General features: G+C 37.8%; 36 protein-coding genes and 1 riboswitch (1 of these 37 cut by a window edge). Of the genes, 11 read left to right on the top strand and 25 right to left on the bottom strand.

The window, feature by feature from the left end:
• The first annotated feature begins 258 nt into the window (after window positions 1–258).
• On the top strand, window positions 259–1,932 hold the full coding sequence (sgrR, locus tag OOA_RS01420) for an HTH-type transcriptional regulator SgrR (protein WP_008910333.1): 1,674 nt from the start codon (window positions 259–261) through the stop codon (window positions 1,930–1,932).
• Window positions 1,933–2,577: 645 nt separating this feature from the next.
• Window positions 2,578–3,261: a DNA mismatch repair endonuclease MutH gene (gene mutH, locus OOA_RS01415; protein ID WP_040690707.1), complete on the top strand. Its 684-nt coding sequence runs from the start codon at window positions 2,578–2,580 to the stop codon at window positions 3,259–3,261.
• Between the two features lie 135 nt (window positions 3,262–3,396).
• Here mutH and OOA_RS01410 read toward each other — a convergent pair whose 3' ends face one another.
• Complete coding sequence (locus tag OOA_RS01410; RefSeq protein WP_008910331.1) at window positions 3,397–3,642, bottom strand: hypothetical protein; 246 nt, start codon at window positions 3,640–3,642, stop codon at window positions 3,397–3,399.
• Window positions 3,643–3,846: 204 nt separating this feature from the next.
• Between OOA_RS01410 and OOA_RS01405 the strand changes: the two genes are divergently transcribed.
• Window positions 3,847–4,716 carry an alpha/beta fold hydrolase gene (locus tag OOA_RS01405; protein ID WP_008910330.1) on the top strand — a complete coding sequence of 290 codons (870 nt, stop codon included), beginning with the start codon at window positions 3,847–3,849 and terminating at the stop codon, window positions 4,714–4,716.
• Window positions 4,717–4,860: 144 nt separating this feature from the next.
• Here OOA_RS01405 and OOA_RS21165 read toward each other — a convergent pair whose 3' ends face one another.
• The 4 genes from OOA_RS21165 to speA form a co-directional block, all read right to left on the bottom strand.
• Window positions 4,861–5,046 (bottom strand): hypothetical protein, encoded by a 186-nt coding sequence (locus OOA_RS21165; protein WP_008910329.1) that lies wholly within the window; start codon window positions 5,044–5,046, stop codon window positions 4,861–4,863.
• Between the two features lie 905 nt (window positions 5,047–5,951).
• A complete protein-coding gene (locus OOA_RS01395; RefSeq protein WP_008910328.1) occupies window positions 5,952–6,731 on the bottom strand; it encodes an acetoin reductase in 780 nt (259 codons plus the stop codon).
• A gap of 330 nt (window positions 6,732–7,061) precedes the next feature.
• The gene (gene speB, locus OOA_RS01390) at window positions 7,062–7,991 is read right to left on the bottom strand and encodes an agmatinase (RefSeq protein WP_008910327.1); all 930 of its coding nucleotides are present in this window, start codon (window positions 7,989–7,991) and stop codon (window positions 7,062–7,064) included.
• A 104-nt stretch (window positions 7,992–8,095) separates the two neighbouring features.
• The gene (gene speA, locus OOA_RS01385) at window positions 8,096–10,000 is read right to left on the bottom strand and encodes a biosynthetic arginine decarboxylase (RefSeq protein ID WP_008910326.1); all 1,905 of its coding nucleotides are present in this window, start codon (window positions 9,998–10,000) and stop codon (window positions 8,096–8,098) included.
• Window positions 10,001–10,728: 728 nt separating this feature from the next.
• Here speA and metK point away from each other — a divergent pair.
• Together metK and OOA_RS01375 are read left to right on the top strand one after the other, a co-directional pair.
• Window positions 10,729–11,883 (top strand): methionine adenosyltransferase, encoded by a 1,155-nt coding sequence (gene metK, locus OOA_RS01380; protein WP_008910325.1) that lies wholly within the window; start codon window positions 10,729–10,731, stop codon window positions 11,881–11,883.
• Between the two features lie 456 nt (window positions 11,884–12,339).
• Entirely contained in the window at window positions 12,340–12,531 is a 192-nt protein-coding gene (locus OOA_RS01375) for a hypothetical protein (RefSeq protein WP_008910324.1), read from the top strand.
• A 285-nt stretch (window positions 12,532–12,816) separates the two neighbouring features.
• Here OOA_RS01375 and OOA_RS01370 read toward each other — a convergent pair whose 3' ends face one another.
• The 4 genes from OOA_RS01370 to OOA_RS01355 all read right to left on the bottom strand — a co-directional run bounded on the left by OOA_RS01370 (window position 12,817) and on the right by OOA_RS01355 (window position 16,175).
• Window positions 12,817–14,508: a glycosyl hydrolase family 18 protein gene (locus OOA_RS01370; protein ID WP_008910323.1), complete on the bottom strand. Its 1,692-nt coding sequence runs from the start codon at window positions 14,506–14,508 to the stop codon at window positions 12,817–12,819.
• Between the two features lie 482 nt (window positions 14,509–14,990).
• Entirely contained in the window at window positions 14,991–15,404 is a 414-nt protein-coding gene (locus OOA_RS01365) for a DUF6691 family protein (RefSeq protein ID WP_008910322.1), read from the bottom strand.
• 5 nt (window positions 15,405–15,409) lie between these two features.
• Complete coding sequence (locus OOA_RS01360) at window positions 15,410–15,847, bottom strand: YeeE/YedE family protein (protein WP_008910321.1); 438 nt, start codon at window positions 15,845–15,847, stop codon at window positions 15,410–15,412.
• A gap of 1 nt (window position 15,848) precedes the next feature.
• Window positions 15,849–16,175 carry an ArsR/SmtB family transcription factor gene (locus OOA_RS01355; RefSeq protein WP_008910320.1) on the bottom strand — a complete coding sequence of 109 codons (327 nt, stop codon included), beginning with the start codon at window positions 16,173–16,175 and terminating at the stop codon, window positions 15,849–15,851.
• 183 nt (window positions 16,176–16,358) lie between these two features.
• Between OOA_RS01355 and OOA_RS01350 the strand changes: the two genes are divergently transcribed.
• Window positions 16,359–16,889 (top strand): SprT family zinc-dependent metalloprotease, encoded by a 531-nt coding sequence (locus tag OOA_RS01350; RefSeq protein WP_148284481.1) that lies wholly within the window; start codon window positions 16,359–16,361, stop codon window positions 16,887–16,889.
• A 29-nt stretch (window positions 16,890–16,918) separates the two neighbouring features.
• Here the strand turns inward: OOA_RS01350 and OOA_RS01345 are convergent, their stop codons facing one another.
• Window positions 16,919–17,989 (bottom strand): magnesium transporter, encoded by a 1,071-nt coding sequence (locus OOA_RS01345; RefSeq protein WP_008910318.1) that lies wholly within the window; start codon window positions 17,987–17,989, stop codon window positions 16,919–16,921.
• Between the two features lie 74 nt (window positions 17,990–18,063).
• Window positions 18,064–18,237: riboswitch (M-box (ykoK) riboswitch) on the bottom strand.
• Window positions 18,238–18,834: 597 nt separating this feature from the next.
• On the opposite strand from OOA_RS01345, the gene OOA_RS01340 reads away from it, so the two are divergent.
• Complete coding sequence (locus tag OOA_RS01340) at window positions 18,835–19,056, top strand: HEAT repeat domain-containing protein (protein ID WP_008910317.1); 222 nt, start codon at window positions 18,835–18,837, stop codon at window positions 19,054–19,056.
• Between the two features lie 299 nt (window positions 19,057–19,355).
• Here OOA_RS01340 and hcr read toward each other — a convergent pair whose 3' ends face one another.
• A complete protein-coding gene (gene hcr / locus OOA_RS01335) occupies window positions 19,356–20,360 on the bottom strand; it encodes an NADH oxidoreductase (RefSeq protein ID WP_008910316.1) in 1,005 nt (334 codons plus the stop codon).
• A 45-nt stretch (window positions 20,361–20,405) separates the two neighbouring features.
• Window positions 20,406–22,058, bottom strand: a complete 1,653-nt coding sequence (gene hcp, locus OOA_RS01330) for a hydroxylamine reductase (protein WP_008910315.1) — start codon at window positions 22,056–22,058, stop codon at window positions 20,406–20,408.
• A gap of 489 nt (window positions 22,059–22,547) precedes the next feature.
• Here hcp and clcA point away from each other — a divergent pair, with 489 nt between their 5' ends.
• Window positions 22,548–23,939, top strand: a complete 1,392-nt coding sequence (gene clcA, locus OOA_RS01325; RefSeq protein WP_008910314.1) for a H(+)/Cl(-) exchange transporter ClcA — start codon at window positions 22,548–22,550, stop codon at window positions 23,937–23,939.
• Between the two features lie 55 nt (window positions 23,940–23,994).
• Here the strand turns inward: clcA and tehB are convergent, their stop codons facing one another.
• The 5 genes from tehB to OOA_RS01300 form a co-directional block, all read right to left on the bottom strand.
• Window positions 23,995–24,882 (bottom strand): SAM-dependent methyltransferase TehB, encoded by an 888-nt coding sequence (gene tehB, locus OOA_RS01320; protein ID WP_008910313.1) that lies wholly within the window; start codon window positions 24,880–24,882, stop codon window positions 23,995–23,997.
• A gap of 189 nt (window positions 24,883–25,071) precedes the next feature.
• Window positions 25,072–26,151 (bottom strand): linear amide C-N hydrolase, encoded by a 1,080-nt coding sequence (locus OOA_RS01315; RefSeq protein ID WP_008910312.1) that lies wholly within the window; start codon window positions 26,149–26,151, stop codon window positions 25,072–25,074.
• Window positions 26,152–26,610: 459 nt separating this feature from the next.
• Window positions 26,611–27,420 carry a hypothetical protein gene (locus OOA_RS01310; protein ID WP_008910311.1) on the bottom strand — a complete coding sequence of 270 codons (810 nt, stop codon included), beginning with the start codon at window positions 27,418–27,420 and terminating at the stop codon, window positions 26,611–26,613.
• Between the two features lie 346 nt (window positions 27,421–27,766).
• The gene (locus OOA_RS01305) at window positions 27,767–28,345 is read right to left on the bottom strand and encodes a YceI family protein (protein WP_008910310.1); all 579 of its coding nucleotides are present in this window, start codon (window positions 28,343–28,345) and stop codon (window positions 27,767–27,769) included.
• Window positions 28,346–28,359: 14 nt separating this feature from the next.
• The gene (locus OOA_RS01300) at window positions 28,360–28,917 is read right to left on the bottom strand and encodes a cytochrome b (RefSeq protein ID WP_008910309.1); all 558 of its coding nucleotides are present in this window, start codon (window positions 28,915–28,917) and stop codon (window positions 28,360–28,362) included.
• Window positions 28,918–29,319: 402 nt separating this feature from the next.
• Here OOA_RS01300 and OOA_RS01295 point away from each other — a divergent pair, with 402 nt between their 5' ends.
• On the top strand, window positions 29,320–29,949 hold the full coding sequence (locus OOA_RS01295; RefSeq protein WP_008910308.1) for a glutathione S-transferase family protein: 630 nt from the start codon (window positions 29,320–29,322) through the stop codon (window positions 29,947–29,949).
• A gap of 132 nt (window positions 29,950–30,081) precedes the next feature.
• Here OOA_RS01295 and OOA_RS01290 read toward each other — a convergent pair whose 3' ends face one another.
• Complete coding sequence (locus OOA_RS01290; RefSeq protein WP_008910307.1) at window positions 30,082–30,699, bottom strand: malonate decarboxylase holo-ACP synthase; 618 nt, start codon at window positions 30,697–30,699, stop codon at window positions 30,082–30,084.
• Between the two features lie 218 nt (window positions 30,700–30,917).
• Here OOA_RS01290 and OOA_RS01285 point away from each other — a divergent pair, with 218 nt between their 5' ends.
• Both OOA_RS01285 and OOA_RS01280 read left to right on the top strand, forming a co-directional pair.
• The gene (locus tag OOA_RS01285) at window positions 30,918–31,886 is read left to right on the top strand and encodes an FUSC family protein (protein ID WP_008910306.1); all 969 of its coding nucleotides are present in this window, start codon (window positions 30,918–30,920) and stop codon (window positions 31,884–31,886) included.
• 344 nt (window positions 31,887–32,230) lie between these two features.
• Window positions 32,231–32,872, top strand: coding sequence for an NAD(P)-dependent oxidoreductase (locus OOA_RS01280; RefSeq protein ID WP_008910305.1), 642 nt, complete (start codon window positions 32,231–32,233; stop codon window positions 32,870–32,872).
• 51 nt (window positions 32,873–32,923) lie between these two features.
• Here the strand turns inward: OOA_RS01280 and OOA_RS01275 are convergent, their stop codons facing one another.
• From OOA_RS01275 to OOA_RS01245, 7 genes are all read right to left on the bottom strand, one after another.
• Complete coding sequence (locus OOA_RS01275) at window positions 32,924–34,036, bottom strand: class II histone deacetylase (RefSeq protein WP_008910304.1); 1,113 nt, start codon at window positions 34,034–34,036, stop codon at window positions 32,924–32,926.
• A gap of 237 nt (window positions 34,037–34,273) precedes the next feature.
• Complete coding sequence (gene iolB / locus OOA_RS01270) at window positions 34,274–35,107, bottom strand: 5-deoxy-glucuronate isomerase (RefSeq protein ID WP_008910303.1); 834 nt, start codon at window positions 35,105–35,107, stop codon at window positions 34,274–34,276.
• A 273-nt stretch (window positions 35,108–35,380) separates the two neighbouring features.
• Complete coding sequence (gene iolE / locus OOA_RS01265; protein ID WP_008910302.1) at window positions 35,381–36,274, bottom strand: myo-inosose-2 dehydratase; 894 nt, start codon at window positions 36,272–36,274, stop codon at window positions 35,381–35,383.
• Between the two features lie 33 nt (window positions 36,275–36,307).
• Window positions 36,308–38,212 carry a bifunctional 5-dehydro-2-deoxygluconokinase/5-dehydro-2-deoxyphosphogluconate aldolase gene (locus OOA_RS01260; RefSeq protein ID WP_008910301.1) on the bottom strand — a complete coding sequence of 635 codons (1,905 nt, stop codon included), beginning with the start codon at window positions 38,210–38,212 and terminating at the stop codon, window positions 36,308–36,310.
• A gap of 25 nt (window positions 38,213–38,237) precedes the next feature.
• On the bottom strand, window positions 38,238–39,371 hold the full coding sequence (locus OOA_RS01255) for a Gfo/Idh/MocA family protein (protein WP_008910300.1): 1,134 nt from the start codon (window positions 39,369–39,371) through the stop codon (window positions 38,238–38,240).
• Window positions 39,372–39,701: 330 nt separating this feature from the next.
• Complete coding sequence (locus OOA_RS01250; RefSeq protein ID WP_008910299.1) at window positions 39,702–40,130, bottom strand: PTS mannitol transporter subunit IIA; 429 nt, start codon at window positions 40,128–40,130, stop codon at window positions 39,702–39,704.
• 54 nt (window positions 40,131–40,184) lie between these two features.
• Window positions 40,185–40,941, bottom strand: the 3' portion of a protein-coding gene (locus OOA_RS01245) for a sugar porter family MFS transporter (RefSeq protein WP_008910298.1). 650 nt of this gene lie beyond the right edge of the window; only the last 757 of its 1,407 coding nucleotides appear in the window; its start codon lies beyond the right edge, outside the window — the gene reads right to left on this strand; the stop codon is at window positions 40,185–40,187.

Below are 40,941 nucleotides of genomic sequence, written 5' to 3'. Positions count from 1 at the left end.
TGACGAAAAAAGAGAGCATGCATCAGTATGTGGTCCTAGTAGCGATTGCAGCCAACGCAGCTACAGCTTGAAATATGACGAAAAAAAGACAAAAAAAAAGCCGATAGGATTACTATCGGCTGGTAGATACCATTACTCAATAATTAGGGGGAGTTAGCCTGCCAATTAGCAGACCTAACGAGCTACTTACTGGTACCTATTATCAACCGATGTTAAAAAATAAAAAATTGATGTAATCATTAGCGGAGTTCCTCTTTTATGTCCAGTTCTCGTTTACAAACACAATTCATTCGTCTTTGGCAACATTTCCAGGGGCAAAACAGTGAAACGACTCTGCAAAACATTGCCGATACCTTATTTTGTTCTCGCCGTCACGTTCGTACTTTGCTCAATAATATGCAAAATAATGGTTGGTTAAGTTGGCAAGCTGAAGCTGGTCGAGGTAAACGTTCGACCCTTCTTTTTCATGTCAATGGTTTAGAGTTACAACAGGCGCAGGCTGAACATCTCCTAAAAGAAGAAAGTATTGAAAAACTTGTCGCGTTAGTTGGTGACAAAGAAATAATTCGTCAGATGGTACTATCTGAGTTAGAACGTAGTTACCGGCAAGGCAAAAGCCTTTTACGCATTATTTATTATCGTCATTTTCCAAATTTACTCCCGGGAACTCCCATGCGGCGCTCCGAAATTCATTTGATGAGCCAAATATTTAATGGACTAACACATATAAATGAGGAAAAAGGGGAAGTCGAAAACGGTATAGCGCATCACTGGCAAGCCATCAGTGATACGCAGTGGCGTTTTTATTTAAGGCCAGCTATTTATTTTCATCATGGTCGAGAAATGTTGGTCGACGATATCATCTATTCACTTCTGCGCTTAAAAAATTGTTGGCCGCTATTTTCCCATATTGAATCTGTTACTGCGCCACTTCCTTACGTCATTGATATTCAATTAAGTGAAGCCGACAAACAATTACCATTGTTGCTCGGTAGCCCTCATGCAGCAATTATCCCTAAAGAGTGGGAGGCCTTTGACGATTTTGACAAGTTGCCGATTGGTACTGGTCCTTATCAGGTTGAGAAAAATTTACCACAAAAGCTCACTATCACTGCTTTTGAACGTTATTTTGGCTATAGAGCGCTTCTCGATGAAGTAACTATTTGGGTCGTTCCTGAACTTTCAGAGCAAATGGTCTGTACTACCTTAAAAATGGATAGCGACAATAAACAAAATGATTCTTTAGAAAGTCGCATGGAAGAAGGCTGCTACTTTTTATTAATGGATCAACGATCAACATTATCTCAACGTAACGATGTCCGTAAGTGGCTATGTAGTTTTCTAACGCCTATTAATTTACTAGCTCACTGTGAGCCATTTTATCAACGCCATTGGGCGCCTGCATATGGTTTACTATTACACTGGCACCATAGTCGGATGCTAACTCAATTACCAAAACCAGCCGATCTCACCGAGCTGACTGTCACTTTTTTTCATCAACATCACGAATTTTATTCCATTAGCCAAATAATGAAACGCGTATTGAAAACTCAAGGTATTGAGCTAAATATTAAAATTGTTAATTATGATGAATGGTTCAATGGCGGAGTAGATAGTGATATCTGGCTAGCAACGGCTAATTTCTTTAAGCCTCTCGAATTTTCTATTTTTGCAACCTTGTATGAAATGCCACTATTACGGAAATGCTTAAGCTCTTCACTTTCTGAAGAATTATCATTGTGGCGTAACCAACAGCTCAATGTAGAGTCTTGGTGTGAGAGCCTTATAGACTTACAGATTTTTCATCCTATTTTCCATCATTGGCTAGAATTACAAGGTCAAAAAACCATGCGTGGCGCAAGAATGAATACTTTTGGTTGGTTTGATTTTAAATCTGCTTGGTTTAAGCCTACAGAAGATAAGGCTCCTTAAGTATTTTAGGTTGTATCTAGATGGCATAACTTGATTAACAAGATTCAGTTGACAACAATATAACTTAAAGTATAACCAGTATGCACAGAAATGAGCTAAGTTATAAACACCACAAGTGAATAATAAGGATGTTATTCACTTTTTCTGTGGATATCTATGTTAACAACCCCATGGTAATTAGGGTATATCCCCAACCTGCTTTCTGTAGAAAAAAGTAAATAAAACTTATAATCATTAAAATCAATAAGATGTGGAAAGAAAATAGACCTATACACTGTTTGTCTTTTAGACTTTATTACATAGGAGTTCAAGTGAACAAAGATCAATCAATGTATGATTTATCCACAAGGAATGTATTTAACTTGCACATTTTTTGTGATGCTTGTCAAAAAATCAGTTACGTCAAGCCTGTAAATACACACAGTAATCGAAGTTTTTCACAGTTATCCAAGAATCCTGTGGATAACCTAGTGTATGATCCTGTGATTATCATGGGATGAACTTGAATAACCCAATTCTTTTTGAAAGTTTTTTTGAAATATAAACTATTATTTCTTGGTATATCAATAGATTAATTATCTATTATAAAAAGTGATATACTTTTTAAACCTTGTGGATTATTTATGGTCATTTTTTAATCAAATCATGCAATTTATACCGCCATCTCCCCCTGAAAATGAATCCGATCTCATGGATAGAGCACAAGCACTCGCTGGTTATACTCTCGGTGAACTTGCTCAATATTCTGGGTTACCAATCCCTCCCGACCTTAAACGAGATAAAGGCTGGGTTGGTATGCTGTTAGAGTACTTTTTAGGTGCTACTGCAGGCAGTAAGCCTGAGCAAGATTTTGCTCATATCGGTGTTGAACTAAAAACGATCCCTATCGACCGACATGGCGTGCCACTTGAAACAACATTTGTCTCTGTTGCACCTTTAACAGGCAACAGTGGTTTAACTTGGGAAAATAGCCATGTATGCCGCAAGCTTTCGCGTGTTTTGTGGTTTCCTATTGAAGGCGAACGCCAAATACCACTAGCACAACGGCGTATTGCCAGCCCTCTACTTTGGAGCCCTTCCCCACTAGAAGAACAATTATTACGCCAAGATTGGGAAGAATTGATAGATTTAATTGTGCTAGGGAAAGTTGAAACGATTACTGCACGCCATGGGCAAGTACTACAAATACGCCCCAAAGCGGCAAATAGCAAAGCACTAACAGAAGGAATCGGTGAATTTGGGCAACCTATAATGACATTGCCTAGAGGCTTCTATTTGAAAAAAGATTTTACTGCCCCACTTTTGGCTCGGCACTTTAAAATCGAGTAAAAGTCTCTTTTAGAAGATTGCGTATGTCGTGCGGTATCTTGAAATACTTTAGATATATCCAGCCTATTTACTTGTGATTTAATAAAATTAATCTTCCATTTATAACTGAGTAAAAAGACAGATCTGCCCAATTTCTTATGAATTATTAATTGCTTGCTTAGCTGCCGCAATAGCGCCTTCAACGGCTTTTTTCGCTTGAGGACTATTTTTCCAGCAGCTTGCTCTCGTCAATGCAGCGCCAGAAATTAAAATTTCCTCATAGGATGCCTCACTGAGTTGAACCAATGTTGAAAACCCCATTTGCTCTAAACGGCTAATCACTGTTGGGCCAATGCCTTTTACAGCAAGTAAACATTGCTTATCTGATTCTGAAAACCCCATAATTATCCCTTATTAATAAGAAAAATAACCTTTTTAAGATTAATTTTTTTTGCATTGTACCTAATTATTACCTTACTATTCTTTTATTATGCTAATTATTATTTAAATTCAAGCTAATGTTTTCGTTTTAGCCATCTCAAGCGTTGCTTATGGCAAGACGTATTATTTAGATACGCCAATTTAGGAATAAACTAGGAATTAACGATGCAAATCAATAAACTCACCAATATTCGCCAATATTCATGCCAGCTGTCGGATGGCCGTGATTTATGTTGGTATGAATCAGGTCCAGAAACAGGTTTCCCTGTTATTTTCTGTACTGGGGCGGGTATGAGTGGGACATTAGGATTTGGTATTGATTTGCTTGATAAGCTTAATATTCGGCTTATGGTGCCAGAGCGAGCAGGCTTAGGAGGATCTTCACCTGATTCACATAAATCACTTCCACGCTTCGCCGCAGATATTGCAACCTTATTGAAACTTCAAAAAATTGAACAATACTCCGTAGTTGGATTTTCTCAAGGTAGCGTGTTTGCAATGGCTTTAGCTTTTTATGGCAAACCTAGTTCGCTTTCTCTTGTAGCAGGGCAAGATCAATTTGATCATCCAGCAACTAAAGCATTACTACGTTCTGATATTATTCGTATGCTAGAACAAGCTAGAAATACACCAGAGGCATTATCAGATTGGCTACAGAAAAACGTCACTGCCCCATGGTTACTCGCGTTTATTCTCCATTATAGTGCGGAAGTAGATCAACATATTTACAACGAAGAATCTTTCTTACCAGCATATACTGACTGTATGAATCGAGCATTTTCTCAAGGAAATCTAGGTTATGTTCAAGACTTGCTAATATCATTACAAGAATGGCCTTTCCAAGCTGAGGAAATTAATTGTCCTGTATCTTTATGGTATGGTGAAAAAGACGAGAGTACAGTCCATTCTCCCGATTTTGGTAAAATACTCGCGACACGCTTTCCAAATTGCCAGCATTTTCTATTTGAAAATGAAGGTGGCTCACTGTTATGGACGCAGTCTGAGCGTATATTATCCTATGTAAAAATACAATAAATATCCTATATTAACATTTGGCTGAAATTACTTTATTACAATAATTCAATTTCAGCCACAACAGAATAATGTTCTGAGTAATCAAAAAATAATTTATTATGATATGTATAACCTTCTGTCATTTTAATTACTCGTATTTTATCCTTAATTGATAAAACATTTTTTGAAAATATATAATCTATGAGCAATCGATGTATTTAATTCGATGAATGATTCTCTTATTATATTGTTGGTTGCAATATCCCATGAAGGGTGAGTGTTAATATACTCAGGTTCTCCCCATCCGATTGCTTCTATTGTTCTTTTATGCTCAACAGTACTCATGTCCATATTGCCCCCCTCCCAAAATAATCGATTGCTCATCTTTGATATTAAAATTTGAAATCCAATTGATTAATTGTAATAATAGATCTGATCGCACCTTTTGTTCTAAAGCGCTCCGAGCCACATTCTGTATTAGAAAAAACAATAGGATGGCGAGATAATATCGCGAGTCCTGTATTAATTTATTGAGTTATTTCCTACGTATCTTCCCTTGCATTCCAAAAATCATTTGCATCACAACAAGAAACAATAGATTCATTATATTTTTCAACAACTGCCGTATGACAAACAACACCTAATCACTTAATTTTATTAAACAACTCACTTTTCACCCCGAACTAAAAACTGATTGTAAAATCACAATTTCAATATCAGAAAATATATTATCATTTATCATCGCATTAATACGAGTTTTTTATGTTGATGCACGAAGACTAAACAAATAAATATCTGATAGGTAAGTATTAAACGTCATTAATTTAATAGCATCAGACATAACTAATCTCATTATTTTTATTGAAATTTAATGAGAAATTATATAAATCATTATTAACTAAAGTAGGAACTCGCTATGGAATATAGTAATTAAAAAATGATAAACATAGAAAATAACATAATTTAACTTAAAATAACAAATGCACAACGATAAGGATATAATCCCCCCATCGTTTCTAAAATATTATTTATTGATAATTTAATATGTGATTTATAATATCCATTGAATGATAAATATAGATTTCATTTAAGTTTTAAATTAAACCAATAATTAAATAAAGCTTAATTATAGATGGTGCATTGCAACTTTATTTAATAGGTTTTAGACATTTAACTATGCCTTAAACGTTATTGATTTATGTTTAAGGCATGCTTTAAATAATAGGTATATAGATATTTAACCTATAATTATGTGATTAACGGTAAACAATACCACCATCCGTGAGGATAGATTGCCCCGTAATATAATCTGAATCATCACTTGCTAGGAATGCAACTAAGCCTGCAACATCTTCAGGTGTTTGAGCTCGTCCTAATGCAATACCATCAACATATTTTTTATAGGTTTCACCTTTTGGTGTACCCGTAATTTCAGAGAAACGTTCATCAATTTCAACCCACATATCCGTACCTACAATACCTGGGCAATATGAGTTTACTGTAATACCTGAACTTGCATATTCTTTAGCAGCAGCTTGGGTTATTCCACGTACTGCAAATTTAGTTGCCGAGTATACTCCTAGCATTGCAAAACCATCATGTCCTGCAATCGAAGAAGCATTAATGATTTTACCTTTGTGTTTAAGTTCTTTAAACTTTTCACTAGCAGCTTGAATTCCCCACATGACACCATCAACGTTAATCTTGAAAATGAGGTCCATATCTTCTTGGCGTACATCAGCGATTGGCTTAACTTGGGAAATTCCCGCATTATTAATCATTACATCGAAACCGCCTAACTCAGCTTCAGCGTGTGCAACAGCAGCGAAAACTTCCTCACGTTTACTGACATCAGCAGCAAAGGTTGTTACTTTACGGCCGAGAGCTGCAACTTCTTTAGCTACATCAGCTAATTTCTCTTTCTTTAGATCAACCAGTGCAATATCCGCACCTTCTTTCGCTAAACGTAAGGCAATACTACGGCCAATACCTTGCGCTGCACCTGTAACTAAAACGATTTTATTATTCAGTGCCATGAGTTTTCTCCACAAACTAACCGATAAAATGAATAACCCTAACCTGATAAATAACTTAACAAGATTAATAACAAGTTACAAAATAAGGATCTTAGACCGAAATTAACGAATATAAGAACAGATATGGCGAGGATTGAGTAATAATCATTCGCATATGTGAAAGGAATATCTTAAAAAGTGTAAAATGGTAAATTAATCTAAATAAAAATATGAATTAAATCGTGGAACAAAAAATGCTATTCCTCATTTCTGTTCAACTAATAAACTATTTTTATATTGTTAGATATAAATTAGGCTGCCTACGTGGCAGCCTAGAAATAAAAAAATTAACTACTTAGCTTCTTTTTTAGATGCTTGTAAGTACAACATATCTAATGCAATAGAAGCTGCCGCTAATGCAGTAATATCTGATTGGTCATAAGCGGGGGAAACTTCAACTAAATCCATACCAACAATATTTAATGGCTGCAAACCACGCAGTAACTTCATTGCACGATCTGATGTTAAGCCTCCTACTACTGGTGTACCCGTTCCTGGTGCAAATGCAGGATCTAAACAATCAATATCAAAAGTCAGGTAAACAGGCATATCGCCAACGATTGATTTAATTTGTTCAATCATATCTTCGGCATTACGATCATTAACCTGCGCTGCATCTAGCACAGTGAAACCATTATCTGTGTCATGTTCAGTACGAATACCAATTTGTACTGAGTAGTTTGGATCGATCAACCCTTCTTTTGGCGCATGATAAAACATAGTACCGTGATCATATTTACCACCATAATTATAGGTGTCTGTATGCGCATCAAAATGGACTAACGCCATTTTACCAAAATGCTTTGCGTGAGCACGTAATAAAGGTAGGGTAACAAAATGATCGCCACCAAAAGTCAGACAACGCTTTCCTGCTGACAACAACTTTCCGATATGTGCTTCTAATTTATCACACATATCTTGCGCATCACCCAAGGTAAAGACTAAGTCACCACAGTCAGCCACATTCAAGCGATCTGTCAGTTTAAAGTTCCATGGCCAGCGTTGGCTTTCCCATGCTAAGTTTGTAGATATTTGGCGGATAGCAGCAGGTCCATGACGGCAACCTGCACGGCCTGAAGTTGCTATATCAAATGGCACACCAGTGATTACCCATTCAGCATCTGAATTATAAGGCTGAAAATTCAATGGGAAACGTAAAAAACCAAATGCGTTAGAAACTAACGAGGTATCTTCTTGATTACCTAATGTACTATTAATCATCATTCTTCCTCTTCAAGTATTCGACTTTGACAAATACTTTATTACTTTGATTCCACAAGCTATTCAATAACGCTTATGGTTAGTTGTGTGTTATTAGTTATTCATCACTCATCTTCTAGATAAGTATAACCATAAAGGCCGTTTTCAAACTCTTCGACAAAATCTTTTTGGAGTTGTTCGCTTAGCCCAGTTCCTTTAACTTGCTCAATGAAACTTTCTAGCAGTTCTTCTGGCACTAATTTAACATATTGCAGCATGTCAGCGACTGAATCGCCCTCTTCACTTTGCAAATAACGAACATTACCTTGGCTATCTACCCAGACATCAACTGCCGCGGTATCACCAAATAAGTTATGCATGTTACCTAAAATTTCCTGATAGGCACCGATCATAAAGAACCCTATCATTGGTGGATTTTCGGGATCATAAGCTGGCATCGGCATGGTCGTTTCGACGCCATCACCATCTATATAATGATCAATGATGCCATCAGAATCGCAAGTGATATCCAACAATACTGCTCGGCGATCGAGAGGTTTATCTAAACCTTCTATTGGCAGTACAGGAAAGACTTGGTCAATTCCCCATGCATCTGGCAATGATTGGAATAAAGAAAAATTCACATAAAACTTGTCTGCCATACGCTCTTGTAACTCATCAATAATTGGACGATGAGCACGATTGCTAGGATCTAAATCTTGTTGAATACGGCGACAAATATTCAAATAGAGCTCTTCTGCCCAAGCACGCTGAGTGAGATCTAAAACGCCATGTGCATATTGAGTATGCGCTTCTTGTAAATCAAATTGGCTATCATGTAACCATTCACGCAACGAGCGGCTATTGCCTTGATGTTGCATCGACTCCCACGTTTCCCACAAAGAAATCAGTGAGCGTGGTGCATCTTCTGTTGGTGGTGTCGTTTTAGTAAATTCGTTACGTTCTACCCCAATTACGTTGGATACTAAAACAGTATGATGAGCTGTTAATGCACGACCTGATTCAGTAATCACGGTTGGGTGAGGTAAATCAAATTCCTCACAAGCATCACCAATTGCCCAAATCACATTGTTCGCATATTCATTTAACCCGTAATTCACCGAGCAATCTGACTGTGAACGCGTACCTTCATAATCGACGCCGAGGCCACCACCGACATCGAAACATTCAATTTTTACACCGATGCGATGTAATTCAACATAGAAACGCGCTGCTTCACGTACACCTGTCGCGATATCACGGATATTGGCCATTTGTGAGCCAAGATGGAAATGAAGTAGCTGTAAGCTTTCAAGCCGATCTGCGTTACGCAAAATTTCGACTAATTGTAAAACTTGCGTTGCAGCCAAACCAAATTTAGATTTTTCACCACCACTCGCCTGCCATTTACCGGAACCCTGTGAAGCAAGACGAGCACGCACACCGAGACGTGGTGTTACATTCAAGCTTTCTGCTTCTTTGAGTACCATCTCAATTTCAGACATTTTCTCGATCACAAGATAAACCTTATGACCTAGTTTCTCGCCGATAAGCGCTAAACGAATATATTCACGGTCTTTATAACCATTACAGACAATCACTGTACGAGTACGACCAGCGTTCGCGAGTACCGCCATCAATTCTGCTTTTGAACCTGCCTCTAACCCTAGAGGTTCGCCTGAATTGATTAATGATTCAATCACTCGACGTTGTTGGTTAACCTTAATCGGATAAACTAGAAAATAGTCACCTGTATAGCCATACGATTCGCGAGCACGCCTAAATGCTGCATTAATTGAGCGCAAGCGATGCTGTAAAATTTGAGGAAAGCAAAACAGCGCAGGCAAACGCAAACGTTCCTGCTCCTCTTTAACTTGATTTACCAGCGAAGCTAAATCAATAGACGTGTCGGGATTATCAGGATTAGGGCAAACACAGACATTTCCGCGTTCATTCACCTGATAGTAACCACCACCCCAATACGCAACGTTGTAGGTCTGGCGCATTTTGCGAGCGATATTATCATTCATAACAAACTCCTATATGGAGGGGTGAGTGACGCTTTTTCCGACCAGTCAGGAACCAACTATAAGACATGGTACTGCTGGGCAGTTATGTTGGGAAAACAGCTATACTCAGATTGATTAAAGTGCTTAGAACATCTAAACGGTGACAAGTACGATCTTTAGGCTGAAGGTTTACCTACTGGTAGCCAAGGGCGTACTGGAGATGTGACGGTAACTTCGAGAAGAATTAAACAAAGGCAGGAAAGTAAAAGCCAAAGACACGCGGCAGTGCGCATGCGACTGTTGGTTACTGTTATTCAGTAGATGATGGATCATAGCCCATTAACCCCAAATATAACTGTTTACTCTATATCAATTTTTACATAAGCATGTTGGCATACAATATTCAGCGTAAAGACTATTAACTACTTGATTATTAGCCGCTTATTAAATTTTGAACAAGATAAACATTCCTGATAAATAGTAGACTTACTTTATCTGCCTACTGGTATATAACGGAGGATATTTAACTAACCGTTACGGGCGCAGTTTATACATCTATTAAGCAGAAATTGCAAAACGTTATTGTTCAAATAGAAATAAAATTCATTGATGGGCTATTTTTCAATTTTAATCTAATCTTTATCCTAAGAGTAAAAACAGGTAGCACTTTTTAAGTTAAAATATTAAGATAGCCGTCTAGATGTTAAAACATCCAATTCTAATCTTCGAATCCTTAAGGTATTAATCTCATGGCTACACATCTCTTTACTTCTGAGTCTGTATCGGAAGGGCATCCAGATAAAATCGCCGATCAAATCTCTGATGCGGTTCTTGATGCAATTCTAGAACAAGATCCAAAAGCTCGCGTTGCCTGCGAAACCTATGTCAAAACAGGTATGGTGATTGTAGGGGGTGAAATCACCACCAGTGCTTGGGTTGATATTGAAGAAATTACACGTAAGACAGTTCGTGAAATTGGTTACACTAGTTCAGAAATGGGCTTTGATGCAAATTCATGTGCGGTATTAAGTGCAATTGGTAAGCAATCACCTGATATTAATCAAGGTGTTGACCGCGCAGACCCATTAGAACAAGGTGCTGGCGATCAGGGGATCATGTTCGGTTATGCAACAAATGAAACAGACGTCTTGATGCCGGCACCAATTACTTATGCTCATCGTTTAGTTCAACGCCAAGCAGAAGTGCGTAAAAATGGTTCACTACCATGGTTGCGACCTGATGCAAAAAGCCAAGTCACTTTCCAATACGATAATAACAAGATTGTCGGTATTGATGCTGTTGTGTTATCGACTCAGCATGCTGAGAATGTCACACAAAATGAACTACATGAAGCCGTGATGGAAGAGATTATTAAGCCAGTTCTTCCTGCTGAATGGTTAGTACCAACTACAAAATATTTTATTAACCCTACTGGTCGTTTTGTGATTGGTGGTCCAATGGGTGATTGTGGTCTAACAGGACGCAAAATTATTGTTGATACCTACGGCGGAATGGCTCGTCACGGTGGTGGAGCATTCTCAGGTAAAGATCCTTCTAAAGTTGACCGCTCCGCAGCTTATGCAGCTCGTTATGTCGCTAAAAATATTGTTGCAGCAGGCCTTGCTGACCGTTGTGAAATTCAAGTGTCATATGCAATTGGTGTCGCTGAACCAACATCAATTATGGTAGAAACATTTGGTACTGGTAAAGTTCCAGAAGCGCAATTAATTCTATTAGTACGTGAATTCTTTGATTTACGCCCATATGGCCTAATTCAAATGCTAGATTTACTGCACCCATTTTATCAAAAAACTGCATCATATGGTCACTTTGGCCGCTCTCAGTTCCCATGGGAGAAAACAGATAAAGCAGCTATTTTGCGAGATGCAGCTGGTTTAAAATAAACAATTTCAATTTTATTGTTTACTATCAATAAGCCCCACTTCATCAGTTGGGGTTTTTTATTATCACATCAACGAGAAAGCTTCTTAGTTTATAAATACCTCGCCATTTTAGAGCAATTCTTGTTGCTTACTGAGTTACTCCTGTCATTATTATGCCGAAATAAATCAACCTAACACAAATATTCTTTCGCGCATATAAAATAGAGCATCAATATAAATGGAATTTACCAAAAATAAATTTAGCCTACTTAGTTTCTTTATTGGTGCTTTAAGCATTATGTCTTTATTTATTAGCCAAAGCTTAGAAAGAGAGTATCGACAGACAAAACCTAGACACGATTGATGCTATTAAGGGAAAACCTTACGTCGCTCCAGCTGGAAATGAAGAACTGAATATCTTGCATGAACAAGTTGAACAATTTAAACTTGCTAGCCTAATTTTAAGCGTCTGCGCTATTGTTACCGCTGGTAATTGCCTTTATTCGAAGAGAACAAAAATATGCAAGCCGTATTGCTCTATTGATTGGAGGAAGTGTAATCATTATTGAACTTTTGCTTGGAGCAATGCTGGGTATTGCCTCTATTATTGGTGCTCTCATTTTATTATGGATGATTGCTAGTTTTATTGGTGGTATTGGCATTAGCTAACCTCTTTACTATAAAATTTCCTATTCATTAAATATCAAGTTGTCTAGCAGGATTTTTATTAACAAGTATTTATAAAAAGCGATAGAACTCAGTGATGACATAATTATCGAATGTTTTTTGTGCTCTAAATAAATGAAACCCAATGTTCAAAAATGATATTAATTCGCTATAAAGTTAGAAAATAGCAAGTAATCTAAATGAGTAAAGGCTCTATTAACAACACATCATATGACTTGAGCAACCATGAATATAAAGGGGTATCTCCCCCTTTTGAAAGATATAATATCATTTATTAGAAAGGCTATTACCTAGACTAGAATTCATTTTATTAAGAATATCTCCATTATCAGCATCAATTTCCCATGCAAATAATCCACCAAGTTTGTTATCTAAAACATATTTACCTTTAGCTTGCACTGAACGTTCATCATCATATGAGATCAAATCACCGGTTTTTGCATTAAAGACGTAGGGAGCTTCAGCAGTCTTATCATAACTATATACCCAGTCTCCACTCATATAACTATCTTTGATTTGTTTATAATCAACAACACCCGGTTCCCAAGTTCCTTTTACAGGACCAGTCGCTTTACCCGTAAAAGGAATCTTATTATCATATCCATTTACACCGGTCCATCCTCGACCATACATTGCAACACCCATAACAATTTTGCTTGGTTTCACCCCTTGATCTAACAATGCATTGACGCCATTGGCTGCTGTATAGGCAGTATCTAGTTTCCAACTTGGCGCATGTAATCCAGCTTGATGACCTAAATTGTTAAGATCAAATGCACCATAAAAGTCATAGTTCATTAAAAAAATATGATCTAATGAATTCTGAGCGATATCATAGTTAACTTTATCAATCTTAGCTTTTGCTGCACTTATTGCTGATGTCAGCTCATATTTTCGCCCAGTTTTCACTTCCAGATCATCTAACATAGTACGCAGCTCTTTCATTAGAAGAACATACGTTTCTCCATCTTGGTCACTACCTAAATTACTATTTGCACCTAAGCCACCTGGGAACTCCCAATCAATATCTACACCATCAAAGAATTTCCATGTTTGTAGAAACTCTTTTACGGAACCGATAAAGCGATCACGTTTGACCTTATCCCCCATAAAGTGAAATGGATCTGAAAGCGTCCAACCACCAACTGAAGGTAATATTTTCAGATTTGGATATGCTTGTTTCAATGCCATTAACTGCCCGAAATTACCTTTATACGGCTCATCCCAGGCTGTTAGGCCTTTTTGTCCCATCTGAAGTGCTCCCCATGGATCATGGATGCTCACTTTAAAATCTTCTCTACCCGCACATGATCTTTGTAATGACTGAAAACTATTTTCTATTTCTTTTAAGCTATCATTAATGCCATGCCCGCCACATATCGGAATAAAACCATAAAGAATATGTGTTAGATTTTGAGCTGGTATTTTATCGACAGGAAATTTTCGCCCATAGACTCCCCATTCAACAAAATAACCAGCAACGACGTTTCCTGAGCTTTGATTGTAAGCTTTATTTCCTTCCAATAATGGCTCTCTTAGAGGAGCTAAGTGGCTACCATCAGTATCCGCAACAATAATTTCTTTTGCATCACTTGTAGTACAGCCATCCTCATTACACAAAGCAACCTGCATCTGATATTTACCACCGCGATATACTTTAAATTTAGCAGAGCCTGATGCATTAGTAGAAGCAGCGCTCCAAACTTCTTTTCCATCTAATAAAACCTTCGCTGTTTTCCCAAAGTCACCACTCCATAAAGACCATGAAACTTCAACATCGGCAGCGTCTTTAACGGTCACAAGAGAGTTATAAGCCGTCGCATTTTGGTTAACCTCAATAATAGCGAATTTAGTATTTCCCCATGATAATGTTGGTTTACTAGGTAATGCAGCATAGGAAAGAGAGCAAATAAAATTACTCGTGATTAATGCTAATAATAATTTATTCATTTTACGCATATATAAACCTTTTTCTTTAATGAAAAATGTAGGTTACTTGCACTTACACATTACTTTTGATATTTTTTCCATTCAAAACAATATATAAAATAAAACATTAACAATACCAATAAATTATTAATTAAAGTTAACCAAGAAAACTTTTTAATTAAAAACAATATCGATACTCATTATTACTTTATTGCATTTCATTTAGTTAAAAAACCCAGAAAACATGTAACCTCTCACTGAGCATTCATATTATTACCAAACAAGAACAAGATATTTATGATTATTCCAGAGGGATTTAATAAATTTTATCATTACAAATAAATTCGAAACCAACTTTTACATTTCCGTTCCGGGTGCAAATATTAGTTTTAAAAGTATAAATGTGATACTTGAAAACAAAAAACAACACCACTTTCACATAGTATAATTAAAAACAATAATCATATAATAAAAAAGTCCCATATATAAAATAAGAGACTATTTTTTATTTTTTATTTTTTATTTTTTATTATCTGAAAAATAGATATTCCTATAATCATCGCTAAAGTAAATAGAATCCCCCGCGTAATACCCATTCCAGCTAATAATAAAGCTGGGCCAGGACAAATACCGACTAATCCCCAACCAATACCAAATAATGCACTCCCAATGATTAGCGGCTTATCAATTTTTTGATTTGACGGTATCTGTATTTGGCAATTTAACAGGCTAACTTGGCTTTTTTTTATAACAACAAAAGCAATGGCACTTACCACCATAGCAACTGTCATAGTTATTAACAAAGAAGGGTCCCAACTCTCTGCAATATCTAAAAAACCAAGGATTTTGGCTGGATTACTCATACCTGCCAATATCAACCCCATACCAAATAATAAACCAGAGATTAATGCAATAATTATAGGCATTAGATTTATCCTCTCAGCTCAAATAAGTTAGCAACTGAAACCGTAATAAAAGCCACTATCATAAAAGTCACCACCGCCACGATAGAACGACGAGATAACCTTGCCATGCCACAGATACCATGACCACTGGTACAACCGCCACCTAACCGAGTACCAAAGCCAACTAACAAACCAGCAATAATAATGATGGGAGTATTCGCTGTCATAGTGACTTCTGGTGCATAAATAAAGAAGGTAAATAGAACTGGGGCAATCATAATACCGAGAATAAATGCGACTTTCCACGCCGTATCACCCGCTGTTGGTTTTAATATTCCCCCTAAAATGCCGCTAATACCTGCAATTCGGCCATTAAAAATAAGCAATACTACAACAGCTAAACCGATTAATAGCCCACCAGCAGCAGCTGACCACGGCGTAAAATTCACCCAATCAATGGACATCTTATTTCTCCTGTACTGGGCAATAAAGTTGATACAGTGTGTTTAGCAATGTAAGAAGTTTTTCATCACCAATTGCATAATAGATGTGTTTCCCGTCACGACGCGTAACAACTAACCCTTCATTACGTAACACCGTTAATTGTTGAGATAATGTTGGTTGCTGTATGCCGAGTAAAACCTCTAATTCACTGACACAAGCCTCACCTTGGGTGAGTTGGCATAGTAGAAGAAGTCGATCTGGGTTACCTAGTGTTTTTAATAATGAAGACGTCTCTATCGCCGCAAGTTTCATTGCCGAAAGTAATTCAGGTGGAAGGTTAATTATCATGACATCATTCCATGTTGACCCATCATTATTTAATTTACTTGGTTCTACATTCACTTCGGTACTTACAAGCAATTAGAAATATGTTGGGCATTAACATAATACAAAAAAACAATATATTATTTTATATTATGAGTGTCAATAAACGCTTGTTTCATAAACCCCGAATATATTATGCTTAGCAATATGAAAACAATCCGAGTCCCTATTCACCTCCAACAAAAAGCGATGCGCACACTGCGTGAAAAGCTTGCATTGGCTCAACACAAGCTAGAACAGACCTTTTCGGAACCTACACTAAACTATAAACAACGAGGAACCACTGCAGGTAGTGCTTACTTAAAAGAGTGGGAAATCCGCCTAAATGCAGTTCTACTGATTGAAAATGGTGACTGTTTTGTTGATGAAGTTGTACCCCATGAACTCGCTCATTTGTTAGTCTACCGAGTATTTGGTCGTCAAGGTATTGCACCACATGGCAATGAATGGAAATGGATGATGGAATCTATTTTGGAAGTTCCAGCTAGCCGAACACATCGCTTTGAGGTCAATTCTGTTAAAAGTCGCACTTTCACCTACCACTGTGCTTGCCCATCATCACATGAGTTAACAATCAGAAGACATAATAAAGTGGTTAGAGGCGAAAATCAGTATTTATGTCAACGATGTGGGGAAATATTGAAGTGGAATTCATTAATTGCGGCAGAAACTGAATAGCTCTGCCGCATCAACTCGATGGTGTGTCTTTAAGCGAACTCCGACATGACCAATTTGGCTATTTCAAAGTAAATAATAAGACCGGTTCCATCGATAAAAGTTGCAATAAAAGGTGCTGAAACCACCGCAGGGTCAACTTTCAATTTCTGCAACACCATTGGAATGATAGAAGAAACAATAGCACTCCACATTGTAATTGCGACAATCGTTAGACTGACAACGATAGTTACTTCAGTTCCTACACCGAGTATCCAAGCTCTAATAAGAGCTGCCCCGCCAATTGTCACCGCAACTAAAAACGAAGTTGATACTTCTTTTTTCAGTACAGCACCTAAATTACGTAAGCTAACTTCACCTAGGGCCATTGCTCTGACGAGAGTTGACGTAATTTGCGTTCCACTATTTCCTCCGGTTCCGATAAGTAACGGGATAAAGAAAGCAAGTGCAATTGCCGCTTCCAATTGTTCTTCAAAGGCTTTTAATACTGTCCCTGTATAAGCTTCTGCCACAAATAACATTAGTAACCATACGACACGTTTGCGCCATAATGTTACGGGACTAGTTGCTAAATAAGGTTCATCAAGTGGTGTTGTTGCCCCTTGAAGCTGTGCGTCTAGCGTGTTCTCATCTTCAATAAGTTCTGCAATATCTTGTGGGCGTAACACACCCATTAATTTACCGAATTGCACAACTGGTATCATATCTAAGCCACTATGATTAATTAGATCATAAACATCATGACGTGATTGCTCAGGTGAAACAGAAAAATAGTTGTGTCTCATAATATCGGATACAAGCAAGTCTTCTTTGGCGGCTAACAGTGATTTAACTGAAAGAATGCCATTTAGATAATTATCTTGGTCAACAACAAATAAATAAGTTGGGATCTGTTCACCTTCTAGGTGTTCGATCAAACTTTTTCTCACACAATCGACCGAATCCGCAATAGAGACAGGCAAATAAGATTGACTCATATAAGCGCTGATTGTTGCGTCATCGTTTTTTGGTTGTTGAGTGTTGTTATTTTTTAGGCGTGCGCCTTTCATTGCGGACTGAGCAATTGCTACAGTGCCCGCTTTATTCTGGGAAGTAAATGTCATTTTTTTGGACCCTAGTTACTGTTGTTTACTCAAACAGTACTCACATAGGGGCGAAACCAGATGAGAGAATGCGATGGCTATCTCTTCGTCTCGGTTTTAGCACTATACAACGTATCCTGTTAAATAACAGAAAGTTACATGGGGATATACCTTCGTTCGATATATCCTGTCCTAATCTTGGGCGTCTCTCGACGTCGTCAGATCAGCAACCTGTGTTTGTATAGGAGCCTCGCCTAACGAGATACTGCACTTTTGATGCGACGCGAATTATAACCATTAGGGTGTTAATTACCACCCCAAAATCAGAACTAATGACATATGGAAATTATCTTGTTTAGGTTTTGTTTAAGTTAGTGTATGACAACAATTCCTGCTGTAACCGAATGTAACCTACTATATTTTTTTGTGCTTTTATTCCTCAATAAGTCATTCAATTGAATATAGGTGACAAATGAAGATGTTTTATGGAGCAATCATAATTCACATTGATAACTGAAAATAGCTAGTGTTTATACCATTTGTTTACTTATATCCATCATCTATTAATTACTTCCATTAATAATACCATGGAGTATTATTTTCATTCCCCTCACTTATCTGAACAATATAATTTAAATACATGTAACATTTAAATAAACAAAAAACAATTCTTTATTTTTATTATTACCGATAAGGTATAAATAAATAAAAAAAATATAACCAGATATTTCATTTATTAAAAACAATAACTCAGCAATAGAAAGATAAATTATTAACATAAAACTTAAAACATTAGGATGACGATGCATTTAATATGTTAAGCTTAATGATAGAGAACAATTAAACTAATTTAGCGAGTGTTAATTATGGATAAAACTATTGTCACTTTATTGACAAATCTAACATTTAGAATTAATGATGAAGTTAAAGTCGCAGCAATCTTAGCGTTAGGTGATTATAAAGCAACTATTGAGTACCAAGAGGCTATTTTTCGTATTATTAATCTTTGTGAGGACCCAAATAAAGAGATTGCAGTTTCAGCAATAAACACTTTAAGGAAACTTTCGGTTCACTTCATTCCAAATTAAATTCATAAAACAAACAATTTCAACGCATAAGGTTGGAGTAATGAATAAAAAAACATTATTAATGATAATGGAAATCTTATTATTTTAAATATAAATGCAAAAATATTAGCCTATTAGATATTTATTATAATTTAATAGACTTATCATGATAAAAACTGCATAGAATTTGACTATAGACAGCTATTCGAGTCACATTATTTACCTATGTTCCACGAATAGCTTTATTAGTCGATTACATGCAATCTTCGTTATTTTTAGTCAATATCACACATGTTAATAAATTAAATTTTAGTATTAATTTATGCTATCTCCACATCACCTTGTAATTGACAACTACAAGCTAATACATATCCTGCGGATATCTCTTCAGCTGTTAATGTCATGGTACTTGTTGTCGTATAATTACCTGATAATATCTGAGTTTTACAGCTACCACATACACCTGCACGACATGCTGCAACCACTTGCTGTTTATTCTGCTCTAATGCAGATAATAATGATGTGCCAATAGGCACTTTAAAATTAGCTAAACGATGGCTAATTTTTAATGTCAGTACATCTTCACTTTCAATAGCCTCAGGCTCTAATGAAAAATGTTCCATAAAAAAATGTTCTTTAGGAACACCAAGATCTGCAACAAATTGCTGCGCATCTTTCATATAAGGAACAGGACCACAGGCCATGACAATTCTTGAACTAATATCAGGTACTAACGTCATGAGTTTTTCTTGCGTTAAGCGCCCCTCAGCTACCTCGCCATTATCGGGTATTTCAGCCATGATACAAAGCTGTAACTTTTGAGCATATAGCTTAGTTAGTTGCTTCCATTCTTGTGCAAAGATCACCTGCTGCTTATCACGAACATTAAATAAGACTTTCACATTAGCCTGTGGCCGATTTACCATCAACCAACGTACCATCGACATAATTGGCGTTACACCACAGCCGGCTGCTAGCATCAAATATTGATTACTATTGAATGTCGCGCACGTAAATTCCCCTTGCGCATCAGAGATCCAAAGATAATCACCTACGTTTACTTCATTTGTCAGCCAACATGATCCTATACCTTGATCTAGTTTTCTTACTGTAATGGTAATAAAGCGACTTTGCCCCGGTGTGGAAGAGAGAGTATAAGCTCGCATAACTTCATCACTATTTTTAATGCTTACCAGTGCGTATTGCCCTGGCGAATAAGCATAAAAATCATGATTAATTAAATTAATGGTCCAAACATCTGATGTTTCTTGAACAATAGAATGTATCTGCATTCTATTGGTACATAAATTACTTGGCATTGTCATCGCATTACTCCGATTAGGGAGAATTACCTCCCTCTAAACTTAATATTACGCTGGCAAAATATCAGCCAAATCTTGTTCAACCGTGGTAATACTCCGCATGCCAAATTTTTCATTCAGCACATTCATGAGATTATCTGTTAAAAATCCTGGAGCTGTCGGGCCGGTATAGATGTTTTTAACGCCAAGTGCTAGCAGTGTTAGTAGAATAACAATCGCCTTTTGTTCAAACCAAGATAGGATCAAACTCAGTGGTAGATCATTCACACCGCACCCTAATTTTTCGGCCAGATTTACTGCCAGCATAATTGCAGAGTAAGCATCATTACACTGACCAACATCCAATAAACGAGGAAGCCCCTCTAATGTACCGAAATCTAATTTATTGAAGCGATATTTACCGCATGCCAATGTCATAATTAAGCAATCTTTAGGAACACTTCGAGCAAAATCGGTGTAATAACTACGTTCACCACGGCTACCATCACAACCACCGACTAAGAACACATGACGTAATTTTTTTTGTGCGACTAAATCGATAACAGTATCAGCAGCACCTAATAAAGTTTGACGACCAAAACCAACCGTAATTTTGTGCTCAATTTCAGTATATGGAAAACCATTCATGGATAACGCTTGGCTAATCATCCCTGAAAAATCATCACCTATAAGATGTTTAGCACCCGGCCAACCAACAATACTACGAGTCCAAATACGGTCTTTATACTGACCAACATCGGGATCAATAATACAGTTTGAAGTCATTAATACTGGGCCTGGAAACTTGGCAAATTCAGTTTGCTGGTTTTGCCACCCACTACCATAGTTACCCACCAAATGAGAATATTTTTTTAGTTCAGGGTAACCATGAGCAGGTAACATCTCCCCATGAGTATAAATACTTACTCCTGTTCCTTCAGTTTGCTCTAGTAGCATTTTCAAATCTTTCAAATCATGCCCTGAAATCAAAATACATTTACCTGCGATAGGACGAACATTTACTTCAGTTGGCACCGGATGACCGAATTCACCGGTTTCACCTGTATCTAACATTTCCATAACTTTAAAGTTCATCATGCCGATAGCCATTGCATTTTCAAGCAATTCATTCATATCTGCCGGTAGAGTGCCTAGCCATGCCATGATTTTATGATATTCAGCATAGATAGCATTATCATATTGACCTAAAACATGGGCATGCTCCATATAAGCAGCAGCGCCTTTTAATCCATATAAACAAAGCATACGCAAACCGTGGATATCTTCACCAATAAGTGCTTTATCGATATCAAGTGAAAAATCTTCTGATTGCTTTTGTAAAGTTTCAATATCATCTCCATTAAGTTGAAGATGAACCAATGGATGATTAAACACTATAGCGCTATTGGAAGCTTGACATTGCTTAATTAATTTATCACGTAAGTAAATTGCTTCACGCGCATAACCGATGATGCGCGCTGAATCGAAGTTAACATTGGTTAAAGTCGAGAAAAAAGCACGGGGAGCAAAGCTATCAATATCATGATCAATAATACCCAATTCACGTGCAGTGACTGCACTCGCAGATAAGCTTTGCAACACGGCAACCAGTAAGTCTTGAAGGTCTGAAGTTTCTGCTGTTTTACCGCACATACCCTGTGCGTATGCACAGCCATTACCAGCTGGAGTTCTCATTGTTTGTTCACATTGCACACAGTACATGTTAATCACCTTATAAGTTGCATTTTAAATACAACATTAAGACTAAACCTTTTCCGACAATAAGAAAGGCTAGATAAACAGTTATCTGACTGTTTATTGATCTATATTAATATTTTAAGCAAATGAGAATTATTATCCACTTTCTGTAGTTACATCACATTTGATAGGTTTAAATCTTATTACTTTAAATCTATCAAATTGAGTTCTTAATCATTAATTATTAAAAAAATAAAAATCTAACTTTAATTTCCTAATAAATAACAATATAAATAACATTACTTTATTTACTTTTACTTTTACTTTTTAATTAAATAAATTTAATTTTTACGTCATATATCAATGATTAAAAACCGCCAAAATTTAGCTTTAATCCTAATCCATCTTGGATTAAATATTTAATAATAAATTTATGATCCGATTTGTCATATATTTTGTTATGCTAACAATACAATTATTTGCCATTCATCACTAATGGAGCGTCGTAAGAAGATGTCCGAACAAAATCCCATTAGCCAATCTGCTATGAAATACCATTTCGGGATTCTCAGACGATTAAAAGAATCCGATAAAACACCTTTGGTGATCCTCATTCTAGCTGCTGTTATTGGGGCATTTGTTGGGCTTATTGGCACTCTCTTTGAATTAGCTACGACATGGATTAGTAACTACCGTAGCACTACTGTCCCAGAACTTGTCACCGATAAATGGTTAATTGTTCCTGCGATGTTTGCTGTATCAGCCATCCTTGCGATGATTAGCTACTACCTCGTTAAAAAAATATCCCCTGAGTCTGGTGGATCGGGAATACCTGAAATTGAAGGTGCTTTACAAGATTTACGTCCTGTTCGTTGGTGGCGAGTCATTCCTGTCAAATTTTTAGGTGGGTTAGGCTCTTTGGGCTCAGGAATGGTACTAGGTCGTGAAGGACCGACAGTACAACTTGGTGCAAATATCAGCCAAATGTTTTACGATATTTTCCGCATTAAGAATAATGAATCTCGCCATACATTATTAGCCGCTGGTGCTGCAGCCGGCTTATCAACCGCCTTTAATGCACCTCTTGCTGGTATTTTATTTATTATTGAAGAGATGCGCCCACAATTTAAATACAGCCTTGTATCTATAAAAGCGGTAATTATTGGCGCAATTACAGCCACCATTGTCTATAGAATGATTAGTGGTGAAGCTGCAATATTAAATATCGGGCAATTTTCTTCAGCACCCATGAATACACTTTGGCTATATTTGATTTTAGGTATGTTATTCGGTGTAATTGGTATTTGCTTTAATAGCTTCTTACTCTATCTACAAACTAAATTTCTTGCCTTTTATCAAGGTAAGGTTTCACGCTTTGTATTGATGGGGGGATTAATTGGCGGATGTTGTGGTGCGATTGGTGTTTATACACCAGAGGTCGTCGGCGGAGGTTTTTCTGTTATTCATCAAATGATGGCAGGAAGTTTTGCAATCACTGCTTTATTAATATTTTTTGCTTTACGCTTTTTAACATCAACTATCAGCTTTAGTTCTGGGGCTGCGGGTGGCATTTTCTCACCTTTACTCGCCTTAGGAACGCTTTTTGGTGGAATTTATGGCTATTGTGTATTAGAACTTTTCCCTGATTACCAGATTGAAATAGGCACTTTTGCTATTGCTGGAATGGGAGCTTTATTTGCAGCAACTGTCAGAGCACCACTAACAGGATTGGTACTTGTACTCGAAATGACCAGCAATTATCAACTCATCCTGCCGATGCTGATTACCTGTTTAGGTGCCACAATGATTGCTCAATTACTAAATGGTAGACCACTTTACTCCGTTCTTTTAGAAAGGATACTGCAAAGAAGCTCGCAAGAAAAATCAGCTAAAGCTGAGAAGTAATATACCCAAAAGCGGGTTGCTCGTGCATCCCGCTAAAACTATCTAATCGCAATAATCATTTCTTTTTAGCAATCAACGTCGCAAAATTTAGCTTAATGCGATTTCCTTGTGCATCTGTTCTGTGAAGATGACCTGGGTTTTCATTATATTTTAGGATCTCCCAGTCTTTATAATAGGCTTGTAATTCACCTTGTTTAAGGAAGCATTTGAATGGGAGCAAATCTAATGGCGCATCCTGTGTTTCAACAGGACATACGATTAAATTAATACCGCCAACTAATGTATGTTCCTGCATATTAGCCACAATTTCTGCAATATTTTCGCGTTGTAAAAACATTAACACGACTGTTGAGATAATTAGGCCATATTCACCTGTAATTTGGTGGCTATTAATATCATAAACTGCAGTTTTGATATTCTCGATATTTGCTTGTTTCTTAACTATTTCGATAGCTTGAATATGTTGAGCATTGATATCCACTGCTGTCACATCATAGCCTTTTAACGCTAAATAAAAACTATTACGCCCTCGACCAGAACCGAGATCTAATGCTTTCCCTAGCTGAGATAAATTATTTTCACATAAATATCTAACTTCTGAATGTGGGATCGTTAAACCGTATTCTTTATAGAATTTGATATCAGGATCGCATAAAAAAGAGAGTTGACACTGCATATCATCACTACAAGCCGAGATTCTATGCCATACTTGCGGTTCGATGATTGGCGGTTGGTTATCAGTGTTAAATGTAAAGTGTTGCTCGCTACCATCATCCGCAAAAATAACAAAATCGAGAGATCCCGTTAATATCTGAAGTTGTGCATAAGTATCTTCTTTAGTGTTATGGCGCTCTTGAAACGTTACAGGTAACGAAGCTTTGTCCCATACTGGCATGGTTTTATAACAAACTAACTCACTCATATCATCACCTTTAAGTTGCATTTTAAATACATCTTAAAACGTTATCCATTTATCTGCAAAGGTTTCATTCAGTGATGGTAAATAATTTGATTAGAATCAACCTTCTGAATTAATAGAAGGCTGATTTATAAAAATTTAAAGGTTATTGACCTCTGACAGCCAATTTTTATTCACATTAAATGCCTTTTAGGCAAAGAGAGATCACAGTCTCTAATAGCCAAGTTGTTTTGCAGACAGCCCTAAAAATTGAAATGGCTCGCTATCAATATAGTCTTTGGTTGCATCACCTGAAAATATATTACTTTGCTCAACACCCAGATCAAGTTTCTTCACTTTGCCTGTTTGCTCAGAAAAATCGATTTTTTTGAGGTCAGTCCAAAAAATATTTGGGGTAAGTGCTGATTCGAAGAAATAGAGTTGACGCTTATGGTCAACTAAAGTCCGCCAGCGAGTCGATGAAATTTCAGGTGAATTCTCAGATGTTAACCCGTATGGAACCGACACATTACGGATTACACCAAATACACTTGCGACAGCTTTATTTGGCGTCGTTTGCTGCGGAATCGCATTAATATAGAATTGTGCTCGAGCAAACCTATCCGCAGAGCGATTAGTACCTGGTAACATCACAGTGCCACCAATTCCTTGCCAATATTCCTGCATTGCTAACTGTTTTTCATAAACAGGTGAGTTTGTCATAACCTGATATTGGCGGCTATGGTGAATCACTTGTTTGCCATCTATATATTCTATAATTGCACTGTCACCACTCGCATCAGACAAAGATAAATGCAATGTTGCTAAACGGTCTTGACCAGGAACATTATCCGTCATCACTAATAGCGGTGTTTTTTCGAGAGCTTCAACAGCCTCAGCGACAGTTGCATAATTGTCGAGCATATATTGAGCCCACAAAGAGATAGACAATGTAGGTTGTTTATCATTCGATTGAGGATATTGTGATTCCGCTAACCATAATAGATTGGCAACTAAACCTTTTTCGTTAATCCCATCCGTGGTTGAAATATCATAACCTGACGCGATTACACTGCCATATTTTGATTTCCATTTCAGAGAATTTGGACCTGCGATGCCATCTCGACTCATTCCACGTGGAAATATCCATAAATTTGTGCCGATATCATATTTCCAATCCATCGTTCTACCGGTCATGGTTTGCTGATCTTCACCCAAATAAACCACGCGCGTACAGGCCTGAGTTACCACTGATGGAACATAAACTACAGCAGCAGTCAGTAATGCAACCATACTTTTTTTAACAAATGACATCTCATCTCCTAGAATAAGAAAAGTTAAAGCAGATAATTTTAAAATACGCTTTTTAGACAATCACAATTTGATAAAATAAATCTGTGCAACTTTTCTCTATTACGATATTCATATTATTGATGAATTAACAATCACAAATTACTCATAAAATTATAGAGTATTTATTTGAGATGAACACCTGTAATGATCAAATTGAAATATTAAGTAACTATTAGTTTTTAGAGGAAAGCGGCTTAATTTTAGCTTACTAACTTCGAAATAAGCCACAATTAATATAGACAGACACCAATTACGCTATCTAGATAAGAATACAGGCAGCATCGTTTATCAGTTGGAAACCTGAGGTATGGCGAGTATAAATACTCAATAATTCAACTTTGTATACCAATATTTAAGGCGAAAAACGGATGTTTTTTAACAATGCCTCATCAATTCCTTAATCAAGCATTGCGTTAATAATTATTGGTTTGCTGCAGAAAATAAGGTTCTTAAGAAAGCTGCTTTTTGCTTATTATCTGGCATCGCAAGGATGTCATCGTAGAAACTTATCGTTATTTTGCAAGTTACCGCAGGCTGAAGTTTTGCTTGCTCTAAATTACCCAGAATCGAAGATTGGCTACCATACTTTTCTACCAATTTTTGTTGGAGACTCGTCAGAATAGCGATTTGCTCTGTACTAGATAACATAGGTTGCTTTATATTTGCTTCACTCGAAATGAGTAGCACATTCGTTGCAGCCAATTGCTTGAGTTGTACTGCTTGACTCTTTTGTGGTGGAATAATTACAGCTGATTCACGTAAATAAGGAAATAGCGAATAAAAACAAGTTTGGCCAGTAGGATCAACTTCTAGCAAAACGTTTAAATAATCATTTATCTTGCTAGTAAAATTAATAACAGATTCATCTGAAGCATAAGAAATACGTTCAATGACTAAGCTCATCACCGAGCCGACAACTTGATCAAAGACCTGCCGAGTCAATTGTTCATTCGATGGATCATAATCACGAGCACTTTGCTCAATGTTTGCATAGGTTTGAGGACTTAGCTTTTTAATCGTGGCAATAACAGGCATTTGCTTTTCTAATTCAGCCATAACCTCTGTTTGATCAACACCTAATGGCATCGTTAAAGAGGTTGATGGAATTCCAGCATCTGTTTGTGTTGATAATGTATTATCATCTTTACCCAGCCAATAAAAACCAAATGCAAATGCAATAAAAATAATGACAACAACAACTGCTGTTTTGCGTGAACTATTTGTCTTCAAGGATCGCCCCCACCTATAAAAGATATACCTTTCATAACCCAAGATGTATGTTGGCGGTTACGCTAGCCCCTAAACTACATAGTTATCGATGTAGTTAGTTTTTTTCACCTAAATAGCGTTACTTACTGCCTTCATTAAACTCAAATTATTTTGGATATAAAAAATTAATACTATCAATTGGCTTGTCTTTAATAGACAGAATATATAAAGCCATTTGATTTTTAATGTATTCTACCCTGTTATGAAGTCAGCAAGCTATAGGATAAAAGGAAAGAACTTGAAGATTAAAAATAAAAAAACCCCGGTGCAGAAGTGAACCGAGGTTATTTTTTGACAAAAAGGCCAATTATTTATTTTGTACGCCTTCAACAGAGATTAACAATTCAGCTTCTTGTGATTTTGGACCAAGATCAGATTTGATATTGAAGTCTTTTAGTTTGATATTACCTTGCGCTTCAAAACCAGCACGGTAACCACCCCAAGGATCTTTACCTTCGCCCATTAATTTAGCATCTAAAGTGATTGGTTTAGTCACACCATTTAGAGTGAAGTCACCTGTAATTTTATAGGTTTCGCCTTCTTTTTTAACCGCGGTTGAAACAAATTTTGCTTCTGGGAATTTTGCAGCATTTAAGAAGTCGCCACCACGAATATGCTTATCACGCTCAGCATGGTTGGTGTCGATGCTACCCGTTTTAATCGTTACTTCAACTTTATCTTTTGCTGGATCTTTTTCATCATAAGTAAAGCTACCATCAAAATCTTTAAAGCTACCGTAGACCCAGCTATAACCTAAATGTTGGATACGGAATTCGATAAATGCGTGCTGACCTTGCTTATCAAATTGGTAGGTTGCTGCTAATGCTGAACCTGCTGTTAAAAATAATGCACCTGTAGTCAGACCAAGAACCGTTTTCTTAAACATATCTATCTCCACGTTTATTTATCGGGATTAAAACCCAACATTCTTTTTAAAGTAATATCACCATCAAAAAAGTGATGTTTAAATGCCGCAAAGGCATGCAAAACTGATAACAAAACAACGGCCCAAGCAAGATATAGATGAATTTCACCCGCAGTATCCGCCTGTGTTGCTGCACCAGTAAATAAAGCCGGTACTTCAAACCAATCAAAGACACTAATTGGTTGCCCATCCGCAGTCGAGATTAGATATCCGCTAATCAAAATGCTAAATAAGATTACGTAAATCAAAATCTGTGCAACTGCCGAACTAATTTTGGTAACGCGACTATAACTTTCGAGAGGTTTAGGCGAAGGAGAAATAAAACGCCAAACAACACGAAATGCCATAACAATAAATAATAAAATTCCTATACTCTTGTGGATCTCAGGAGCTTGATGATACCAACTATCATAATAACCAAGAGAAACCATCCATAAACCTAATGCGAACATTCCATATACGACAATTGCAACCAACCAATGTATGAGCAGCGATATATGCCCATAACGTGTGGCACTATTTTTCCATTGCATAATAAGTAACCTTATAAATAACAGGTAATCGTTTGTTTTAGTAACCTGAGGTGATCATAAGGGGATTCGACATTTATTCCTATCCCTATCTTAAACAAATAATTTGTTTAAGATATTCAAATACTATCAACATAATAGATTTTTTTAATTAATTATTATTTGTCTATCTGAAAATATTCAATATAAATAAAGTTATCCCTGTTTTTTGTAAATAACCGTATTATTTATTTTATTAGTAATATTAGAATCATCATTTTAGCTATAAGTTATAATTAGAAAATATAGACCAATTTTCATTTATTTCTAATAAATCATTTGTAGACCAAAAAAATAGCTTTAAATTGGTATGCTCATAACGTATTTCGACCATAAATTCTTCACTACAGACAGAAAGGGCACACTATGTACAAACTTTGGATAGCCAATAAAAATTACTCTTCATGGTCTTTACGTCCTTGGATTTTACTCAAAGTACTCGATATCCCTTTTGAAGAAAATCTTTGTTATTTTGAAAATGGTAAAAGTAGTCATGAGAAGTTTAAAAGCTTTTCCCCAACTGGGTTAGTTCCTTGTCTCGTGGATGGAAAACAAACCGTTTGGGATTCATTAGCTATCTGTGAATATGTGTTTGAAGACCATCCACAAGCATGGCCATCAGATCGAGCAGCTCGTGCATGGGCACGTAGTGCTAGTGCTGAAATGCACTCTGGATTCACCGCTCTGCGCAGAGAATGCCCAATGAATGGTGCAAGGCAGGCGCCGCTAGGATCCCTCTCACGTGAACTACAAGCAGACCTCAATCGTCTTCAACAATTATGGCAAGAAGGCTTTACGACATTTGGTGGGCCATGGTTAGCAGGGGATAAATTTAGTGCTGTTGATGCCTTCTATGCGCCTGTTGCATTTCGAATTCGCAGTTATCAATTACCAGTGAGTAATGCCGCTCAGCAATGGGTTGACCGGATGCTCGCTTTACCTGCAATGCGAGAATGGCAACAAGATGGTCTAAAAGAGCCAACCATTAACCATTAATTAAAAGGGCCCGTATGCGGGCCAACTTTTGAACATGATATGTTGATAAAAAAATCATCTGCACGAGCATCAAAATTAATATTTGAACAATTCGCTTAGATTAACAGCACTGACCGCCTAAACCTCCATCAATTAGAGATTTTCATCCCATGGATCAGCAGTCATCACATCACCTTGTGGAGTATGCAAAGTGACTTGCTCGTTTTTAAACCACTCAGCTAAAGAAAAACCGCCTTTAGGCGTTTCAACATGAATATCAATATGACATAACGGCGTATTGGCTTTAATGGCAAAGTCAGCAAAATCTTCTTTTTCATGGCGGGTAGGACAGCGGATCAAAATATCAAGATCACAACCAGAAAGCATACTTTGTATATCAGTCGCCAGAGTATAAGCACAACTACCTGTCACACCCCACGCCCACGGCCAATTATGTTGAGATAATAACAATAAAACCTGAACAGGAGGCAAAGCAATAAACATAGAGCGCTGTAGTTCACGTGAATTAGCTACCAATGACTCAACATTCATAATATGTGTAATTGCAGATTTATCAATTTGAGTCACAAAACGCTGAGCTGGTTTTATCCCTCTGATGCTCACTGATAATTTATTTTCAGCTGTTACTTCTCGACGAACCACCAAGGGTAATTGAGTATTCCATTGAGAGATTGCCCATGCAGGTAGTGATTCCACGGGTAAATCATCAAGGCTATTGATCCAGACAAAGTCATGGGGATTCACGTGCATTATTTATTCCTTCTTTTAATTCTGACGACATGCTCTTAAGATTATTATGCATTTTTTGTCTAGTAAAAAAAACCGATGGGCAGTTTTATGCCGCACAGGATAATTTTATCTCTATTTTCAATCACATTGATTGATGAAAGACTCACAGTACATATTTATGATAGTATAAATTCACTTTAATTAATAATAAGTTACACTGTAATTATGAGCGTCTTTTTATGAGAAAAATACCAGCAATTAATGACGGTCTCATGTTTAGTGGCTGTATGTTACTTTGCGCAGCCACCGCTTTCATCATTATGGATGTGCAAGCGTCGATGTGGGCAGCATTTTCAACCTTATATGCATTTAACTTATTCAACGCAGCAAAAGAGTATAAAAATTATATTTATACTGCTTTTTGGCTTGCTATGATCATGGTTGCCGTTTTTATCGGTGATACTTTACGTCTAGGCACAAGTTTTTATATTTATCTTGCCGTTTTCTCTTTTATTTATTATCAACTCTACGGTACAGACCCTGTGATGGACCTGACAATGAAATTTATGATTGTCATGTCAACCATTGGAACTATTTTACCTGATATCTCAAAAAGCCTTGCTTTCGGGTTCTTGATTGGTAGCAGTGTTACCTTAATGGTCTGTTATATCTTAAGTAAAAAAATGCATCGCCATAACATTATTTCCGGCAGTTTAGTCGAGCAAAATTTATTTACTCTACAAAAGAATATAATTCCCCGTTCCATGACTTATGCTACTGGATTATTGCTCGCCTTGGGGATTCCTCACCTACTTAATTTTGGCCATTTTTATTGGACACTCATCACCTTCGTATTTATTTTACACCCTAAGTCCCAAAGTATTATTCGTATAACTATACAACGAGTTGTTGGAAGCTTAATCGCCGTTCTTTTTCTTTACTTTTTATTTAATACCCCGATGATGCCTTATATTGGCCTTGCCTCTATCGTCATTTTTGCTTTTCTTATACCAATGAGTTTTCATCATGGTTATACCTTTACGACATTTATCACGACCAGCTTTATTCTCTCCGTGCTTGAACAAGTCATTTATTGGCGACATCCTGCCTATATGCTGCTATTTGATAGAGTATTAGAAACTGCATTGGGTGGTGCGATTGCTATCATTACCAGTATTATTTTGCGTCTATTTAGAAATGCCAAATAGCGGTTAATTGGCCCTGTTACATCAGGGCTGACGTCTTTCTCTTCCACGATATTCTTGTCTGCTTTACCCTACTCACTCTCATATCATTTGATGGCATTAACCAAACATCATGCCAATACTAAAAATATATTTTGAGTAGACAGCCAAAGTTCGCAAACTCGCATTACTGAAATAAAACCATAAATTACGAGGCCGAGCGTAACTAATGGTAAAGTGCGAATGGGATACACCAAATTCATCAGTGTTGAGATATACTTGAAGAGAGCTACGTAGAAAACCTGATTCAATGAACGCGATAGATTCAAACTATAGTTTATTATTATCAATAACTTGCGGGGCAAAATATGAAAATATCCATTATTGGTGCAACTGGTTTTGTAGGCAAAGTATTGGTCGAAGAAGCGCTACTTCGCCATCATCAAGTTACGGCTATTTCTCGCCACAGTAATCAAATTCCTCAACATGCCCATTTGATAACAGCTGTGGGGGATATTTTAGATGTTTCTTGGTTAACTTCTCGGCTTAAAGGGCAAGATGTCGTAATCAGTGCATTTAATGGCGGCTGGAAAAACCCGAATTTATATAAAGACACGGTCGCGGGCAACAACGCTATTTTACAAGCGATTAAGCAGTCAGGCATCAAGCGCTTTGTCGTCGTCGGTGGTGCTGGAAGCCTTGAGATTGCACCAGGCGTTGACCTAATTGATTCACCTGATTTTCCAGCGGCTATCAAGCCGGGTGCGCAAGCTGTTAGGGAATTAAAACAAATACTGCAAAACATGCCAGAATTAAATTGGACATTTGTTTCCCCAGCTGCTGTTTTAGAATCTGGTGTACGTACAGAAACGTTTAGGCTTGGGGGGAACCAATTATTGATGAATGGCAATATTCCTGCAAAAATTTCAGTCCAAGACCTTGCTGTTGCGATCCTTGACGAAGTTGAAACACCACAATTTATTCGCCAGCAATTTACGGCTGCTTATTGATAATCGAGGTCCGCCCCTTATTCTTAGGGGCGGATCTCTCAATATCAGCTATTACAAACCAAATTTTACTTTTAGTTTATCCAACATTTGTAGCTGAAATAATTCAAACTCAGCTCTTGGTTGCTGTAAACCTATAAAATCCAATAATGGATCAGTGACTTTTGTGCGAACACCACTCATTTCTTCAATAACGACCAGCCCACAAAAAGGTACATAGGCTTCAGAATAGCCACCTTCATGAACAAGCACTAACTTACCATCACAAAGCTTATCCGCAGCCTTCAATACAAGCTGCGTCATTTCACGAAAACTTTCGCTATGAAGCTGCATTCTTGCTAAAGGATCTAGTGCATTTGCATCATAACCACTTGCTACAATAATTAAATCAGGCTTAAAACGCTCTAACGCTGGGATAACTATCTGTTTCATCGCATGAATATAACTATTATGCCCAGCCCCTGCGAGTAACGGTATATTCAAGTTATAGCCTGTTCCTTCCCCTCCACCAATATCATCTTCACCGCCATAACCCGCAGGAAAACAACCATCTTGGTGTAGCGAAATCGTCAAAACATCTGAACGATCCCAGAAAATATGTTGAGTTCCATTTCCATGATGTACATCCCAGTCAATAACAGCGACGCGTTTTAAATTGAATCGCTCTTTGGCTCGTTCGATAGCTAATGGTATGTTGGCAAGAAAACAAAATCCCATAGATTCATCAGGTAAGCAATGATGTCCGGGTGGACGAGAAAGGCTGTAAGCATTATCTAACTCACCTTGAAGCACTGCTTCCACCGCTGCACAGGCTAATCCTACCGATAATTTAGCGATTTCATAGCTTCCTGGGCCAAGAGGCGCTTCTTTACCAAGCAGCCCCCCGCCATTATCACTCAGATGTTTAAAGCGAGTTAAATACTCTTGTGGATGTATTTTTAGGAGGATTTCCTCACTAACGGGTTCAGCTGAAGATAAAACTAATGAACGGCTTAACCCAGAGACATCCATAAGGTTTTTTAATCGTCTTTTAGTTTCTGGCGATTCTGCATGTGCAGCTCCTGCTGGAGGTTGGACCCAACCGCCAACAGGCAATGTTGTGGCATGCAGGCCTGTACTATGCCAGAAACAATGCTCATCAAAGAAAAAACCAGTTTTGCGTTTCATTTTAACCTCATGATCAACCTTTTCATTTACATAAAATTAACACAAACAAAACACTCAGGTAGGTTAATATATTAATAATGTGATTTTAATTACAGAACATCTTGCAACATTGGCATTGCTGGAATTTTCCACATAAAGCTAGTTATAGCTATTAATATAATAATAAAAAAAGCCAGTAAAAAATTACTGGCAAAAATAGACAACAGATTTGATTTTAGTTTGAAGAGTGGCTAAGAATTATTTTTTATCACGGTGCTTCGCTGCATACTCTTCACTATTAATCCAGTTATGATCTTTTTCCCACGTAAATAACCACTTACGTGTTGGTCCAGCCATCACATTGAGGTAATAGCTATCGTAGCCTGCTATTGTTGCCATTGGGTGATACCCTTTTGGCACCATGACTACGTCTTTGTTATACACGGCCATGGACTCATCTAATTCACGATCATCAGTATAAACTCGTTGCATACAAAAACCCTGTGATGGGTTTAAACGATGATAATAGGTCTCTTCCAGATAGGTTTCTTCTGGCTCATTATCAACATCATGTTTATGGCTCGGATAAGAACTCGTGCACCCTTCATCTGTATAGACTTCAACAACCAATAAACTATCTGCGGACTTATTATCAGGCAGAATATTATGAACATAACGCTTATTGTTGCCATATCCACGTTGCTCCGCACCAATGTCGTCTGGCCCAATTAAACGTGTTGGATATGTACCTTTACCTTTGGCTTGGCAAACTGCTAATTCTAGCGCTGTTTCCGCAGTCACCTCGACAGATTCTTGTGCTGTGACATAAACTGCATAAGGTTTTTTGCGCTCGAAAGGATCCATGCGATCCCCGATATTTTTAAATGTGTGCCCAGGTGTTTTCACTGTCGCTTTACCTGCAACCAGTACCAGACACACTTCATTTTCAGATGCAGGCAAGGAAATTGACTCGCCTTGTTTTAGTTCATATGCATCAAAATGGACATATCCCCAATGAGCAGATTCAGGCGTAATATGCTGAGTACGCTGATGCTCATCAGGAGAATGATACTTCGACAGTAGTTTAGACATATTGCTTACCTCGACCGCTAAAAGGAATACTTTAAGTTGCAGGGATTGTATTGGTTTAGTAACCCAAAAGACTCTCTCTTTATTGAGGAAGCTTCTTTTATCACCTACCTGCAACTCAAATTATTTTTTATACTCTAAATAATTCTATTTGCAGGTAGGCGACAAGTGCAGATAGGCGGGGAGCATCGATAACCTATATGACTCGGCTAGCTGAATGTACTCAACAACCATGCAAATTGAAGTATGACGAATATATATATCTTTATTTATGTCTTAAATAAGACCCGCATCTTTCGCAAATTTATGCAGATTGTTATAACCCAATGTAGCATAAGTCAAAGGGTTAGCGACTGCAGGATCCTGTTCTGCTTCAACCACCAGCCAACCATTTTCATATTGACTATTTTTCAATACTTTAAAGACCGCTGGGTAGTCAACACAGCCATCGCCCGGTACAGTAAACACACCCGCTAATACTGCATTCAAGAAGCTGATTTTACGATTTTTAACATCTTTAAGCACATCCGCACGAATATCTTTGCAGTGAACATGGTTAATGCGTTTTGCCCAACGTTTAGCCACTTCAACCGGATCCGCACCTGCAAATGTTAAATGACCTGTATCAAGCAGTAAACCCACTTCATCACCTGTGTATTTCATCAGATTATCAACATCTTCAGCTGATTCAATTACTGTTCCCATGTGATGGTGATAAGCAATTTGCACACCTTGAGACAAAGTGTATTTAGCGAACTCAGTCAGCTTTTTACCATACTCTTCCCATTGTTCTGCTGGGAATAATGGACGCAAATGTACGGGTTTGTCTTGATCACCATGAATACAGTTGGTCACTTCAGCAAACACCAGCACTTTCGCGCCCAAGTCACGCAACAACGCTAAGTGATCTTGTACGGCTTCAATTTCTTCTTCTACGCTACGAGTCAGCAATTCACCGGAATACCAACCTGAAACCAATTTAAGATCATGCTTCTCTAAAATTGGGCCTAAAATCTCTGCTTTACGTGGAAATTTGTTACCTAGTTCAAAACCGACGAATCCTGCCTGACGGCCTTCAGTCAGACAGGTTTCCAGCGGCGTTTCCGCCCCTAGAGTTGGTAAATCATCATTGGTCCATGTCAAAGGGTTGATACCAAGTTGAATTGCCATGATGAAGCTCCTGTGTATAAGGTAAGAGTAATATTATTTACGCTGACGCCATAAGGCGATCAGGTTGTGGTAATTCGCTTTAATGGTTTGGACTAACACATCATCATCCAGTTCGCCTTTCATCCACGCGATTGAAGGTTTACCAAACAATGTGCGACCTACTGCGAACCCTTTCACGATAGATTTGCCCGCAGCGGCATTGAAACCTGCTTGAAGTTCAGCTTGTGGCGCATCAAGACCTAATAACACAACACCACGGCAATAAGGGTCGCGTTTTTGAATCAATGACTGCACTTCATCCCAATTTTCGGATTGTAATGGTGGTAGCTTCCACCAATCAGGCTTGATACCTAAGTTATAGAATCGTTGGATTGCGCGTAAATAAAGCTCATCATTGCGTTCCATATCAGCAGGTAGTATCACCTCAAGCAGTAATTCATGCCCCGACTGGCAACAAGCGCTATACACTTCTTGAACTGTTTTTTCCTGTTCAAGGCGCAGTGGATGGCTATCCTCTGGATGGAAGAAAACTAAGCACTTCACAATATGCTCTTTTGGCCAACTGACCAATTGAGAGCCGATATTGCCATGCTCTAAACATAACGGCCGAGATGCTGGCAGCTCTATTGGGCGAGCAATCCACCAGCCACGCCCTGTCACATCATTCAAAACATCTTGGCCAAAGGTGCTGTCACAAAGTAAACCTGCTTTTCCTTGCAACCCTGCTTCTTCAGCAACTTCACGGCTAGCACGGAAAATCAGTTTTTTCAGATAAGGAATACATGAAATATCTACATCAGCAGCCCGAGCCATATCCACAAACTGAATTCGGTGGTCGAAAGCCATCACACACAGCTCTTCCCACTGTGTTCCACGCGTCGTAACACGGTGTAAATGATTCAACATTGGATCTAAATCAGGACGAGGTACTGCGGTGGCACGTTCAAGGTAATTGTCTAATTCTATTTTACTTGGCATTGCTGGGGAACAACCATGGCGTGAAACAACCAGAGCTCCACAAGCATTTGCATAAGCTGCCGCTTTTTCCCAACCTTCACCATTGAGATAACCACGCAATAAACCTGACATAAATGCGTCACCAGCACCAAGTACATTCAGTACTTCAACGCGCACACCTTTAACAGTTATGCCTTCGTCTAGGGTTTCTGGGATTGCTCCTGTAAATACCGAACAACCAAATGACCCACGTTTACAGACCAATTCTGCATCTGTTAATTGGCGAATATTTTTCAATGCTTGGATTGTGTCTGTCGATCCGCCTGCAATGTGAAATTCTTCTTCTGTGCCCACAATCAAGTCAAATAGTGACAATACTTCCTGTAGTTCTTTAGTGACTTTATCTGATTCAATAAAGCGCGTTTCCCCATCACCAAGTGAGGTCAGTCCCCAAAGAACAGGACGATAATCAATATCGATAGCGGTTTTAACACCATTACGTTTGGCATATTCTAATGCGGTTAAAACTGCTGCACGCGTTTTAGGGTGAGATAAATGTGTTCCTGTAATCGCCAAACAACGTGCTGAAGCAATGTACTCTTCGCTAAAATCAGTTGAAGTGATTGCCATATCTGCACAATTATCACGATAGAAAATTAATGGAAAAGTATCTTTATCTTTGATCCCGAGGATCACCAAGGCGGTCAGTCTTTCTTTGTCAGTAATCAAATGGCTAGTATCGCAACCTATACGCTGCAATTCTTCACGAATAAAGCGTCCCATGTGCTCATCGCCAACACGCGCTAACATAGATGATTTTAAACCTTGTATCGCTGTACCATATGCAACGTTCCCAGAAGAACCGCCAAGGTACTTTGCAAAACTGCTCATATCTTCTAAACATGAACCTATCTGCTGTCCGTAAAGGTCAACAGCAATGCGACCCATACAGATAACATCGAACTTCTTCTGCTTATCCATTACTCACCCCTTAACTGCAACAGAATTAATTAATTTCAGTGACTTTGACCCAGCGTTGCTCTTCATAAGAGCGGGCAATAGCATCAAGAATTCGTGATACTTTCCAGCCTTCTTCAAAGTCAGGCCACATATCTTGCCCTGTTGCAACACCATCAATTAAATCGCGGACTTCAACTGTTTTTTGGTCGTTGAATCCAATACCATGCCCAGCACCGTTACAGAATGGTGCATAATCTGGATGCTCAGGCCCAACTAAAATGGTTTTAAATCCTTGGCGGTTTGATGGCTCATCGTGACGATACAATTTCAGCTCTGCCATGCGCTCTTGAGTAAAAGACAAGGTTCCTTTTGTCCCCGTGACCACATAGGTCAGCCCCATCTTACGCCCGGAAGCAATTCTTGATGTTTCAATCACCCCCATTGCCCCGCCCGTAAAACGGATCATTGCATGCGCTTGATCTTCATTTTCAACAGGTACCATGATTGAAGAACCGATTTTTTCTGGACGCTCTTTGATAACGATCTCCATATCACCGCAAACTGTTTCAATATCGCCGACTAAGAATTGAGCCATATTGACAATGTGTGCAGACAAATCACCTAATGCCCCTAAACCAGCTTTTTCTTTAAAACAGTGCCAATGAATAGGCGATTTTGGATCCGCCATGTAATCTTCGTTATGTGTGCCATAGAAATGAATGACCTCACCAATTTCTCCGTTAGCAATAATTTCTTTAGCCAACTGAGCGGTGGGGTTTTTCATATAGTTGAAGCCCACTAAGGTTTTTACACCTGCTTTTTTAGCTACAACAACCATCTCTTTTGCATCTTGGGAATTTAATGCCAATGGTTTTTCACAATAAACATGCTTACCGTGTTTAATTGCTTCCATTGCCATTTCTTTGTGTAAGAAGTTTGGTGAACAAATATCAACAACATCAATGTTCGGGTCAGCGACAAGTTTGCGCCAATCATCAGTGGAACGATTAAACCCCATCTCTTTTGCACGAACTTCAGCTAATTCAGGTGTGACTTCAGCCACCATTTCCCGAATTAATTTGCCTTTTAAAGGGAAAACTGTCGGTGCTTGTGCATAAGCAATTGCATGAGCACGACCTATATAACCGGTACCAATCAGACCAATGCGGATTTCTTTCATTCTGTACTCTCCCTTCATTCGGCTCATCGTCTGTAGCGCAAGCTAAACCCCGATGACTCTACCTGATGTGTTGATTTGATATTAACGTTATACGGAATATTCATTTCATTTTCAATAAATCTAGAAACATTAATTTCATTATGTGATCTGGCGTTAATTTTTTGCTTAATTCATTAATATATAAGGGAATAAAAAATAGCTAACAAATGATAAACAGAAGAAAATGAAATGAAAAATAGAATGAAACAGAATGGATGAAATGAAATACGCTAGGTTTCATACTAAATTGAAATGAACCCATGGAACAGGAAAGCCCCATGGGTTTGGCTATTAACGATGCAAAATAGTGAGAAATTCCTCTTCACTTGAGGTCAGTGATAGTGCATTCGAAATAAATTCATCACTGAAAATTAATGCTATTTCCCTCAATACCTCAATATGCTCCCTTGATTTGGCAATGACACCAATGGCAATAAACATCACGTTAGTTCTGTCCCAAATAACGCCATCAGGAAACTGAAATATCTCAACACCATTTGTCACAATGATATCATTCGCCGATTTAGGCAAATGAGGCAATGTAATACCATTGCCCAAAAAGGTGGAGATCTGCTGCTCTCTTTCATTGAGAAAGTGAACACAATCCTGATTCACATATCCTTTATTTTTGAATTCATTACCAACCATCGTCAGCACTTCTGCCTTGTTTCTAGCTTGGCAACCTAAATGTAGGTTACTTGCCGTAATTTTCTCTATCATATACGAACCTCTTTACTGATAAATCGGTGTATTTATATTGAACATGATCGATGACTACATTGTTGAAAGTTCTTCTTCCAGCTCTTCCAATGACTTATTAGAGGTTTCTGGGAGTAATTTCACCACAAAGAGTATCGCTAAATAGTTAATCACGGCGAGGATCAGGAATACTGGACCTAAACCAAGCTCAGCTTGCATCAGTGGGAATAGATAACTCACGATCGCATTCATGATCCACATAAAGAAGACCGAGATCCCCATTGAGAGGCCGCGTATTTTCAGAGGGAACAGCTCAGCTAATACCACCCAGGTCAAGAAGCCCATTGTTCCTTGCATGACACCAACGAACACCGCCCCTAATAACCAAATTAATGTCGCTTTCAGATCGCCAGCGAGATAATAATCTGCCGCAGCAATTAATAAATGTAGTGTTGCCATTAATGCGAAGCCAGACACAATCAAGGTTTTACGTTTAAAACGGTCAACTAAGAAAATAACCCCAACTAACATACCGCCGACTGAGAATACGCCATTTAATACGTTTAACACCAATGAAGTTTGGTCAGAGAAGCCAGCTGTTTTTAAGATCTCCGTACCGTAGTACATGATGACGTTGACACCAGTCGTCTGCTGTAATGCAGCCCAAACAATACCAATTAATACCAATTTAAAAATCCATGGCGTATGGAAAATTAATGCCAGATTTTTCTTGTGTGCATTAGGGTTCTTTTTCCCTTCAGCAGCCTCAACATCAAGAAGAGTTACAATATCGTTATACTCTTGAAGTGCTCTTTTCTCAGGACGGATCTGC

The organism is Providencia burhodogranariea DSM 19968 (genome assembly GCF_000314855.2).
Classification (GTDB): Bacteria; Pseudomonadota; Gammaproteobacteria; order Enterobacterales; family Enterobacteriaceae; genus Providencia; species Providencia burhodogranariea.
This window is presented reverse-complemented; position numbering and strand designations above follow the sequence as displayed.

Bases quoted from the DNA above. Each gene is read 5' to 3' on its own strand.
- sgrR (WP_008910333.1), top strand. From the start codon at position 259: ATGTCCAGTTCTCGTTTACAAACACAATTCATTCGTCTTTGGCAACAT.
- mutH (WP_040690707.1), top strand. From the start codon at position 2,578: ATGCAATTTATACCGCCATCTCCCCCTGAAAATGAATCCGATCTCATG.
- OOA_RS01410 (WP_008910331.1), bottom strand. From the start codon at position 3,642: ATGGGGTTTTCAGAATCAGATAAGCAATGTTTACTTGCTGTAAAAGGC.
- OOA_RS01405 (WP_008910330.1), top strand. From the start codon at position 3,847: ATGCAAATCAATAAACTCACCAATATTCGCCAATATTCATGCCAGCTG.
- OOA_RS21165 (WP_008910329.1), bottom strand. From the start codon at position 5,046: ATGGACATGAGTACTGTTGAGCATAAAAGAACAATAGAAGCAATCGGA.
- OOA_RS01395 (WP_008910328.1), bottom strand. From the start codon at position 6,731: ATGGCACTGAATAATAAAATCGTTTTAGTTACAGGTGCAGCGCAAGGT.
- speB (WP_008910327.1), bottom strand. From the start codon at position 7,991: ATGATTAATAGTACATTAGGTAATCAAGAAGATACCTCGTTAGTTTCT.
- speA (WP_008910326.1), bottom strand. From the start codon at position 10,000: ATGAATGATAATATCGCTCGCAAAATGCGCCAGACCTACAACGTTGCG.
- metK (WP_008910325.1), top strand. From the start codon at position 10,729: ATGGCTACACATCTCTTTACTTCTGAGTCTGTATCGGAAGGGCATCCA.
- OOA_RS01370 (WP_008910323.1), bottom strand. From the start codon at position 14,508: ATGCGTAAAATGAATAAATTATTATTAGCATTAATCACGAGTAATTTT.
- OOA_RS01365 (WP_008910322.1), bottom strand. From the start codon at position 15,404: ATGCCTATAATTATTGCATTAATCTCTGGTTTATTATTTGGTATGGGG.
- OOA_RS01360 (WP_008910321.1), bottom strand. From the start codon at position 15,847: ATGTCCATTGATTGGGTGAATTTTACGCCGTGGTCAGCTGCTGCTGGT.
- OOA_RS01355 (WP_008910320.1), bottom strand. From the start codon at position 16,175: ATGATAATTAACCTTCCACCTGAATTACTTTCGGCAATGAAACTTGCG.
- OOA_RS01350 (WP_148284481.1), top strand. From the start codon at position 16,359: ATGAAAACAATCCGAGTCCCTATTCACCTCCAACAAAAAGCGATGCGC.
- OOA_RS01345 (WP_008910318.1), bottom strand. From the start codon at position 17,989: ATGACATTTACTTCCCAGAATAAAGCGGGCACTGTAGCAATTGCTCAG.
- OOA_RS01340 (WP_008910317.1), top strand. From the start codon at position 18,835: ATGGATAAAACTATTGTCACTTTATTGACAAATCTAACATTTAGAATT.
- hcr (WP_008910316.1), bottom strand. From the start codon at position 20,360: ATGACAATGCCAAGTAATTTATGTACCAATAGAATGCAGATACATTCT.
- hcp (WP_008910315.1), bottom strand. From the start codon at position 22,058: ATGTACTGTGTGCAATGTGAACAAACAATGAGAACTCCAGCTGGTAAT.
- clcA (WP_008910314.1), top strand. From the start codon at position 22,548: ATGTCCGAACAAAATCCCATTAGCCAATCTGCTATGAAATACCATTTC.
- tehB (WP_008910313.1), bottom strand. From the start codon at position 24,882: ATGCAACTTAAAGGTGATGATATGAGTGAGTTAGTTTGTTATAAAACC.
- OOA_RS01315 (WP_008910312.1), bottom strand. From the start codon at position 26,151: ATGTCATTTGTTAAAAAAAGTATGGTTGCATTACTGACTGCTGCTGTA.
- OOA_RS01305 (WP_008910310.1), bottom strand. From the start codon at position 28,345: ATGTTTAAGAAAACGGTTCTTGGTCTGACTACAGGTGCATTATTTTTA.
- OOA_RS01300 (WP_008910309.1), bottom strand. From the start codon at position 28,917: ATGCAATGGAAAAATAGTGCCACACGTTATGGGCATATATCGCTGCTC.
- OOA_RS01295 (WP_008910308.1), top strand. From the start codon at position 29,320: ATGTACAAACTTTGGATAGCCAATAAAAATTACTCTTCATGGTCTTTA.
- OOA_RS01290 (WP_008910307.1), bottom strand. From the start codon at position 30,699: ATGCACGTGAATCCCCATGACTTTGTCTGGATCAATAGCCTTGATGAT.
- OOA_RS01285 (WP_008910306.1), top strand. From the start codon at position 30,918: ATGAGAAAAATACCAGCAATTAATGACGGTCTCATGTTTAGTGGCTGT.
- OOA_RS01280 (WP_008910305.1), top strand. From the start codon at position 32,231: ATGAAAATATCCATTATTGGTGCAACTGGTTTTGTAGGCAAAGTATTG.
- OOA_RS01275 (WP_008910304.1), bottom strand. From the start codon at position 34,036: ATGAAACGCAAAACTGGTTTTTTCTTTGATGAGCATTGTTTCTGGCAT.
- iolB (WP_008910303.1), bottom strand. From the start codon at position 35,107: ATGTCTAAACTACTGTCGAAGTATCATTCTCCTGATGAGCATCAGCGT.
- iolE (WP_008910302.1), bottom strand. From the start codon at position 36,274: ATGGCAATTCAACTTGGTATCAACCCTTTGACATGGACCAATGATGAT.
- OOA_RS01260 (WP_008910301.1), bottom strand. From the start codon at position 38,212: ATGGATAAGCAGAAGAAGTTCGATGTTATCTGTATGGGTCGCATTGCT.
- OOA_RS01255 (WP_008910300.1), bottom strand. From the start codon at position 39,371: ATGAAAGAAATCCGCATTGGTCTGATTGGTACCGGTTATATAGGTCGT.
- OOA_RS01250 (WP_008910299.1), bottom strand. From the start codon at position 40,130: ATGATAGAGAAAATTACGGCAAGTAACCTACATTTAGGTTGCCAAGCT.